General features: G+C 71.9%; 54 protein-coding genes and 2 riboswitches (2 of these 56 only partly in view). Of the genes, 24 read left to right on the forward strand and 30 right to left on the reverse strand.

The genetic code is table 11. The annotated features are described in order from the left end of the window. The 3 genes in view from KBX46_RS04575 to KBX46_RS04585 are tightly spaced (at most 23 nt apart) and all read right to left on the reverse strand, a layout consistent with a single transcriptional unit that may run on beyond the window. A protein-coding gene (locus tag KBX46_RS04575) for a 3-keto-5-aminohexanoate cleavage protein (RefSeq protein WP_179781158.1) crosses the window boundary here: on the reverse strand, positions 1-812 show its 5' portion. Its footprint begins 16 nt before the window's first position; only the first 812 of its 828 coding nucleotides appear in the window; it begins with the start codon at positions 810-812; the stop codon falls past the left edge of the window. 23 nt (positions 813-835) lie between these two features. Continuing rightward, on the reverse strand, positions 836-1,948 hold the full coding sequence (locus KBX46_RS04580) for a folate-binding protein YgfZ (protein WP_210791097.1): 1,113 nt from the start codon (positions 1,946-1,948) through the stop codon (positions 836-838). Then, positions 1,945-2,373 (reverse strand): Fur family transcriptional regulator, encoded by a 429-nt coding sequence (locus KBX46_RS04585; RefSeq protein WP_088950387.1) that lies wholly within the window; start codon positions 2,371-2,373, stop codon positions 1,945-1,947. Before KBX46_RS04585 ends, KBX46_RS04580 begins: the two co-directional genes overlap by 4 nt. A gap of 69 nt (positions 2,374-2,442) precedes the next feature. Here KBX46_RS04585 and KBX46_RS04590 point away from each other — a divergent pair, with 69 nt between their 5' ends. After that, positions 2,443-3,321, forward strand: coding sequence for an aminotransferase class IV (locus KBX46_RS04590; protein ID WP_210791105.1), 879 nt, complete (start codon positions 2,443-2,445; stop codon positions 3,319-3,321). Here KBX46_RS04590 and KBX46_RS04595 read toward each other — a convergent pair whose 3' ends face one another. Beyond that, the gene (locus KBX46_RS04595; RefSeq protein WP_099848910.1) at positions 3,322-3,909 is read right to left on the reverse strand and encodes an FABP family protein; all 588 of its coding nucleotides are present in this window, start codon (positions 3,907-3,909) and stop codon (positions 3,322-3,324) included. It abuts the gene before it with no gap. Positions 3,910-3,964: 55 nt separating this feature from the next. Further along, on the reverse strand, positions 3,965-4,069 hold the full coding sequence (gene mtfM / locus KBX46_RS32990; RefSeq protein ID WP_030327764.1) for a small membrane protein MtfM: 105 nt from the start codon (positions 4,067-4,069) through the stop codon (positions 3,965-3,967). A gap of 12 nt (positions 4,070-4,081) precedes the next feature. Between mtfM and KBX46_RS04600 the strand changes: the two genes are divergently transcribed. The 3 genes from KBX46_RS04600 (at position 4,082) to KBX46_RS04610 (ending at position 6,967) form a co-directional block, all read left to right on the forward strand. Next, on the forward strand, positions 4,082-4,456 hold the full coding sequence (locus KBX46_RS04600) for a DsrE family protein (RefSeq protein WP_088950390.1): 375 nt from the start codon (positions 4,082-4,084) through the stop codon (positions 4,454-4,456). Between the two features lie 79 nt (positions 4,457-4,535). Then, complete coding sequence (locus KBX46_RS04605) at positions 4,536-4,916, forward strand: SCP2 sterol-binding domain-containing protein (RefSeq protein WP_210791107.1); 381 nt, start codon at positions 4,536-4,538, stop codon at positions 4,914-4,916. Then, positions 4,913-6,967 (forward strand): amylo-alpha-1,6-glucosidase, encoded by a 2,055-nt coding sequence (locus KBX46_RS04610; protein ID WP_210791109.1) that lies wholly within the window; start codon positions 4,913-4,915, stop codon positions 6,965-6,967. The genes KBX46_RS04605 and KBX46_RS04610 overlap by 4 nt, the downstream gene beginning before the upstream one ends. A gap of 19 nt (positions 6,968-6,986) precedes the next feature. Here the strand turns inward: KBX46_RS04610 and KBX46_RS04615 are convergent, their stop codons facing one another. The 7 genes from KBX46_RS04615 to KBX46_RS04640 all read right to left on the reverse strand — a co-directional run bounded on the left by KBX46_RS04615 (position 6,987) and on the right by KBX46_RS04640 (position 12,111). Continuing rightward, on the reverse strand, positions 6,987-7,763 hold the full coding sequence (locus KBX46_RS04615; RefSeq protein WP_308159375.1) for a hypothetical protein: 777 nt from the start codon (positions 7,761-7,763) through the stop codon (positions 6,987-6,989). A gap of 125 nt (positions 7,764-7,888) precedes the next feature. Next, on the reverse strand, positions 7,889-8,380 hold the full coding sequence (locus tag KBX46_RS04620) for a winged helix-turn-helix domain-containing protein (protein WP_210791437.1): 492 nt from the start codon (positions 8,378-8,380) through the stop codon (positions 7,889-7,891). A gap of 231 nt (positions 8,381-8,611) precedes the next feature. After that, positions 8,612-8,932: a DUF1416 domain-containing protein gene (locus KBX46_RS04625; protein WP_088950395.1), complete on the reverse strand. Its 321-nt coding sequence runs from the start codon at positions 8,930-8,932 to the stop codon at positions 8,612-8,614. 2 nt (positions 8,933-8,934) lie between these two features. Continuing rightward, complete coding sequence (locus KBX46_RS04630) at positions 8,935-9,783, reverse strand: sulfurtransferase (protein WP_088950396.1); 849 nt, start codon at positions 9,781-9,783, stop codon at positions 8,935-8,937. Between the two features lie 206 nt (positions 9,784-9,989). Beyond that, a complete protein-coding gene (locus KBX46_RS33245) occupies positions 9,990-10,067 on the reverse strand; it encodes an Ms5788A family Cys-rich leader peptide (RefSeq protein WP_310503780.1) in 78 nt (25 codons plus the stop codon). A gap of 92 nt (positions 10,068-10,159) precedes the next feature. Next, positions 10,160-10,948, reverse strand: coding sequence for a DUF2993 domain-containing protein (locus KBX46_RS04635; RefSeq protein ID WP_210791439.1), 789 nt, complete (start codon positions 10,946-10,948; stop codon positions 10,160-10,162). A 104-nt stretch (positions 10,949-11,052) separates the two neighbouring features. Then, entirely contained in the window at positions 11,053-12,111 is a 1,059-nt protein-coding gene (locus KBX46_RS04640; RefSeq protein WP_210791113.1) for a hypothetical protein, read from the reverse strand. Positions 12,112-12,353: 242 nt separating this feature from the next. Between KBX46_RS04640 and KBX46_RS04645 the strand changes: the two genes are divergently transcribed. The 7 genes from KBX46_RS04645 to pstB all read left to right on the forward strand — a co-directional run bounded on the left by KBX46_RS04645 (position 12,354) and on the right by pstB (position 19,471). Next, on the forward strand, positions 12,354-13,073 hold the full coding sequence (locus tag KBX46_RS04645; protein WP_179781168.1) for a response regulator transcription factor: 720 nt from the start codon (positions 12,354-12,356) through the stop codon (positions 13,071-13,073). A 150-nt stretch (positions 13,074-13,223) separates the two neighbouring features. Next, positions 13,224-14,093, forward strand: coding sequence for a polysaccharide deacetylase family protein (locus KBX46_RS04650; RefSeq protein WP_210791115.1), 870 nt, complete (start codon positions 13,224-13,226; stop codon positions 14,091-14,093). Between the two features lie 61 nt (positions 14,094-14,154). Next, on the forward strand, positions 14,155-15,081 hold the full coding sequence (gene mshD / locus KBX46_RS04655) for a mycothiol synthase (protein ID WP_210791116.1): 927 nt from the start codon (positions 14,155-14,157) through the stop codon (positions 15,079-15,081). A 273-nt stretch (positions 15,082-15,354) separates the two neighbouring features. Beyond that, positions 15,355-16,461 (forward strand): phosphate ABC transporter substrate-binding protein PstS, encoded by a 1,107-nt coding sequence (pstS, locus tag KBX46_RS04660; protein ID WP_088950400.1) that lies wholly within the window; start codon positions 15,355-15,357, stop codon positions 16,459-16,461. Positions 16,462-16,500: 39 nt separating this feature from the next. Continuing rightward, entirely contained in the window at positions 16,501-17,592 is a 1,092-nt protein-coding gene (pstC, locus tag KBX46_RS04665) for a phosphate ABC transporter permease subunit PstC (protein ID WP_088950401.1), read from the forward strand. Continuing rightward, positions 17,589-18,677: a phosphate ABC transporter permease PstA gene (gene pstA / locus KBX46_RS04670; protein WP_210791118.1), complete on the forward strand. Its 1,089-nt coding sequence runs from the start codon at positions 17,589-17,591 to the stop codon at positions 18,675-18,677. The genes pstC and pstA overlap by 4 nt, the downstream gene beginning before the upstream one ends. 17 nt (positions 18,678-18,694) lie before the next feature. After that, entirely contained in the window at positions 18,695-19,471 is a 777-nt protein-coding gene (pstB, locus tag KBX46_RS04675) for a phosphate ABC transporter ATP-binding protein PstB (RefSeq protein WP_099848932.1), read from the forward strand. Between the two features lie 143 nt (positions 19,472-19,614). On the opposite strand, the gene KBX46_RS04680 is transcribed toward pstB, so the two are convergent. Then, positions 19,615-20,448 (reverse strand): NUDIX domain-containing protein, encoded by an 834-nt coding sequence (locus KBX46_RS04680; protein ID WP_210791121.1) that lies wholly within the window; start codon positions 20,446-20,448, stop codon positions 19,615-19,617. A 262-nt stretch (positions 20,449-20,710) separates the two neighbouring features. Here KBX46_RS04680 and KBX46_RS04685 point away from each other — a divergent pair, with 262 nt between their 5' ends. Then, entirely contained in the window at positions 20,711-21,679 is a 969-nt protein-coding gene (locus tag KBX46_RS04685) for a Gfo/Idh/MocA family protein (RefSeq protein ID WP_088950405.1), read from the forward strand. A 54-nt stretch (positions 21,680-21,733) separates the two neighbouring features. Here the strand turns inward: KBX46_RS04685 and KBX46_RS04690 are convergent, their stop codons facing one another. The 3 genes from KBX46_RS04690 to KBX46_RS04700 form a co-directional block, all read right to left on the reverse strand. Continuing rightward, positions 21,734-22,741 carry an inorganic phosphate transporter gene (locus KBX46_RS04690; protein WP_088950406.1) on the reverse strand — a complete coding sequence of 336 codons (1,008 nt, stop codon included), beginning with the start codon at positions 22,739-22,741 and terminating at the stop codon, positions 21,734-21,736. Between the two features lie 4 nt (positions 22,742-22,745). Next, positions 22,746-23,372, reverse strand: a complete 627-nt coding sequence (locus KBX46_RS04695) for a DUF47 domain-containing protein (protein WP_053655020.1) — start codon at positions 23,370-23,372, stop codon at positions 22,746-22,748. A 128-nt stretch (positions 23,373-23,500) separates the two neighbouring features. Beyond that, entirely contained in the window at positions 23,501-24,442 is a 942-nt protein-coding gene (locus tag KBX46_RS04700) for a PPK2 family polyphosphate kinase (protein WP_210791123.1), read from the reverse strand. A gap of 134 nt (positions 24,443-24,576) precedes the next feature. On the opposite strand from KBX46_RS04700, the gene sigJ reads away from it, so the two are divergent. Then, complete coding sequence (sigJ, locus tag KBX46_RS04705; RefSeq protein ID WP_210791125.1) at positions 24,577-25,539, forward strand: RNA polymerase sigma factor SigJ; 963 nt, start codon at positions 24,577-24,579, stop codon at positions 25,537-25,539. Positions 25,540-25,562: 23 nt separating this feature from the next. On the opposite strand, the gene KBX46_RS04710 is transcribed toward sigJ, so the two are convergent. Then, a complete protein-coding gene (locus tag KBX46_RS04710) occupies positions 25,563-26,069 on the reverse strand; it encodes a DUF402 domain-containing protein (protein ID WP_088950409.1) in 507 nt (168 codons plus the stop codon). 102 nt (positions 26,070-26,171) lie between these two features. Between KBX46_RS04710 and KBX46_RS04715 the strand changes: the two genes are divergently transcribed. Then, positions 26,172-28,370, forward strand: a complete 2,199-nt coding sequence (locus tag KBX46_RS04715) for an ATP-dependent DNA helicase (protein WP_210791127.1) — start codon at positions 26,172-26,174, stop codon at positions 28,368-28,370. Between the two features lie 107 nt (positions 28,371-28,477). On the opposite strand, the gene KBX46_RS04720 is transcribed toward KBX46_RS04715, so the two are convergent. Further along, entirely contained in the window at positions 28,478-29,788 is a 1,311-nt protein-coding gene (locus KBX46_RS04720; RefSeq protein ID WP_247666970.1) for an AI-2E family transporter, read from the reverse strand. A gap of 160 nt (positions 29,789-29,948) precedes the next feature. Here KBX46_RS04720 and KBX46_RS04725 point away from each other — a divergent pair, with 160 nt between their 5' ends. Next, positions 29,949-30,287 (forward strand): co-chaperone GroES, encoded by a 339-nt coding sequence (locus tag KBX46_RS04725; RefSeq protein ID WP_088950411.1) that lies wholly within the window; start codon positions 29,949-29,951, stop codon positions 30,285-30,287. Between the two features lie 94 nt (positions 30,288-30,381). Further along, entirely contained in the window at positions 30,382-30,549 is a 168-nt protein-coding gene (locus KBX46_RS04730) for a hypothetical protein (RefSeq protein WP_172862117.1), read from the forward strand. 20 nt (positions 30,550-30,569) lie between these two features. Here KBX46_RS04730 and KBX46_RS04735 read toward each other — a convergent pair whose 3' ends face one another. Beyond that, positions 30,570-32,048: a PrsW family intramembrane metalloprotease gene (locus KBX46_RS04735; RefSeq protein WP_210791131.1), complete on the reverse strand. Its 1,479-nt coding sequence runs from the start codon at positions 32,046-32,048 to the stop codon at positions 30,570-30,572. 23 nt (positions 32,049-32,071) lie between these two features. After that, positions 32,072-32,192, forward strand: a riboswitch (SAM riboswitch). Positions 32,193-32,268: 76 nt separating this feature from the next. Here KBX46_RS04735 and KBX46_RS04740 point away from each other — a divergent pair. Then, positions 32,269-33,513, forward strand: a complete 1,245-nt coding sequence (locus tag KBX46_RS04740; RefSeq protein WP_210791441.1) for an aminotransferase class V-fold PLP-dependent enzyme — start codon at positions 32,269-32,271, stop codon at positions 33,511-33,513. Between the two features lie 18 nt (positions 33,514-33,531). Here the strand turns inward: KBX46_RS04740 and KBX46_RS04745 are convergent, their stop codons facing one another. Beyond that, positions 33,532-34,767: an aromatic acid exporter family protein gene (locus KBX46_RS04745; protein WP_141911408.1), complete on the reverse strand. Its 1,236-nt coding sequence runs from the start codon at positions 34,765-34,767 to the stop codon at positions 33,532-33,534. Positions 34,768-34,873: 106 nt separating this feature from the next. Between KBX46_RS04745 and KBX46_RS04750 the strand changes: the two genes are divergently transcribed. Further along, complete coding sequence (locus tag KBX46_RS04750; protein WP_308159376.1) at positions 34,874-35,530, forward strand: metal-dependent phosphohydrolase; 657 nt, start codon at positions 34,874-34,876, stop codon at positions 35,528-35,530. Here the strand turns inward: KBX46_RS04750 and KBX46_RS04755 are convergent. After that, the gene (locus tag KBX46_RS04755; RefSeq protein ID WP_088950414.1) at positions 35,502-35,786 is read right to left on the reverse strand and encodes a DUF4031 domain-containing protein; all 285 of its coding nucleotides are present in this window, start codon (positions 35,784-35,786) and stop codon (positions 35,502-35,504) included. The genes KBX46_RS04750 and KBX46_RS04755 overlap by 29 nt on opposite strands. Positions 35,787-35,854: 68 nt before the next feature. On the opposite strand from KBX46_RS04755, the gene KBX46_RS04760 reads away from it, so the two are divergent. Continuing rightward, positions 35,855-37,255: an FAD-binding oxidoreductase gene (locus tag KBX46_RS04760; RefSeq protein WP_210791135.1), complete on the forward strand. Its 1,401-nt coding sequence runs from the start codon at positions 35,855-35,857 to the stop codon at positions 37,253-37,255. 12 nt (positions 37,256-37,267) lie between these two features. Here KBX46_RS04760 and KBX46_RS04765 read toward each other — a convergent pair whose 3' ends face one another. Both KBX46_RS04765 and KBX46_RS04770 read right to left on the reverse strand, forming a co-directional pair. Then, the gene (locus tag KBX46_RS04765; protein WP_210791137.1) at positions 37,268-37,804 is read right to left on the reverse strand and encodes a hypothetical protein; all 537 of its coding nucleotides are present in this window, start codon (positions 37,802-37,804) and stop codon (positions 37,268-37,270) included. Between the two features lie 88 nt (positions 37,805-37,892). Then, entirely contained in the window at positions 37,893-39,707 is a 1,815-nt protein-coding gene (locus KBX46_RS04770; RefSeq protein ID WP_088952050.1) for a glycerol-3-phosphate dehydrogenase/oxidase, read from the reverse strand. A gap of 161 nt (positions 39,708-39,868) precedes the next feature. Here KBX46_RS04770 and KBX46_RS04775 point away from each other — a divergent pair, with 161 nt between their 5' ends. The 3 genes from KBX46_RS04775 (at position 39,869) to KBX46_RS04785 (ending at position 43,782) form a co-directional block, all read left to right on the forward strand. Next, positions 39,869-42,451, forward strand: a complete 2,583-nt coding sequence (locus KBX46_RS04775) for a S8 family serine peptidase (RefSeq protein ID WP_210791139.1) — start codon at positions 39,869-39,871, stop codon at positions 42,449-42,451. 68 nt (positions 42,452-42,519) lie between these two features. Further along, positions 42,520-43,455 carry a GNAT family N-acetyltransferase gene (locus tag KBX46_RS04780; RefSeq protein WP_210791141.1) on the forward strand — a complete coding sequence of 312 codons (936 nt, stop codon included), beginning with the start codon at positions 42,520-42,522 and terminating at the stop codon, positions 43,453-43,455. Positions 43,456-43,533: 78 nt separating this feature from the next. After that, entirely contained in the window at positions 43,534-43,782 is a 249-nt protein-coding gene (locus KBX46_RS04785; protein WP_088950419.1) for a hypothetical protein, read from the forward strand. A gap of 56 nt (positions 43,783-43,838) precedes the next feature. Here the strand turns inward: KBX46_RS04785 and groL are convergent, their stop codons facing one another. From groL to KBX46_RS04800, 3 genes are all read right to left on the reverse strand, one after another. Beyond that, complete coding sequence (gene groL / locus KBX46_RS04790; RefSeq protein ID WP_030490078.1) at positions 43,839-45,461, reverse strand: chaperonin GroEL; 1,623 nt, start codon at positions 45,459-45,461, stop codon at positions 43,839-43,841. A gap of 272 nt (positions 45,462-45,733) precedes the next feature. Then, positions 45,734-46,870, reverse strand: a complete 1,137-nt coding sequence (locus KBX46_RS04795; protein WP_210791143.1) for a hypothetical protein — start codon at positions 46,868-46,870, stop codon at positions 45,734-45,736. Between the two features lie 97 nt (positions 46,871-46,967). After that, positions 46,968-47,171, reverse strand: coding sequence for a cold-shock protein (locus KBX46_RS04800; protein ID WP_088950422.1), 204 nt, complete (start codon positions 47,169-47,171; stop codon positions 46,968-46,970). 338 nt (positions 47,172-47,509) lie between these two features. On the opposite strand from KBX46_RS04800, the gene KBX46_RS04805 reads away from it, so the two are divergent. After that, a complete protein-coding gene (locus KBX46_RS04805; protein WP_099848955.1) occupies positions 47,510-48,040 on the forward strand; it encodes a GNAT family N-acetyltransferase in 531 nt (176 codons plus the stop codon). A gap of 169 nt (positions 48,041-48,209) precedes the next feature. Here the strand turns inward: KBX46_RS04805 and paaN are convergent, their stop codons facing one another. Further along, a complete protein-coding gene (paaN, locus tag KBX46_RS04810; RefSeq protein WP_210791145.1) occupies positions 48,210-49,883 on the reverse strand; it encodes a phenylacetic acid degradation protein PaaN in 1,674 nt (557 codons plus the stop codon). 179 nt (positions 49,884-50,062) lie between these two features. Between paaN and KBX46_RS04815 the strand changes: the two genes are divergently transcribed. After that, complete coding sequence (locus KBX46_RS04815) at positions 50,063-52,255, forward strand: hypothetical protein (protein WP_210791147.1); 2,193 nt, start codon at positions 50,063-50,065, stop codon at positions 52,253-52,255. A gap of 9 nt (positions 52,256-52,264) precedes the next feature. Here KBX46_RS04815 and KBX46_RS04820 read toward each other — a convergent pair whose 3' ends face one another. The 3 genes from KBX46_RS04820 to KBX46_RS04830 form a co-directional block, all read right to left on the reverse strand. Then, complete coding sequence (locus tag KBX46_RS04820; RefSeq protein WP_210791149.1) at positions 52,265-53,284, reverse strand: GNAT family N-acetyltransferase; 1,020 nt, start codon at positions 53,282-53,284, stop codon at positions 52,265-52,267. Positions 53,285-53,607: 323 nt separating this feature from the next. Then, positions 53,608-54,894 (reverse strand): threonine synthase, encoded by a 1,287-nt coding sequence (gene thrC / locus KBX46_RS04825; protein ID WP_210791151.1) that lies wholly within the window; start codon positions 54,892-54,894, stop codon positions 53,608-53,610. 10 nt (positions 54,895-54,904) lie between these two features. Beyond that, positions 54,905-55,040: riboswitch (SAM riboswitch) on the reverse strand. 67 nt (positions 55,041-55,107) lie between these two features. Beyond that, positions 55,108-56,000 carry the 3' portion of a DMT family transporter gene (locus tag KBX46_RS04830; RefSeq protein WP_210791153.1) on the reverse strand. It continues 76 nt past the right edge of the window, so only the last 893 of its 969 coding nucleotides appear in the window; the start codon falls outside the window, past its right edge; its stop codon occupies positions 55,108-55,110.

A 56,000-nucleotide genomic window follows, 5' to 3' on the forward strand; every position in this document is an offset into this window, starting at 1 on the left:
TCGCGAGCCTCGGCGGTGGTCAGCGGCGGGCGTTGAGCGAGCTGGGCGAAACCCACAGCGCGGGCGACCAGTTGCATGTTGGACTCCACCGGACGGCCCTTGGCGTACGTCACTGTGTCCTCCATACCGACCCGCAGGTGCCCGCCGGTCGACAGGGAGGCCAGCAGCACCGGAATCGTGCTGCGGCCGACCCCGGTGGCCGAGAACGTGGTGCCCTCGGGCAGGTCCCGCAGCATCCGGTGCGCCGCGACCAGCGTCTCGGTGGTGCCCGGCATACCGCCCGGCACGCCCATCACGAAGTCGACGTGCACGTGCCCGCCAGCCGGCAGGCCGTACCTGCCGAGCAACCGCTGCAACGCGGACAGGTGGCCGAGGTCGAAGATCTCGTACTCCGGCACGATCCCGCGTTCCTGCATCCGGGTGTGCAGGTCGACGATGAACTCCCAGCGGTTGAGGAAGACGTCGTCGCCGAAGTTGACGGTGCCCATCGTGCACGAGGCCATGTCCGGCCTGGCGTCGAGGACGGCCAGCCGAGCAGCCTCCGGATCGGTCACCGCGCCGCCGGAGGAGAGCTGCACGATCAGGTCCGTGCTCTCCCGCAGCGCCGCCACCGTGTCGGCCAGGCGCACCGGGTCGAGGCTCGGCCGCGCCTCGTCGTCGCGGATGTGGACGTGGATCACGGCAGCGCCGAGCGCCTCGCACTCCTTGGCGGTGAGCAGCAACTCGTCGAGGGTCACCGGCAGCGCCGGCACCTCTGCCTTGGCCGACTCAGCGCCGGTCGGGGCCACCGTGATCAACGTCCCTGTTGTCATGCCGGCGATCCTAGACGGCCCGCTCAGGACGGGTCGATCGCCGCCGCGGTCTCGCCGATCATCAGCGCGGCGTCGTCGGAGACGTTCCGCTTGATCACGGCGAGAGCGACCTGACCCAGCTCGTGGTGCAGCACCGCGGTGCCGACGAAGCCGACCGCCCGGCCGTCGAGGGTCACCGGCGTACCGGCCGCCGGCGGCTGGTCGGTGGTCACCCCGTCCAGGTGCAGGAGTACGAGGCGGCGCGGCGGCCGACCCATGTTGTGCACCCGGGCCACCGTCTCCTGCCCCCGGTAGCAACCCTTGTCCAGGTGCACCGCCGGGCCGATCAGGTCCACCTCGGCCGGGATGGTCCGGTGGTCGGTGTCCACCCCGACCCGGGGCTGGCGCGCGGCCACCCGGATCGCCTCGTACGCCCAGAGCCCCGCGACCGGCACGCCCGCGCCGCGCAGCTCCGCCACGACCTGGTCCATCGCCGAGCGGGGCACCAGCAGGTCCACCCCGAGCGGGCCGCGGCGTGCCCAGCCGCCGATCGGCAGCGGTCGTACGTCGTACCGCGCGCTCGCCCGGGGTGGCACGGCACCGTGCGGGAACTTCGGACCCGGCACCGCGACCTGGTCCGGCGCGGCGAGCCCGGTCACGCCGAGCGTGCTCAGCGCCTCCGTCGCCGCCGGCCCGACCAGCGACAACAGTGCCCGCTCGGCGGTCGCGTCGCGCGGCTCGACCTTGCTGAAGAACCGCATCTTGTTCAGGTAGGCCAGCAGACCCTCGGTGGCCCCCGGCTCGGTGTCCAGCCAGGTGGTCTCGCCGTCCTCCGCGACCATGGCGTGCTGCTCGATGTGGCCGTGCGGGGACAGCACCAGCAGTTCGGTGCCCTCACCGGCGGCCAGTGCGCTCAGGTGCTGCGAGGTGACAGTGTGCAGCCAGCTGGCCCGCTCTTCCCCGGGCACCGCGATGATCCCCCGGTGCGACCGGTCGACCAGACCGACAGCGGTGTCGAGGGTGCGCTGCTCACGCAGCGGGTCGCCGTAGTGTGCGGCCACCCCCCGCACCCCGGCCGCGACATGCGCCGGATCCGGCTGGTCACGGCTGGCCTCGTCGATGCCCTCGACGGCCACCGCGCCCGCGATGTCGATCATTTGTCGTCCCCGTTCTCGCAGCGTACGCAGACGCCGAAAAGTGACACGTGCCCGATATCCACCCGGAACCCCCGCTGCGTGGCCAACTGGTCGGCGAGCGGGCGCAGCAGCTCCGGATCGATCTCGTCGATCGCGCCGCACTCCCGGCAGACCAGGTGGACGTGTTGGTGCTCACCGGCCGCGTGATAGGTCGGTGAGCCGTGCGACAGGTGCGTGTGGGTGACCAGGCCGAGCCGTTCCAACAGCTCAAGCGTGCGGTAGATGGTGGTGATGTTGACGCCGGCCGCGACCTCCCGGACGGCGGTGTGCACCTGCTCCGGGCTGGCGTGCCCCAGATCGAGCACCGCCTGGAGGACGAGCTGCCGTTGGGCCGTCAGCCGCAGCCCACGGGCCCGCAGCATTTCCGCGAGGGAGGATTCGGACACCGTCCGATCATAGTTCGGCCACCAGGCTGCTCCTCACATCGCGATCGACCGCCACTACGCTCGACGGTCATGGTGAAGTCGTCCGGCGGGGAGGTCACGGCCGGCCCGACCGCGCGGATCGCCGTGCTCGGGCGCGGCCTGATTCCGACCGGCGACCCCGTGCTTCGCGGCGACGACCTCGGAGTCCTGCACGGCGACGGCATCTTCGAAACCATGCACCTGCGGCACGGCCGGCCGTGGCTGCGCGACGAGCACCTGGCCCGCCTGGTCGCGGCGGCCTTGGCCATCGACCTGCCCCTACCCCCCACCGCAGCGCTGACCGACCTGCTCGACGAGGTACGCGCGGACTGGCCGACGCCCGTGGAAGGGGCGCTCCGGCTGGTCTGCACGAGGGGCCCGGAGGCCGGCGGCCCCCCGACGGTCTACGCCACGCTGGCCGAGGTGCCGGCGCCTTCCCGGGCAGCCCGGCGGAACGGGATCAATGTGGCCACCCTGCCGCTGGGGGTGCCCGCCGACACTCGCCCCGGGCTGAGCTGGCTGCCGGCCGGGATCAAATCCACGTCGTACGCGGTCAGCAGCGCCGCCCGCCGCTGGGCCGGCCGGGCCGGCGTGGACGACGTGCTGTGGGTCTCCTCCGACGGCTACGGGCTGGAGGGCCCCACGGCCAACGTGGTGTGGCTCACCGACGACACGCTCTGCACGGTGCCGGCCGCGACAACCGGCATCCTCGCCGGCACGACCGTCGCCTGGTTGCTCGCCCACGCCGCCGAGCTGGGCCTGAACACCGCCGAGCGGCTGGCCACGGTGGCCGAGCTGCACGCCGCGGACGGCCTGTGGTTCACCTCGTCGCTACGCGGAGCCGCCGAGGTGCACACGCTGGACGGGGTGCGTCGAGCTCGCTGCCCGCGCACCCCCGCCCTGCACGCCCTGCTGGGTTTCCCCGTCTAGTCAGCCGCCGACCCGGACGAGCCGGGCGGAGAGGTGCGGGCTGAGACCGTGGCCCATGGCGGCCATCTCCTGGGCGTAGAGCAGCGCACCCTCGACGATGCCGAAGAGCCGCTTGCCACCGGTGACCTCCTTGGCGGTCGGAGTCCGGACCACGGCGTCGGTGGCGAACTCGACCTGGGTGCCGGTGCGCTTGCCCAGGTGCAACTCCATCACCCCGGTCGGGGTGCTCAGCAGCGCCTCCAGCTCGTCGGTCGCCCGCCCGTCCACCAGCACCGGCCGCCACCAGCCGATCTCACGACCGGCCGGCCGGACCGGCTTGCTCTGCTCGTCCAGGATCCAGGCGCGGGACTCGTAGTGCAGGAACGGTCGGCCGTCGTGGCTGATCCGGATCTCCTGCGCGTAGTCGAAGTCCTCGATGGTGGGGAAACCACCCTTGCCCCGGCCGCGCCACAGCCCGATGTAGGGCAGCAAGCCATCCAGCGCGGGGTGCAGCTTCGGCCCGACCCGCAGGTCGTGGCTCTCCTCGAACGGGTACTCCTCGACCGGCGGCGCGTTCAGCCACGGCGGCTGCAGCGGATTCTCGCTCACAGGGCCACCTTCGTTCGCGACTGCGGGGCTCGCAGACCCGGCTCACTCCTCGCGCTCACCAGCGTCCTCTCGAAATGCGTACGGCAAGGTAGACCAGGCCACCGGCGAGCCCGCCCAGGCCAGCGACCAACAGGCTGACAAACCCGATCTCGGTAACCATCCCGGCCATCCTATGCTGGGCCACATGGCCCGCACTCTCGTCGTCAAGGCCACCGCGGGGGCGGACGCCCCGGAGCGGTGCGCGCAGGCATTCACTGTCGCCGCGACGGCTGTCGCGGCCGGGGTGGACGTGTCGCTCTGGCTGACCGGTGAATCGACCTGGTTCGCGCTGCCCGGTCGCGCCCAACAGTTCGAGCTGCCGCACTCCGCACCGCTGGCCGAGTTGCTGCACGTCATCCTGACCAGTGGCCGGGTGACTGCCTGCACCCAGTGCGCCGCCCGCCGGGAGATCGGCCCGGACGACGTGTTGCCCGGGGTGCGGATCGCGGGCGCCGCGGTTTTCGTCGAGGAGGCGTTGGCCGAGGGCGCGCAGGCACTCGTCTACTGACCATCCGACCCGGTGGGGCTGATCCGGGCGGAGTGCCGATACCGACCCGACATCTCGGACGGCTGCCTACGATTCGGATGTGACCGAGGCGGCGGAGAGGTTCTTCGAATCACTGCCGGCGCGCGCCCCGGACGTCCTGGGCGGCCTGGCCGACGGAACCCTGCAGATCGACCTCGGCAGCGACCACCGGACCGAGCACTGGCTGGTCCGGATGCGGCCCGGATCGGTGCAGGTCAGCCGCGAGCGCGGGCCGGCCGACGCCATCTGGTTCAGCAGCGCCGCCCTCTTCGATCGACTGATCACCGGCGAGGCGCAGGGTGTCGCGGCGGTGCTACGCAACGAGAGCACGTTCAGCGGAAACGTGGTGCTCTTCCTCGCCTTCCGTCGGTTCTTCCCCGACCCACCCGGCACCCGCGACCCCCGTGAGGTGGCCCGCCGGGCGGCCAGGCGATCGACGTGAAGGAACTCGTCAGCATTCTGGACGGCAACACCTTCCTGGTCAGCGACCGGCGGGGGGACATCGAGCCGTCCTACGACTTCCCCACCGGGCTGTTCTCCTTCGACACCCGGTTCCTGTCCAAGTGGGTGCTCACCCTGGACGGCCAGCGGCTGCACGCCCTCTCCGTCGACGACACGCAGTCGTACCGCACCAAGTTCTTTCTCGCCCCCGGCGAACCCACGCACTACCTGGACGCCAAGGCGTCGGTGATCCGCAGCCGGGCGATCGTGGGCAGCTTCGCGGAGGAGCTGACCGTCCTCAACCACACCGAGGCGGACGTCGAGTTCACCGTCCGGATCGACATCGCGGCCGACTTCGCCGACCTGTTCGAGATCAAGCACCGCCGGCAGAAACAGGGGCGCACCACTGTCACGGTCGCGGAGAACGAGTTGCGGCTGACCTACCGCCGGGAGGCGTTCCACCGGGAGACGACGGTCAGCACCAGTGCGCCGGGGCAGGTCGACACCACCGGGATGACCTTCCGGATCCGGATAGCCCGCAACGGCAGGTGGACCACCCGGCTACGCGTGTCCAGCGTCGTCTTCGGGGCGCGCGGTGAGGACATCCGCGCGACCCTCCCCTACGGCGGCAGCCGCAGCGCGGACGCCATCCGGGCCGAGCAGCAGGAACTGATCGACCGGGCGCCGAAGCTCGGCTGCGACTGCCAGCCACTGGCCGGGGCGTACCGGCGCAGCCTCAACGACCTGGCCGCCCTGCGCTACGAGTCGATCGCCCTGGGCGTGCGGCTGATCGCCGCCGGACTGCCCTGGTTCATGACCCTGTTCGGCCGGGACAGCATCATCACCTCGTTGCAGGTGCTGCCGTTCCTGCCGGAACTGGTCCCCCCGACCATCCTGATGCTGGCCGGACTACAGGGGCACCGGGTGGACGACTTCCGGGACGAGGAGCCCGGCAAGATCCTGCACGAGCTGCGCTACGGCGAGACCGCCGGCTTCGAGGAGCAGCCACACTCGCCGTACTACGGGTCGGCCGACTCGACACCACTGTTCATCATCCTGCTCGACGAGTACGAACGGTGGACCGGTGACGCCACACTGGTCCGCAAGCTGGAACCGCAGGTCCGCGCGGCGTTGCAGTGGATCGACACGTACGGGGACCTGCTCGGCACCGGCTACCTCTGGTACCAGACCCGCAACCCGGAGACCGGTCTGCAGAACCAGTGCTGGAAGGACTCCTGGGACGCCATCTCGTACGCCGATGGCGAGATGCCCGGCTTCCCCCGGGCGACCTGCGAACTTCAGGGGTACGCGTACGACGCGAAGATCCGGGCCGCCCGGCTGGCCCGGACCTTCTGGAACGACCCGGCGTACGCCGACCGGCTGGAGCGGGAGGCCGCCGACCTCAAGCGGCGGTTCGACCGCGACTTCTGGATCGCCGACCGCGAGTACTACGCGCTCGCGCTGGACGCCGACGGCCGGCAGGTGGACGCGCTCACCTCGAACATCGGGCACCTGCTGTGGAGCGGCATCGTGGACGAGTCCCGCGCCGGCAAGGTGGTCGAGCACCTGCTCGGGCCGCGCCTGTTCTCCGGGTGGGGAGTGCGGACGCTCGCCGAGGACGAGGGGCGGTACAACCCGATCGGGTACCACGTCGGCACGGTGTGGCCGTTCGACAACTCGATCATCGCCTGGGGGCTGTGGCGGTACGGCTTCCGGAATGAGGCCGGGCTGATCTGCGACACGATGCTGGCCGCGTCCCGCTACTTCGAGGGGCGGCTGCCGGAGGCGTTCGCCGGCTACGCCCGCGACCTCACCGACTACCCGGTGGAGTATCCGACCGCGTGCAGCCCGCAGGCCTGGTCGACCGGCACTCCGCTGCTGCTGCTCCGGGTGATGCTGGGCCTGGAGCCGCAGGGCGAGCACCTGATCATCGACCCGGCCGTGCCACCGGGCATGGGCCGGGTGGAGCTGCTGGACATCCCCGGTCGGTGGGGGAAGGTCGACGCGTTGGGTCGCAGCCGTGACCCGGAGGATCAGCCGGGCGGCGGCTGATCCGAGCGAGCCGCCCGGCTCAACCCGGGCAGCCGACGGTGGCGGCCAGCCGGGTCGCGTCCTCGTTGAGCTCGGCCAGCACGGTGACCGGGCCGGTGCGGTACGCGTACACCGGGGGTTGGTCCAGCAGTGGGGCGTTGCCGGCCAGCGCGGCGAACGCGGCTGTCGGCGCGGCCGGGCCGGGGCCCTCAGCGGAACGGACGGTGTGGGCCGACCCGCCGCCCGGGCAGGGTGCGGTGACCAGCTCCGGCGCGGCGTCGGCCGGGCGGTCGAGCGCCCGCAGCGCCGCGGTCAGGGCGGCGGCCTCGGGGCCGGCGGTGGCCCCGGCCGGTGTGTAGCCGGAGCCGACCGGTCGGCAACCGGTGTCGACGACCACTCGCACCCGGCCGTCCGCGGTTGGCCGTCCCTGGACGGCCACGAACTCTCCGGCGTCGGCGTACAGCTCGATGCCGTTCAGCCCGGGGCCCACCCCGGCCCGCCAGCTCGCCGGCAGCCGCTCGGCGATCCCCTCCAGCACGGTCTGCTCGGAGCCGGTGGGCGCGAGCACCCCGACGTCACGCCGCAGCCTCGCCCCGTCGGCGAACGGGGTGACCCGGCAGCCCTCCGCGATCCGCGCCGGGCCCAGCTCCAGCAGACCGGCCGCACCGGCCGCCCGGGCCAGCTCGCCGATCGCCCGGTCGACCACCGGGCCGGCCTGGTCGAGGGACCGCTGCTCGCGCACGGTCGGTGGGTCGTCGCGGACCGACGTCCAGGTGAGCAGGGCCAGCAACACGGCCCAGGCCGCTGTCGCGGCCACCAACGCACGCCGCCACGACCGGGCAGGAGGCGGCGCGGTGGGACCGGCCGAAGGAGCCCAACCCGTCTGGACAGCACCGTTCACCCGGCCATGGTGTCACGGGTGTGCTGCCGGCCCACCGGCGGTCAGGTCGAGCGGGGTGGTGGATCGAGCCGGTAGCCGATCCCCTGGACGGTGTGCACCTGCGGCCCTCCCGGGAGACCACGCAGTTTGTGCCGGAGCTGCTTGACGGCGGAGTGCAGGATGGCGCTGCCCCGGTACGGGCCGCTCCACACGGCGGCGAAGAGCTGCTCGTAGCTCCACACCACCAGCGGTGGGCCGATGAGCAGGGCGAGCAGTTCCCGTTCGGTGGGGGTGAGCGGGAGCGGGTCCCCGCGCCAGGTGACCCGGTGTCCTGCCCGGTCGACGACCAGCTCACCCCACCTGACCAGGCCCTGCGGCACGCCGGCCGGCACGATCGCGGGACGGACCGGAGCGGCGGGCGGCACTGTCGAGGGACGGGCCGGCGGCGGGGCGGCCGGCGACGACAGCAGCTCGCGCAGCTCGGTCAGGTCGGCACAGCTGAGCACCGGGCCGAGGCCGTCGAGTTGACGCAGCACCCGCTCCCGCATCGACATGTCCGCGCTGACGCAGACGACGATCAGAACCTCTTCGCCGGACATGCCACCCTCACCTGTGATTTCCACCAGTAGATAGTGACGTATGCCGATTGATTTCGCGGCCCGTCCCGGCGGGACGGCGGTGACCCATGACCGGCGCTTGCCCACACCACCGGCGCCTCGCCGAACACACGACCGGGGCCGACCACCCCAGGAGGGTGACCGGCCCCGGTCGATCAGAGCAGTGGGTCAGGCGACGGTGACGCCAACCTCGTTGACGCCACGGCCAGCGGTGACGGCGGTGTCGCCGTTGCCGTGCCGGGACAGCGCCCGAAGCGTCCAGGAGCCCGGCGCGGCGAAGAACCGGAACTGGCCGGCTGGCGAGGTCACCACCTCGGCGGTGAACTCACCGGTCGAGTCGAGCAGCCGGACGTACGCGCCCGGCACCGGCTCGTCCTCGGTGGAGCGGACGATCCCGGTGATGACGGTTTCCTTCTCCAGGTCCAGACTGGCCGGCAACGGTGCGGCCTGGTCCGGTGCGGCGCAACCCGCGGCGATGGGGAGCGTCATGATCAGGCCTCCCCGGGTTCGTCACCGAGCGCGACCGGCACGCCGACCAGCGAGCCGTACTCGGTCCAGGAACCGTCGTAGTTCTTGACGTTGCGGTGGCCCAGCAGCTCCTGGAGCACGAACCAGGTGTGCGAGGAGCGCTCGCCGATCCGGCAGTAGGCGATGGTCTCCTTGCCGTCGTCGAGCCCCGCGTCGCCGTAGATCTTGCGCAGCTCGTCGTCGGACCGGAAGGTGCCGTCCTCGTTGGCCGCCTTCGACCACGGGACGCTGATCGCGGTGGGGATGTGCCCGGCCCGCTGCGCCTGCTCCTGCGGCAGGTGGGCGGGGGCGAGCAGCCGGCCGGCGAACTCGTCGGGGCTGCGCACGTCGACCAGGTTCTTGGTGCCGATCGCGGCCACGACCTCGTCCCGGAAGGCCCGGATCGACGTGTCCGGCTCCTGCGCGACGTACTGCGTCGCCGGGCGGGCCACCGAGTCGGTGACCAGCGGGCGGGCATCCAGCTCCCACTTCTTGCGACCGCCGTCGAGCAGCTTCACGTCGCCGTGGCCGTAGAGCTTGAAGTACCAGTAGGCGTACGCGGCGAACCAGTTGTTGTTGCCGCCGTAGAGGATGACGGTGTCGTCGTTGCTGATGCCCCGCTCGGAGAGCAACGCCTCGAACTGCGTCTTGTTGACGAAGTCCCGGCGGACCTGGTCCTGCAGGTCGGTCTTCCAGTCAATCTTGATGGCGCCGGCGATGTGGCCGGTGTCGTAGGCCGAGGTGTCCTCGTCGACCTCGACGAAGACGACGCCCGGGGCGTCGAGGTTCTTCTCGGCCCATTCGGCCGAAACGAGTGCGGTGTCGCGACTCATCGAATCACTCCCTGGTGAGGATGGATGGTGAGCCAACGCGCGAGCATTGATGGGTGTAACTGTCGCACCACGCGCGGGACCCAGCGGAAGGACGGGATCACGGGTTCGTGCGACGGCGCCGCTGCCGGGCATTCGGTGGGATCACCGGAGGGTGCGAGAACCCTGTGCCGGTGGCCGCCGTCAGGCGGCCGGAGACAGCCCCGCCGTCAGATGACGGGGCGACACAGGCAGGTGGCCACGCGGCACAGGTCGACCGCGCGCCGTTTGGTGAGGTGGGTCCCCATGGCCAGGGAGCCTACCAGCCAGTGACGGGGCTGCCACTGAGCCGACCACCATCCGGGAATCGACCGGATCACCGGCCGGATGGGGTTCCCACTCAGCTGACGGAATTGATCGGTACGTTCTTCGCGTCGGCGGTGACCGCCAACCCTTCCGGCAGCGGCCGGACCTCCCGGACGGCGAGTTGGAACGGCAGGTCGGGCAGGGGCACGTCGATGGAGATGTCCTTGGCGAAGTTGTTCAGCAGGCCGCGCGCCAGAGGCAGGTTCGGCAGACCCGTGGCGTCCAGGTCGTTGAAACGCAGGGCGACGGCGCCGTTGTCTGCGACGGTGACGTCGGCGGTGCCGCTGATCGTGATCTTCCGACCGAGGATGTCGGCCGGACCCGTGACGGCGAGCTTGCCGTTCTGCTCGCCAAGCGTGAGCCCCGGACGCTTCAGCAGCGCGGCGAGGCTGTCGTAGCTGATCGTGCCGGTGCCGTTGACCGTGTCCGCCACGATGTCACCCTGGCCGGTGCGCAGAGTGTCCAGTGAGGCCCGGACGTTGCGGGCGTCCACGTCCAGCACCGACAGCCGCACGACGTCGCCCTCGACCGGCGCCTGCACGTCCCGAAGGTTGATGGTGATCCGCTGGTAGCGGCCATCGAGCACCTGGGTGAGGAACGGCGTGCCGCCCACCTCCACATCTGGCTCGGCGGATTGCGCGCCCTGCTTGGTGATCTCCTGGCGGACCCGGTCGGCGATCATCCGCTCGGCGACCCCGACCGCCACCCGGTCGGCGACGACCAGCAACCCCGCCACCACCAGGAGCAGGACGAACAGGCCGATGAGCAGCTTGCGGCCGCGCCGTCGGGGCCGCGCCCCGTCCGCCGGATAGTCCTCCGCCACGCCGCCTCCTGTCTCCACCCGCCGCACCGCGACGGGTCGTCCACACCGGTGCCGCTGCGCGGCGCACCCGTAGGTACCCGACCGGCTCCAGGCTCAACCGTGACTCAGAGGAAGAGCATGCACATCGCGTACGCGGCCGGTGCCGCCAGGGCGAAGCCGCCGAGCGGACCCTGCATGTGCCGGGCCACCCACATGGTGGGCGGTTCTCCGGCCATCAGCCGGCCCGCCTCCGCGTACCCGACGGCGAGGTCGGAGAGCACGGCGGCGACCGCCGCGACCAGGCCGATCACGGCGGCCCGGGTCGGCGTGAAGGGCGCCACCAGGTAGCTGCCGAGAAGTGCGCTGGTCAGCGTGCCGACCATCGCGCCGGCCACCACGCCAGCCGCGCCCCTGGGCACCTGCGGGGCCAGCCGGGGCCAGGGCAGGACGGCGTCGGTGAGCCGGGCGACGGTCAGCGCGACGCCGCTCGCCGTCAGGCAGACGGTGATCGCCTGGGTGCCGGCCGGGATCCGGCTGAGCACGATCAGAGTGCCGAAGGCCACCACTCCGACCACGATGAGCAGCGTGGCGCCGAGGGAGTCGGTGACCCGGACCCGGTCGACGCGGCGGACCAGCTGGCCGAGCACCGCGGCGAGGAAGCCGCCGGCGGCCAGGTAGCCCAGCGGCGCCAGACCGGCGACGTCGGTCTGCACCGCGGCGATGTCGGCGAGTGCGGCAACAACGACGCTGATCCCGGCGACCACCAGCATCGCGGGCGGGCGCATGGCGATCGTCCAGGCGAGCACGAAGAGCAACTGGACGCCGAAGATGATGAAGGCGAACGGCAGCCGGTGACCAGGCCCGGACGTCTGCGCGCCGAGCACCAGGCCGACGCCGAGCAGCGCGGCGAAGCCGGCGATGGTCAACGCGAGCTGACGGTGCACCTCGACCGGGGGTATGACCTCCTCTTCCGGCTCGTCGATCTCGTCTTCGGATCGGCGCGCCGGTTCGCCGGAGCGACGGGCTCGGCGAGGCCCACTTCGTTCGCGGCGATCGCCGTCGGTGGTGGCCGGACCGGTACGCGGCGCGGGCGGGTTGCCGCGCGTCGCTGCGGCGTCCGGGCCCGGGTGGGGCCCGGCGGGCCACGATTCGCGGCCGGCCTCGGGCGAGGTGGAGGGAAACACGACCCGATCGTGCCAGACCGGCGGCCGGACACGACGGTCACGGGTTTCAGCAACGTTAAAATCTGCTCCACGATCAGGGGCAAGGTAGACAAACGGGAAATGGCCAGACGGCGCGGCCGAGGCGATCGGTTACGCTCAACCCCGTTACCCCGCCCGTCAGCGACGCCGGGACCACGCAATTTCTCAGCACACTCCCCGCGAGTGTGTCTGGTCGCGTGCGGCCGAGCGCCGCCGGGACGGAGGTGATCGTGGAGATCCTGCTGCTGGTGACCGCGCGCGCAGGCGAACCGTCGGCTGTGCTGCCGGCACTCGACCTGTTGCCGCACTCGGTCCGCACCGCGCCGCGCGATGTCCGCACCCTGGTCGCGGGCCCCAGCCCCGACGCGGTGCTGGTGGACGCCCGGTCTGAGTTGAGCGAAGCCCGGGCGACCTGCCGGATGTTGCACGCCACCGGGCTCGGCGTGCCGCTGGTCGCGGTGGTGACCGAGGCCGGCCTGATCGCACTGAACGCCGACTGGGGCGTCGACGACGTCATCCTCGCCTCGGCCGGTCCCGCCGAGGTGGAGGCGCGACTGCGGCTCGCGGTCGGCCGCCTGAGCAACGCGACCGCCGGCGCCGGCGGCTCGATCCGGGCCGGTGAGCTGACCATCGACCCCGACACGTACGCGGCCAAGCTCAAGGGCCGCCCTCTCGACCTCACCTACAAGGAGTTCGAGCTGCTGAAGTTCCTGGCCCAGCACCCGGGGCGGGTGTTCACCCGGGACCAGCTCCTGCGGGAGGTCTGGGGCTACGACTACTTCGGCGGCACCCGCACTGTGGACGTGCACGTCCGGCGACTGCGCGCCAAGCTCGGCTCGGAGTACGAGTCGATGATCGGCACCGTCCGCCAGGTCGGCTACAAGTTCGTCGTCCCGCCGTCACGGTCCCTGCCCGAGGCGGAGCACGCGCCCCTGCCCGTCTGATCGACGAGTCACTCAGCTTTCCTATATGCCCTTTTTGCGCGGCTTGGCGGTTCTATTCTGACTGCCGGGTTTGTCGGAGAAAGGGGCGACGGTGCGCGCAGTGACCACGGGGGCGACGGGTCAGCCTGGCCGGCAAACCGGGCGGAAGCCATGACGCGGGTCAGTTCGACCGCGCGGGCGACGGGAATCGTGACGCTGGTGTTGGCGGCGCTGCTCGGCTCGGCGTACGCGCTGGGCCGCAGCCTCGTCGTCGACCCGACCCCCCGGCATCCCACCGATGTCACCGCGCACGCCGGCGGCCCGCACTACGCCGACCAGCCCAGCGACGGCGAGCCGGGCGACGTCCCTAACCCCGGCGCCAGCAACGGCCCCACCGAGGCCGGCCAGGACGGGTCGGAGCGGGACGGCGGCGGCGACAAGCTGTTCGGCGCGCACGCCACCACCGGCTCCCCACGGCTCGCGCTGACCTTCGACGACGGGCCCGACCCGCGGTACACCCCGCAGGTCCTCGCCATGCTGCGCGAATTCGATGTGAAGGCGACGTTCTGCGTGGTCGGCGAGAACGCTCAGAACCACCCCGACCTGGTCCAGGCGATCGTGGGCGAGGGCCACACCCTGTGCAACCACTCCTGGCACCACGACGTCGGCCTGGGCGCCCGATCGGCCGACGCGATCCGGGCCGATCTCCTGCGCACGAACGAGGCGATCAGGGCGGCCGTGCCGAACGCGCCGATCGTCTGGTACCGGCAGCCGGGCGGCGCCTGGACGTACCCGGTGGTGTCGGTGGCGCGGCAGCTCGGCATGACCCCGCTGCACTGGTCGGTCGACCCGTCGGACTGGGATCTACCCGGTGCCGCCAAGATCACCGCGACGGTGCTGAGCCAGGCCGAACCGGGCTCGGTGGTGCTGCTGCACGACGCCGGCGGCGACCGGCAGGGCACCGTGGACGCGTTGCGCCGGATCCTGCCCGACCTGACCGCGCGGTTCGACCTGGAGGCCCTGCCCACCGACCCGACCTGAGTCACAGCTTTCGCTCGGCGACGGACCGGGCGTCACGACACGCAACGGATACGGTGACGGGATGAGCAGCGCGGAGCCGACCAGCGACCAGGTGACCCGGACCGACCGACTGGCACCGGCGGACATCGCCGACGTGCTGGCCCTCGCCAGCTCGGCGGGCGACACCGACGGCGCCGACCCGCTCGACGAGCACGTCCTGCTCCGACTGCGCGACCCGGACGCCCCGGCCGTGCACCTGATCGCCCGCACCGACGACGGCACCCTGACCGGGTACGCGCACCTGGACACGACCGACCCCGTCGGCGGCATCGGCGTCGAGCTGGTGGTGCACCCCGCGTACCGACGGCGGGGCACCGGCCGCGCACTGGCCCGGGGCGTGCTCGCCTCGGCCACCGGGCCACTGCGGGCGTGGGCGCACGGCGACCACCCGTCCGCCGCCGCCCTCGGCGTCGATCTCGGCTTCACCCGGGCGCGGGTGCTCTGGCAATTGCGCCGGCCACTGGCCGCCCCGCTCGGCGAGCCGCGCCTGCCCGACGGGGTGGCGCTGCGCGCGTTCCAGCCCGGTGCGGACGACGCGACCTGGCTCAGTCTCAACGCGCGCGCCTTCGCCGAGCACCCCGACCAGGGCCGGTGGACCTCAGACGACCTGGCGGCCCGCCTCGCCGAGCCATGGTTCGACCCGGCCGGCTTCCTGCTCGCCGAGGAGACCTCGACCGGGCGGCTGCTCGGCTTCCACTGGACCAAGGTGCACGAGCGGCCCGGATCGGCCCGGATCGGCGAGGTGTACGTCCTGGGAGTGGAGCCGACCGCGCACGGCGGTGGGCTCGGCCGGGCGCTGACCACAGCCGGGCTGGCGTACCTGCGGGACAAGCGCGGCCTGGACCGGGTGATGCTCTACGTGGACGAGTCGAACACCGGGGCGGTGGCGCTCTACGAACGGCTGGGCTTCGCCCGCTGGTCCGCGCACATCAACTACCACCTGGGCTGACCGCGGTCACCGGCGGGTAACGGCCGGGCGTCGGCGGCATAACGCCGAACCGGAAATATGCCCATACTTCCGACAGGCGTATCCCGGTTCACTTAACGGACAACTCACCCTCAGCAAGCGGTCACCTCCGGGGCCGTACGTGTTCACCCTGCGTTCACTTGTGACCGGCGAACCGGCTACCTGGCACTTCTAACTTTCGTGTCAGCCGGTCAGTGCCGGTCCTCGGCCCCCGGGATCGGGGCGCCAAGTCAGACGCGAAGGGAAACCCCTCAGGTGAAGCTCCAGCGGTACGGCACTATTGCCTGCCTCGCCCTTGCCGCGACGCTCGGCCTCAGTGCATGCGGCTCGGACAACAACGAGCCCGCCTCCGGCGCCAGCGCTTCGGGCTCGACCGCCGCGGTCGACTGCGCTACCGGAACGCTGAACGCCCAGGGCTCGTCGGCGCAGAAGAACGCCATGGCCGAGTGGATCAAGGCGTACCAGCAGAAGTGCCAGGGCACCACGATCAACTACGAGCCCACCGGCTCGGGCGCCGGCATCCAGGCGTTCATCGCCGGCACCGCCGACTTCGCCGGCTCCGACTCCGCGCTCAAGCCGGAGGAGCAGCCGCAGGCCGACGCCAAGTGCGTCGGTGGCAAGGCCATCCACCTGCCGATGGTGATCGGCCCGGTTGCCGTCGCCTACAACGTCAGCGGCGTGGACAACCTCCAGCTCAAGCCGGCCACCCTGGCGAAGATCTTCGCCGGCAAGGTCACCAAGTGGGACGACGCGGCGATCAAGGGCGACAACCCGGACGCCAAGCTCCCGTCGACCACCATCCAGACCGTCCACCGCTCGGACGAGTCGGGCACCACCGACAACTTCACCAACTACCTGTCGAAGACCGCCGAGACCGACTGGACCCTCGGCAAGGCCAAGGCGTGGAAGGCCCCGGGCGGCACCGGCGCCAAGGGTTCGGACGGCGTGGCCAGCTCGGTCAAGGGCGCCGACGGCTCCATCGGCTACATGGAGTGGTCGTTCGCCGAGAACGCCGGCCTGAAGATGGCCAAGATCGGTAACGGCGCGGGCGAGTTCGCCGCGCTGACCGCCGAGGCGGCCGGCAAGACCATCGCCGGCGCGGCGATCGACGGCCAGGGCGACGACCTCAAGCTGAAGATCGACTACAACACCAAGGAGGCCGGGGCCTACCCGATCGTCCTGGCGACGTACGAGATCGTCTGCAGCAAGGGCCTCGCGGCCGACAAGTTGAAGCTGGTCAAGGGTCTGCTGGGCTACGCCGCCAGCGCCGAGGGCCAGACCTCGCTGACCGACCTGGGCTACGCCCCGCTGCCCGAGACGGTCCGCACCAAGGTCGAGACCGCGGTCAAGAACCTCTCCTGACCCGACCCCACCACCTCCGCAACCGAATCGAGCGAGCAGATGGGTGAAACCCCTCACCGCTCGGCCGACGCCGGCACCGGCGGGACGCGCGTGACCCAGAGTCACGAGTGGCCCGCCGGTGCCTCGGCGCGTGTGGCCGAGGCACCAGTCAGCACCCGTTCCCCGGGCGGCACCGGACTGGGCGGCGGCGGCGCACTGCCGCGCAGCCGCAAGTTCGGCGCCGAGCGGGCCTTCCGCGGTCTCACACTGGCCGCCGGCACCGCCGTTCTGGTCATCATCGCCGCCATCGCGATCTTCCTGATCGCCAAGGCGGTGCCGGCCCTCCGCGCCAACACCGAGAACTTCTGGTCCTACGAGGGCTGGTCTCCCAACGAGACGCAGCCGAAGTTCGGCATCGGCACACTCGCCTTCGGCACCGTGCTCAGCTCGGCGCTGGCGCTGCTCATGGCGGTGCCGGTGGCGTTGGGCATCGCGCTCTACCTCTCGCACTACGCACCCCGCCGGCTGGGCACCGCGCTCGGCTTCCTGGTCGACCTCCTCGCCGCCGTGCCGAGCGTGGTCTTCGGCCTCTGGGGGCGGGACATCTTCATCAACCCGGTCCGGGACTTCTCCGTTTGGCTGAACGAGTACTTCGGCTGGATCCCGATCTTCGGCGGCGACGGCCCGTTCGGTAAGTCGATCATGCTGGGTGCCCTGGTACTCGCGATCATGGTGCTGCCGATCATCACCTCGCTCTCCCGCGAGGTGTTCCTCCAGACGCCGACCGCGAACGAGGAAGCCGCCCTCGCCCTGGGCGCCACCCGCTGGGAGATGCTCCGCACCGCGGTCCTGCCCTACGGCCGCCCCGGCATCATCGCCGCGGTGATGCTCGGCCTCGGCCGGGCGCTCGGCGAGACCATCGCCCTGGCGCTGACCCTCGGCATCACCTTCGGCATCTCGTTCAACCTGATCCAGAACGGCGGCAACACCATCGCCGCCAACATCGCCAACGCGTTCGGCGAAGCGAACGAGACCGGCCGGGGCGCGCTCATCGCCTCCGGTCTGGTGCTGTTCACCATCACGCTGATCGTCAACATCACGGCGCGGGCGATCATCTACCGCCGCCGGGAGTTCACGGAGTCGGCCGCATGACCACAACCGTCACCTCCCACCGCAGCCGGCCGCCGGCCCAGCCCGCCTCGCTGCGGGCCAGGCGGCTGCCCTGGTACGCCGCCCCGGCCATCGCCGTGGCAGCCCTGCTGCTCTCCGCCGTGATCGTCTACGGCACCGACATCGGCGGCCCGGTCCTCGTGGTCGTCCTCGGCGCGATCCTCTACCTGGTTGGGCTCTTCGCCGTCGCCAACGCGGTCGAGGGGCGCCGGTCGGCGCGCAACCGCACCTGGAGCGCGCTGATCCACTCCGCCTTCGTGCTGGCGGTGCTGCCGCTCGTCTCGGTGGTCTGGACGTTGGTCAGCAAGGGCGCCGAGCGGTTCGACGCCAACTTCTTCCAGACCTCGATGAACAACATCGGGGCCCGGGACGCCAACGGCGGCGCGTACCACGCGATCGTCGGCACGCTGGAGCAGGTCGGCATCGCCACAGTGATCACCGTCCCGCTCGGCGTTCTCTGCGCGATCTACATCGTCGAGTACGGCCGGGGCAAGTTCGCCTTCGCGATCCGGTTCTTCGTGGACGTGATGACGGGCATCCCGTCGATCGTCTCCGGCCTCTTCGTGCTGGCGTTCTGGGTGCTGGTCGTGTCGCCGTGGTTCAACGACGGCCGGCCGAGCTTCTCCGGCTTCGCCGCCGCGCTCGCGCTGAGCGTGCTCATGCTGCCCACCATCGTCCGGTCCACCGAGGAGATGCTCCGCCTCGTCCCGGCGCCACTGCGCGAAGGCGCGTACGCGCTCGGCGTACCCAAATGGAAGACCATCCTGCGCGTGGTGGTGCCGACGGCACTGCCCGGCATCGTCACCGGCGTCATGCTCGCCATCGCCCGCGCGGCCGGCGAGACCGCGCCGGTGCTGCTGGTCGCCGGCGGCGGCGCCGCGATCAACACGAACCCCTTCGAGAACAACCAGTCGTCGCTGTCCCTCTTCGTCTACCAGCAGGCCGGTGACGCGTCGAAGTACGCCCCGGCACGGGCGTGGACCGCTGCACTCACCCTGGTCGCCCTCGTGCTCATCCTGACGATCGCGGCGAAGCTGCTGGCCCGTCGCAACCGGCTCAGCCGATGAACCCCGGAGGTACCACCATGGCCAAGCGCGTCTCAGCCTCGAACGTCACCGCGTACTACGGCGGGTTCAAGGCGATCGAGAACATCAACCTGACCGTCGAGCCGAAGACGGTCACCGCCCTCATCGGGCCGTCCGGTTGTGGCAAGTCCACGTTCCTGCGGTCGATCAACCGGATGCACGAGGTGCTGCCGGGTGCCCGGGTCGAGGGCAGCCTGACCATCGACGACCAGGACATCTACGACCGGGACGTGGACGTCACCGCGGTCCGGCGCACGATCGGCATGGTCTTCCAGCGGCCGAACCCGTTCCCCACCATGAGCATCTTCGAGAACGTGGTGGCCGGGCTGAAGCTCAACGGGGTCCGCAAGAAGTCGATCCTGGAGGACGCGGCCGAGAAGGCGCTGCGCTCGGCGAACCTGTGGGACGAGGTCAAGGACCGGCTGGGTAAGCCCGGCGCGGGCCTCTCCGGCGGTCAGCAGCAGCGGCTCTGCATCGCCCGGACCATCGCGGTCGAGCCGCAGGTCGTGCTGATGGACGAGCCGTGCTCGGCCCTGGACCCGATCTCCACCCTGGCGATCGAGGACCTGATGTTCCAGCTCAAGGACAAGTTCACGATCATCATCGTGACGCACAACATGCAGCAGGCCGCGCGGGTGTCGGACCGGACCGCCTTCTTCTCGATCGAGAAGACCGGCGACCCGGGTCGGCTGATCGAGTACGACAACACCCAGAAGATCTTCAGCAACCCGAGCGTGAAGAAGACCGAGGACTACATCACCGGCCGCTTCGGCTGAGCCGCATACCCCCTACCCAGACCGCGCCCAAGATCTGCGCAACTACCCGGATACTGCTGTCTCCCGCGCCTCCGAGGCAGCAGTATCCCTGAAGTTGTGCGGATCTTGACGGTGCGCGTCGGACACGCGCGCGAGGGCAGCCGTCAGCCCAGGACGAAGCGGGGTTCGCCGTTCGGGGGCAGGTCGAGGCGCGGGGTGACGGGGGTGGCCGCGTCCCGTTCGGCCGCCGCTCGCGCCACCCCGGCCAGGTCGCCGGCCGCCGCAACCTGCGCCAGCGTGACCAGGGTCGGCGGCAGCATGGTCAGTTCCCCGGCCTGGGCCCGGGCCAGCGCGTCCGCCGGCCGGATCCACAGGGTGTGGTCGGCCTCGCCGGAGACGTCGCGGGTCCGCTGCCCCGCCGGCAGCAGGGCGACGAAGAAGTACGTGTCGAAGCGGCGCGGCTCGAACTCGGGAGTGATCCACCGGCTCCACGGCAACAGCAGGTCCGACCGCAGGGTGAGTTGACGCTCGGCGAGCAGCGCGGCGAAGCCCAGCCGGCGCCCCTCCAGGTCCTGCCGGGCGGCCTCCCAGTCGTCGCCGCTGACGTCGCCCACCACCGTCTCGCGGTCCGGGCCGGCGAGCAGCACGCCCGCCTCCTCGAAGACCTCCCGAGCGGCGGCGCAGACCACCGCCTGGGCGGCGTCCGGGGTCACCCCGAGTCGCCCGGCCCACTCAGTGGGTGCCGGCCCGGCCCAGTCCAGGTGTGCCTCGGAGTCGGAGCGGTCCACCCCGCCGCCGGGGAAGGCGTACATCCCGCCGAAGGTCATGGCGGCGACCCGGCGGATGACGTACACCTCGAAGTCGGCGTCGGTCGGACGCAGCAGCAACACGGTGGCCGCGACCCGCGGCGTCGCCGGGGTGCCACCCTCGGCCTGGAACCGGCGGGCGTGCTCGACCAGTGCGGCCGGGGCGGCGAAACCGTCGCTGTCGATCGTCATGCGGCGAGCCTAGTTCCCCGACCGGCGGGGCTGGTTGGTGTGCCAGGCACCTCGGTGCGGCCGCCCGACCACTCCCACCGCCCCTTTGCTCTGCTTACGCGGATGCACCGGTGACGTTCGGTAACTGTCGCATCCGCGTAAGCAGAGCAAAGGACGTGCACAGCAGTGGGCGGACCACCGATCGGCAGAGGTTTGGCGGACGAGCCATCGGCCATCGGGCCGGGCGGCGGGTGGTTCACCTGGCTGGGCTAGCGTGCCCGACATGACTCGTTGGGGCATCCTGGCCACCGGCCACATCGCCAGCCGTTTCGCCGAAGACCTCCGGCTGGTGCCGGACGCCGAACTGGTCGCGGTCGGCTCCCGCGCCGCGGAGAGCGCGCAGCGCTTCGCCGACACCTATGGCGCGAAGCGCGCGTACGGCTCCTGGGTGGAGCTGGCCGCCGACCCGGAGATCGACGCGATCTACGTGGCGACGCCGCACTCCGCGCACTACGAGGCGGCGATGACCTGCCTGACCGCCGGGCGCGCGGTGCTGTTGGAGAAGCCGTTCACCCTCGACCTGGCCACCAGCACCGAGCTGGTGGACACTGCCCGCGCCTCCGGGGTCTTCCTGATGGAGGCCATGTGGATGCGGCTGAATCCGATGATCCTGCGGGTGGTCGAGCTGATCGCGGACGGGGCGATCGGCACGGTGACCGGCGTCCGGGCCGACTTCGGGGTGGCCGGTCCGTTCCCGCCGGAGCACCGGATGCGCAACGCGGCGCTGGGCGGGGGCGCCCTGCTCGACCTGGGGATCTACCCGATCAGCCTGGCCCATCTGCTGCTGGGCGTGCCGCAGCACATCCGCTCCTGGGCGCAGCTCGGCCCGGAGGGGACGGACGAGAACACCGGCATGCTGTTCGGCTACGACACCGGAGCACTGGCGACCCTGAGCTGCGGCATGGTCGGGTTGAGCGGGCAGACCGCCTCGATCACCGGCACCATTGGGCGGATCGACCTGCCGGAGCCGTTCTTCCGGCCCGGTTCCGTGACAGTGCACCGGGCCGGCGCGGAGCCGGAGACGATCGTCGCCGACGGGGCTGGCAACGGCTACCAGTACGAGGCGATCGAGGTGCAGCGCTGCCTGGCCGCCGGCCTGACCGAGAGCCCGGTGGTGCCGCATTCCACGACCCTTGAGGTGATGGCGCTGCTGGACACGGTCCGCGAGCAGATCGGCGTGCGCTACGTCTGACGGAGCGGGCCCCTTGTTGACGCGCGAGGCGTCGACAAGGGGCCCGGGGCCGGGTCAGCCGAAGAGCGGCCGGACCAGCAGGTAGGTGACGCAGGCGATCAGCGCGGCGGCCGGGAACGTGACGATCCAGGCGAGCACGATGTTGCCGGCGACGTTCCAGCGGACCGCGGAGAGCCGCTTGGTCGCGCCCACGCCCATGATCGCCGAGGTGATGGTGTGGGTGGTCGAGATCGGGGCCTTCAGCACCAGGGCGTTGAAGTAGAGCACCGCGCTGGCGACCGTCTCGGCGGCGAAGCCCTCCGGCGGGCCCAGGTCGATGATCTTACGACCGAGGGTGCGGATGATCCGCCAACCGCCGGCGTAGGTACCCAGGGCGAGCATCGTGGCCGAGGTCCAGAACACCCAGCCGGGGATGTGCGTCTTGTCGTCCTGGAAACCGCCTGTGTACAGGGCGAGAACCACGATGCCCATCGTCTTCGCGGCGTCCTGCATGCCGTGACCGACCGACATGGCGGCTGCCGAGACGGTCTGGGCCCACCGGAAGCCACGGTTGAGCTTGCCCGGCTGCCCCTTGCGGAACAGCCAGAGGATGGCCAGCATCAGCACGTAGCCGAGGGTGAGACCGACGATCGGCGACAGGATCATCGGCAGGATGACCTTCTCGCCGATGGTGACCCACTGCACGATGCCGCCGGTGGACAGCAGGGTCGCGCCGACCAGACCGCCGAAGAGCGCGTGTGAGGACGACGAGGGCAGACCGAAGTACCAGGTGATCAGGTTCCAGGCGATGGCGCCGAGCACACCGGCGAAGACCACACCGAGGCTGGCAACCCCGGTGGGGAGCGTGACCAGGCCGTCGCCGACGGTCTTGGCCACCCCGGCGCCGAAGTGCGCGCCGACGAAGTTGCCGACCGCGGCGAGCCCGAGGGCGATCCGGGGTGTCAGCGCCCGGGTGGAGACGCTTGTTGCGATCGCGTTGGCGGCGTCGTGGAAGCCGTTGGTGTAGTCGAACGCCAGGGCCACCGCGATCACCGCCAGCACGGCGATGAGTTCAGGGGACACCGGCTCAGGACTCCTTGACGGCGATGGTCTCGACGGTGTTCGCCACGTGCTCGAAGGCGTCGCAGGCGGCCTCCAGCTCGTCGGCGACCTCCTTCATCTTCAGCACCGTCAACGCGTCGTACTCGCCGGAGAAGAGGCGGACGAGCAACTGCCGGTTGATCCGGTCGCCCTCGTTCTCCAGCCGGTTGCACTCGATCCAGTAGTCCTCAAGATCCTTCATCGACTTCAGCCGGGGCATCGCGTCGGCGGTCAGCTTGGCCTGCTGGTCGAGCACGTTCACCATCTCGTGCAGCTCACGGGGCAGCGCCGGCAGCTCGGTCAGCCCGTACAGGTAGAGCAGGTCACCGACGGCCTCCAGGTGGTCCATCACGTCGTCCAGCAGCGAGCCGAGCCGGTAGATGTCCTCCCGGTCGAACGGCGTGATGAAGGTCGAGTTGATCTTCTTGTACAGGTCGTGGGTGATCTGGTCGCTGTCGTGCTCGACCTCGGTCAGCCGCTCGCTCACGGACTGCACGTCGACACCGGGCAGGGCCAGCTCGTTGAGCAACGCGGTGCCCCGGACCAGGTTCTGCGCGGCCCTGGTGAAGAGCTCGTAGAAGGCGCCCTCGGTGGGGCGGAAGGAAAACTTCACAGCACAGACCTCGTCGCGTCGGTGGAAGGGTGGCGGCGCCCGAAGAGCGTCCGCTCGGTGAATGCTAGGAGCCGACAGAACCGCGAATTCGCCGGCCCACCCCTGGCCAAGCGTCATTCACCGCTCGTTCACCTGCTGTTCATCTCGGCCGTCCCACCCGCACCCGGTCCCCCAGCAAGCAACCGCTCCCGCTCTTGAGCCACGTCGAAATCGGCAGCCGGATACCCCAGATCAAGCGTGTCGAACGTCTCACGCAGCAGATGGGCCACCGCCCAGTCCCGGTACCACTTGCGGTCCGCCGGCACCACGAACCAGGGCGCGGCGTCCGTCGCGCACCGGCTGAGGGCCTCGGCGTACGCGGCCTGGTAGTCGTCCCAGTGCCCCCGGGAGTCGATGTCGGAGGGGTTGTACTTCCAGTGCTTCTGCGGGTCGGTGAGCCGTTCCAGCAGGCGGTTGCCCTGCTCCTCGTACGAGATGTGCAGCATCACCTTGACCACGGTGATGCCGCCCTCGGTCAGCTCCCGCTCGAACGAGTTGATCGCGTCGTAGCGGGCCCGCCAGGTCGCCTCCGGCACCAGCGCACCGACCCGGGCGATCAACACGTCCTCGTAGTGCGAGCGGTTGAACATCCCCACGTACCCCGGCGGCGGCAGCTCCCGCCGGATCCGCCAGAGGAAGTCGTGCCGCAACTCCTGCCGGGTCGGCGGCCCGAACGAGCGGATGTGCAGACCCAGCGGGTTCATCGCACCGGCCACCCGCTTGATCGTGCCGTCCTTGCCACCGCAGTCCATCGCCTGGAGCACCAGCAGCACCCGGTGCGCGGGCTGCTCCGACCCGGTCTTGGCCATCGCGAAGAGCATCTCCTGCTGCCGGCCCAGCTCTGCGCCGACCAGCTCCACCTGCTCTCGCGCCCAGGCCTTACGGCGTTCACCGCGACCGACCGTCTCCGGCAGGCCGGGCGTGGAACGGGGGTCGATCGCGCCGAGATCCACCGGTGCGGTGACCCGCAGCAGCTCCCGCACGGAGCCGCCGGCCGGTGCCACGATCTGCCCTTGCTGGGGTGCGCTCATCCACGGATCATCGCCCACCCGCAGGCCTTCCGCCCGCCGAGGGCCACCCCTCGGGTGACGGGCGGGGCTGCCAGCGCGTGCGGTCGACGGGAGGATGTAGGCCAGGACGGTGCCGACCGGGAGGGTGGTGGGTCGTGCGGGACCTGGCGACGGAGTTCGAGGCCGAGCGGGGCCGGCTGCTCGTGGTGGCCCACCGGATGCTGGGCAGCCGCAGCGAGGCGGAGGACGCGGTGCAGGAGACCTGGCTGCGCTACGCCGGGGCGCTCGCCGACCCGACGGCCCGCGCCGAGATCCGTGAACTGTCCGCGTGGCTGACCACCACCTGCGCCCGGATCTGCCTGGACGTGCTCCGCTCGGCCCGGGTGCGGCGGGAGGCGTACCCCGGGCAGTGGCTGCCGGAACCGGTGGTGAGCGCGTTGGGCGGCCCGTCGTCGGACGCGTACGCCACGGACCCGGCGGAACGGGCGGTCCGCACCGACCAGGTCGGCGCGGCGTTGCTGGTGGTGCTGGAACGGCTCGCGCCGGAGCAGCGGGTCGCCCTCGTGCTGCACGACGTGTTCGCGGTGCCGTTCGCCCGGGTCGCCGACGCGCTCGGCACCACCGAGGTGGCCGCCCGTCAGCTCGCCTCCCGTGCACGACGGGCGATCACCTCGTCGGACGTCCCCCGGCACACCGCCGACCTGGCCGAGCAGCGCCGGGTGCTCGAAGCGTTCGTCGCCGCCACCGAGTCCGGCGAGCTGGACCAGCTGCTCCGGGTGCTCGCGCCGGACGTGGTCTTCGTCGGCGACTCCGGTGGGCACTTCCCCGCGGCCCGGCAGCCGGTGCTCGGCGCGGCGGCGGTGGGTCGCTTCACGCTCGGCCTGTTCGGCCGTGCCGGCCGGTACGCCGACCGCGTGCGGTCGCGACCGGTTCTGGTCGACGGCGCGCTCGGCCTGCAGATGGAGACGGTGCACAGCGACGGGCGGCCGATCCGCCTGGTCACCGCGTTCGCCGTGGACCAGGGGCGGATCACCGCGATCTACAACCAGCTCAACCCGGAGAAACTGACCGGCCTGGTGCCGTTGGGCGACGACGACGCCTGGCCGCCGCGCTGGTGAGCCGGCCGAGCGGGGGTGCGGCCTCAGACCACGAGGGCCAACCACTTGCGGTACGCGGTGGCGAACGGCTCGGTGCCGTCGCCGAGGGACCCGAGCAGCCGCTGGGCCGCGGCTTCGGCCTCGGCCACCACGTCGTCCGGGTAACCGAACCGGGCCCGGTGCTCGGCGAACTCGTCCTCGTCGAGCAGCTCCACCAGGCCGGTGGCCCGACGCCGGACCACGTCGAGGTCCAGGTCGATGATGTGCACGACGTCGTCGGATTCCCAGTGGGCCGGGGTGGTGATGTCGCAGTAGACCTCGCTGGTGCGGGGCGGCGGGTTGAACATGGCCGTCCACCAGGCGCGATGTGGCACCAGCAGCACGAACGGGATCTTCTCCACCGATGGCCGGCCGTGGTAGACCGAGGCGGTGCCCTCGGGCACGCCGAGCCAGATGCCGAGATCGTCCTCGGTGAGCCGACGGGCCGGGTAGTCGCGGTGGGCGCTGCCGTCGTACTTGCGGTAGATCACTCGGACCATGTCGCTCGGCATGATTCGCACCCTAACCGATACTGCCCACGCGTCGTAGCGCGGCGGTAACCGGACGGCACGGACCGGACCGGCCGGTCGTGCCGGCATCTCGCCACGCGGCGGATGGGCGCGGCCGGTGTCGGCGGCGACGGGTACCGTCGCACGGTGACTCCGCCCCGCACCGCCACCGGTTCCGCCACCCCGTCGGCCCGCGGCAAGGGCCGCCGGCGGGGTGCCCGGCCCAGCGGCACGGAGCTGCTGGCGGCTGCGGTCGGCGCGGTGCCCGGCGGCGCGGAACGCCCCGGCCAGCAGCAGATGACCGAAGCGATCGAGGAGTGCGTGGCCGGCGGCGAGCATCTGCTCGTGCAGGCCGGCACCGGCACCGGCAAGTCGCTGGCCTACCTCGCGCCGGCGCTCACCGTGGACGGCCCGGTGGTGGTTTCCACCGCCACCCTGGCGTTGCAGTCCCAGCTGGTCGACCACGACCTGCCCCGGCTGGCCGACGCGGTCGAGCCGGTGCTGGGGCGTCGGCCCACCTTCGCGGTGCTCAAGGGTCGCCACCACTACCTCTGCCTCGCCCGACTGGACAACTCCACCGAGGAGGAACCGGAGGACACCCTCTTCGACGCCCCGGCGGCCCGCCCCGGCGGTGGGACGAAGTGGCTCGGTGAGGCGGGCCGACTGGGCAAGCAGATCGAGCGGCTGCGTGACTGGGCCGAGAAGACCGCCACCGGTGACCGCGACGAGCTGGACCCAGGCGTCGACGACCAGGCCTGGCGGCTGGTGTCCATGCCGGCCCGCGAGTGCGTCGGCGCGACCCGGTGCCCGTTCGGGCAGGAGTGCTTCGCGGAGGCGTCCCGGGCCCGTGCCCGCGAGGCCGACATCGTGGTGACCAACCACAGCCTGCTCGCTGTCGACATGCTCGCCGACCGGCACATCGTGCCACCGCACAAGCTGCTCATCGTCGACGAGGCGCACGAGCTGGCCGACCGGGTCTCCTCCGCGGCCCAGGCGGAGCTGGTGCCCGAGCTGATCGACCGCACGACCCGGCGGGCCCGTACGCTGCTGCGGCCGGAGACCGCCGAGGCGCTCACCGCTGCCGGTGACGCCCTCGCGGTCGGGCTGGCCGAGGCGCCGGCCGGGCGACTCACCGCCGGGCTGCCGACGCCCCTTCGGGAGGCGTGCACGCTGCTCGACGCGGCGACCCGCTCCGCCCTGGACGCGATCGGCGACGTCAAGTCCGACGACCCCGACCCGGTGCGCAAGCAGCAGGCCAAGGCCGCACTGGACGAGCTCTCCACCACCGCGCAGCGGCTGCTGGAAGAGGCCGACCACGACGTGGCCTGGGTGGAGAAGAACGACAGCGGCAGCCGTCGTGCGCTGGTGGTCGCGCCGCTCTCGGTGGCCGGCACCCTCGCCACCCACCTGTACGACGAACGCACAGTCGTCGCCACCTCGGCGACCCTGGCGCTGGGCGGCCGGTTCGACACGGTGGCCCGCGCCCTCGGGCTGGACGCGCCGCCGCCCGCCCCGCCGACTCCCGCCGCGGCCGCGCTGGCCGCCCGCACCGGCCCGGGCCGTCCGGCCGCCGAGGCGCCGGGCCGTCGCCTCGCTGGAGACGTCACCCCCGTCGTACCGGCCACCGAGGGCCCCGGTTGGCGGTCACTCGACGTCGGGTCGCCGTTCGACTACGCCCGGCAGGGCATCCTGTACGTCGCCGCGCACCTGCCCCGCCCCAGCGTCTCCGGGCTGCCCGAGGCTGCCGGGGAGGAGCTGCTCGGGCTGGTCGAAGCACTCGGTGGTCGTACTCTCGGGCTCTTCTCCTCCCGGCGGGCCGCGCAGCAGGCGGCGGAGCTGCTGCGCGCGCGGACCGACCTGCCGGTGCTGCTCCAGGGCGAGGAGGCCCTGCCCCTGCTGGTCCGCCGGTTCCGGGAGGAGCGGGCGAGCTGCCTGTTCGGGGTGATGTCGCTCTGGCAGGGGGTGGACGTGCCGGGTGACGCCTGTCAGCTCGTCGTCATCGACCGGCTGCCCTTCCCCCGTCCGGACGAGCCGCTGGCCGCCGCCCGCGCGGCGGCTGTGGACGCCGGCGGCGGGTCCGGCTTTTCCGCCGTCAGCGTGCCCATCGCGGCGGTCCGGCTGGCTCAGGGTGTGGGCCGGCTGATCCGGGCGACCGGCGACCGGGGCGTGGTCGCGGTGCTCGACTCCCGACTGGAGACGGCCCGGGGCTACGGGCCGTTCCTGCGCCGCTCGCTGCCGCCTTTCTGGTACACGACCCGCCCCGAGGTGGCCCGCGGCGCCCTGGAACGCCTCGCCAAGTCCTGAGCCCGCGTCGACAAGATCGCGCTACAACACGAAACAGTGGCCTCCCCGAGCGGGGAGACCACTGTTTCCACGATCGTGCGCGATCTTGTCGCCGGCGGCCTGGGAGGTCAGGGTGCCTGGGAGGCGACGACCACGGCGTCGGGTGGGGTGTCCGGGACCCTTCGGGCGGCGAGCCGGCGGACCGCGGTGTTCAGCACCGCGATGAGCGGCACGGAGACCAGGGCGCCAGTGATGCCGGCGAGTACGACACCGGCGGCGATACCGATGATCACGGCGAGCGGGTGGAGAGCGACCGCCCGGCCCATGATCAGCGGCTGGAGTACGTGCCCCTCGATCTGCTGCACACCGATCACCGCACCCAGGATGATCAACGCGGTGACCGGGCCGCTGTCGACCAGCGCCACCAACACCGCCACGCCACCGGAGAGCGCCGCACCGACGATCGGGATGAACGCGCCGAGGAAGACCAGCGCGGCCAGTGGGAAGGCGAATGGAACGTCGAAGATGACCAGGAAGATGCCGATGCCGACCGCGTCGATGAAGGCGACCAGCACTGTCGCGCGCACGTAGGCGCCGAGCGTGTGCCAGGAGGCGCGGCCCGCGTCGTCGACCTTCCACCGAGCGGCGACGGGCAGTAGCCGGACCAGGAAACGCCAGATCCGGTTGCCGTCGCGCAGGAAGAAGAACGTCGCGAAGAGCACCAGCAGCGTGCCGGTCAGCACCTCCGCCAGCGTCGCGGCCGTGCTCAGCGCGCCGCTGGTGAACTTCGAGGTGTTGTCGTTGATCCAGGCCTGCGCCTCGTCGATGTAGCGGTCGAGCTGGCCGTCGGAGAGGTGCAGCGGGCCCGTCTTCAGCCAGTCCTGGATCTGCCGCACGCCCTCCGAGGACTTCTCGCTGAGCTCCGGCACGCCGCGGATGAACTCGTTGACCACCAACGTCAGCGTGCCGATCACCGCGGCCAGGCCGCCGACCAGCACCACCGCCGTCGCCAGCGACCGGGGCAGTCGGGCCCGCAGCAGCCAGCCCACCGCCGGCGCGAGGAGCGCGGAGAGCAGCAGAGCGATGGCCAACGGGATGATCACGATCTTGATCGTGCCGACGATCCGGAGCAGGGCCCAGGCCACCACACCGATCACGATCAGGCGCCAGCACCACGCGGCGGCGATCCGCAGCCCGTGCGGAACGTCAGCGTCATCCCGGCTGGAGGTCGAGCTGTGCAGGTCCACCGGAGGTTCCGCGCCGAAGACCGAGGCGCTCGGCGGTGCGGTCGGCCCCGGAACGGCCGGCGACGCCACCCGGGCGGCGTCCGACACGCCGCTCAACTCCTCGGTCGTGCTGCCCTCGTCGGAGCGCGCCGACTCCTGTCGTGACTGGTAGGCGCGGCGCAGCCGCCCGCGTACCCGCTCGAAGCGGCTCAAGCGCACCTCCTGGCAGAAGAAATCGGTCCGCCCACGGCGACAGGTCGGACAGCATACGTCCGTTGCCGACACCGTAGGGCAGTTCCGCCACACATTGCCCCCGCCACCACCGGCGTAACCACCGGCGGCCGGCCGTCGGCCACACGGTAGCGTCTGCGGCGTGACCGTCGACAACGATCTCGACGCTGGCCTGCCGATCCGCCTGCTGCACGACCGGGTGCTGGTGCGGATGGAGGGCAGCGAGGGCGAACGTCGCTCCACCGCCGGCATCGTCATCCCGGCGACCGCCCAGGTCGGCAAGCGCCTCGCCTGGGCCACCGCCGTGGGGGTGGGCCCGAACGTCCGCGCCATCGTCTCCGGCGACCGGGTGCTCTTCGACCCGGACGACCGCTCCGAGGTCGAGCTGCACGGCCGCGGGTACGTGCTGCTGCGCGAGCGGGACGTGCACGCCGTGGCCGCCGAGCGGATCGAGAACGACCCCACCGGCCTCTACCTCTGACGCACCTCCCCCGGGCCACCACGCCCCGCCGCGCGCCGTTTGCCCGGCCGCACGACGGGAAGCCATCCGGCGACCGTGGCCCTGGGGAGGGACGATGCCGGTATTCGTTAAGAAGTTGTTGACCTGGGGCAGCGTCGCGTTCCTGATCTACTTCGTGGCCTTCCGGCCGGACGGCGCCGCACAGATGTTCAAGGCGATCGGGGCAGCGCTGATCGCGATGTTCCAGGGTTTCGGTGACTTCCTCACCACCCTGATGACCTGAGCTGGGCCGCCGACCGGCCGTCAGGGGTGATTCGGCGGCCAGGGCGCGGGCGGTCGCAGGGCAGGCCAGCCGGACGGGGCGTAGCCCACCGGAGGCGCGGCAGGGGCCAGCACCACCGGAATCGGCACCACCGGCTCGTCCGGCGCGTCCACCGGGCGCTGCGTACCGTCCGGGAAGCGCAGGTGGTAGCGGCTGCCGTCCCAGACCCCGGTCGGGGCCTGCGGGTCCCGGCCGACGAAGAACGACCGGTACGCGGTGATCGCGTCCAGCAGCTCCCGCTCCTCTCGCGCGCTCCGGTCCTGGTCGGCGGGCTTGCGGTCCAGGCCACGCAGCGTGCCGTCACGCAGCAGGGCCAGCCGGGTGGCGGCGGACTGGTAGCCGCGCATGGCGCGCACCCCGGCGTCGCCGGCGACCCGCCGGGCCCACCTGCGGGCCGCGTGCCGCCGGCCGAGGCTGCTCAGCGCGGCCACCTCGGGCGGGCTCAGCCAGCCGGCGCGTACGTAGTCCGGCAGGGTCCGCTCGGTGAGCCGCCCCTCCCAGGCGCGCAGCCACACCGCCAGCCCCACCATCCCGAAGAACACCGGCACCATCAGGCCCAGGAAGCCGTACAGCATGATCAACGCCTGGCCGGTGGCCTGGGTGAGCGTGGGCAGCAGGTTCCACGTGCCGTGCAACATCATCGCCAGCAGCAGGCCGCCGATCGGGGCGAGCACCCGGACCCGCCGGTCGGCCGTCCGCGCCGCGATGCCCAGCCCCACACCGGTCATCGAGGTGAAAAGCGGGTGAGCGAACCCGAACAGCAGGATCCGCAGGATGAAGATCGCGATGACCTGCTGGATGCCGGTGGCAGGGCCGTACCGGTCGACACCGGACGCGTAGCCCAACCCGCCCAGGTAGAGGATGTTCTCCACCATGGCGAAGCCGACCGCGGACAGCCCGCAGTAGACCAGGCCGTCGGTGATCCCGGACCACTCGCGGCGGCGGAACACCAGCAGCAGGATCGGGCCGAGCGCCTTGGTCAACTCCTCGATGAAGGGCGCCACCAGCACCCCGGTGAGCGCGGACGGCAGACCCCAGTCCTCGAAGCGGTTGGCCGCGAAGTCGTTCACGGTGAGCGAGGCGGCGGTGGAGACGAACGCTCCCCAGGCGAAGCAGAAGATCAGATATTTCAACGGCTCCGGTTCGTACCGGTCCAGCCAGAGGAAGCAGGCGACCAGCACCGGCACCGGCAGGATGGCGGCGGCCACCCCGATCAGCAGGGCCTGCACGCCGAGCGACTGGCCGAGCGTGAAGACCATGAACACCGCGCAGGCGGCGATGAGCAGCACCACCCCGGCCAGCGCCAGGAACCGTCGCCAGCCCAGTCGGCGCAGCGGCATCCGGGGTGCCTCGCCGACGGACGGGGCCGCTGGCGCGGGCGACGACGGCAGGGGTGAACCGGGCGGGGTGTCGGCCATGCGGTCAGCGTAGCGATCTGCCGCCGGCTGGTCCGGTCGCATCGGCAGCCGCTATGCTGCCGGCAGGTCACGAGCGCCAGCGTCAAGCCCCGGCTTGCTGGCCGGCAACCCTCGTCGAGTTCGCGGTGGGGTGCCCCGGGTGATGACCGGGCCCAGCCCGATCGGTGTGCTGGGCAAGCGCGGACCCCGTCCCGATGCCGCACCCGGGGTCCCTGACCCCGGAGGTTCCGGCGTGTCCGTCACCCTTGTCTCCCCGCTGCCCATCCGCGTCGACGCCGCGCCCCGGCCGGCCTCGTCGCGACCGCTGGACGTCCTCGGCGTGCCGGGCGAGATCAACCTGGACTACGCGGCCAGCGCACCGTGCGCGCGGGCCGCCGCCGACGCGGTGACCGAGCTGCTGCCCTGGTACGCAAGCGTGCATCGTGGGGCGGGAGCGCTGTCCCGGCGCTGCACCCTCGCCTACGAGCAGGCCCGCCAGACGGTCGGTGACTTCTTCGGCAGCCGCGCCGACGACCACGTGATCTTCACCCGCAATACGACCGACGCGCTCAACCTGCTGGCGCGGGCCCTGCCGGCCGGCACGACAGTGGTCACCAACGCCTCCGAGCACCACGCCAACCTGCTGCCCTGGCCGCGCGGCTCGGTGCGGTTGCCGGTGCCCACCGACCCCGACGCGGCGGTACGCGACCTCGCCGCCGCCCTCACCGAGCTGCGCCGGGGCAGCAACCCGGCGCTGCCGGTACTGGTCGCGGTGACCGGTGCCAGCAACGTGACAGGTGAGCTGTGGCCGGTCGCCGAGCTGGCCCGGGTGGCACACCGGCACGGCGCCCGGATCGTGCTGGACGCCGCGCAGCTCGCCCCGCACGTCCCGGTCGACCTGCTCGCCCTCGACGTCGACTATCTGGCCGTGTCCGGCCACAAGCTGTACGCGCCGTTCGGTGCGGGTGCGCTCATCGGCCGGGCGGACTGGCTGGACGACGCCCCGCCGTACCTGGCCGGTGGTGGTGCCACCAGCCACGTCGGGCCGGCGACCCACGACGTGACCTGGGCGACCGGCCCGGCCCGGCACGAGGGCGGCACCCCGAACCTGCTCGGCGCGGTGGCGCTGGCAGCCGTGTGTGCGGCGCTCGACGACGCCGACCGGGCCGCACTGGCCGCCCACGAGCAGGCGCTGCTGGCTCGACTGCGCTCCGGCATCGCCGCCCTGCCGCACGTCGTGGAGCTGCGCACCTTCGGCCCGGACGCGCCCCGGGTCGGGATCGTTTCGTTCTTGGTCGCCGGCTGGGAATCCAGCGACGTGGCCGCGCGACTGGCGGCCGAGCACCACATCGGCGTACGCGACGGCTTGTTCTGCGCTCACCCGCTGGCCCGGCGGCTACTCACCGAGGCGACGGGGCGTACCGGTCGGCGGGACCTGCCGCCCACCGCGCTGCGTGCCAGTATCGGCCTGGGCAGCACGGCGGCCCAGGTGGACCGGCTGCTCGCCGCGCTCGCCGAGCTGGGCTGAGGCCTCCGCGCGACTCGCTCAGCCGACCGGCGGGGCGGTGGGTGGTTTCGGCGCCTCGCCCGGCTCGGCGGGCTCTCCGACGGGGCGCTCCTGCTCACCGAAGGCGGTGCGGATCCACCGGTTCGCCTCCTCCTGTTCGATTCCGGAGGCCACCAGCAGGTCGCTCGCGGTGGTCCGGATCTGGGCGACCACCACACTGCCGGAGAAGCCGACCCCGTCGCCGTACGCCCGGCCGGCCTCGCTGACGGCCCGCAGCGACCGCTCGCGGGCCTTCTCCGGTTCCTCGCCGGCGGCGAACTCGTGTTTGAGCAGCCGGACCGACTCGGCGAGGTGGTTGATCGCGTCCGGCATCGGATCGGGCACCGGTTCCTCGTCCTCGACCAGGGTCACGGACCTGCGGATCAGCGTGCCGCTGTTGCGCATCGCCCGGTCGATCGGGTCGGCCGCCTCCGCGTAGTGGGTCAACTCGTCGCGGCGGTGCCACCGGGCCGGGGAGAGGGTGGCTGTCTCCTTCGCGCCTTCGATCGCCTCCCCCAGCGTGGCCAGCTCCTCCTTGTTGTTGCGCAGCCGGTCCAGTGCCCGCTGGATGCCGGCGCGGTCCCGGCTGCGCAGCCCGTCGGCGGTGGCGTCAAGTTGGGCGGCGAGCAGGTCCAGCGCCGGCCGGGCGGCCCGGTTGATCACCCGGAGCGGGTTCAGTGGCAGCAGCACAGCCGTGACCAGCAGCGCGATCCCACCGCCGAGGAACGCGTCGACGAAGCGGGGGATCTCCAGGTTCTGGGTCGACGGGCTCAGCGTGACGATCAGCACCGCCGTGGCCGCCGCCTGAATGACGATGGCGACGCTCGCCCCGGCGAAGATGGTAAGCAGGATCGCCACCGTGACCACCAGGCCGAGCTGCCACGCCCCGGTGCCGAGAAAATAGATCAACAGGTCGCCGACGCCCACCCCGACGCCCACCCCGACGATCAACTCCACGGTCCGGCGGAACCGCTGGCCGACCGACGCGGCCAGGGTGCCGACCGCGGAGATCGGCGCGAACACCGGTTGCGGGTTGCCGAGCAGCCGGTGCGAGACGAAGTACGCCAGCCCGGCAGCCAGCCCGGCCTGCACGGCGAGCCCGCCGGCCATCCGCACCCGGTGCAGCCGGTCGTGCAGGGTGGCCCGGCCGCGATGGCGCAGCTCCTCGGTGGCCTCGGCGATCCGGGCACCGTCGATGTCCACCAGCCCCTTGCGCAGCGCGGTACGTCGCACCATCGGAGGTCGCTTGTCCCGGGCCACGGCCATGGGCGCGACTACCCGTGGTGGGCCCGCTGAATCCTCCCTTCTCGCGCGTCGTGGGCGGATGCGGCAGACTCGGGCGGTGGTTGATCTGCTGGATCGCTGGCGAATCGCGGCCCGGGGCGCCGGTGCGGGTTCGGGCCCGACGTCGACCGGTGCCGGGGAGCAGTTGCTCGCCCGGTGGCGGGAGCCGCACCGGCGCTATCACACGGTGGCCCACCTGACGGCGGTGCTCGACGTGGTGGACGAGCACGCCGACCTGGCCGGCCGGCCTGACGTGGTCCGATTGGCGGCCTGGTTCCACGATGCCGTCTACGACCCGCGGGCCGTCGGCGACGCCAACGAACGCGACAGTGCCGCGCTGGCCGAGAGCGTGCTCGCCGGGCTCGGAGTGCCGGCGCCCACGGCGGCGGAGGTGCACCGTCTGGTACTGCTCACCGCCGGGCACACCGTGGCACCGGGCGACCCGGACGGCGCCCTGCTGTGCGACGCGGACCTCGTCGTGCTGGCCGCCCCGCCGGCCGACTACGACAGGTACGCGGCAGCCATCCGGCGGGAGTACGCGCACGTGCCGGAGCCAGCCTTCCGGGCCGGGCGGACCGCGGTGTTGACCGGCCTGCTGGCGCTGCCCGCGCTGTTCCGGCTGCCGCCGCTGGCCGCCCGATGGGAGGAGCCTGCCCAGGGCAACGTGCGCCGCGAGCTGGCCGCGCTCAGCGAGGGGTCGACGGGCGCGGGCTGACCAGGTGTTTCGGGCGACGCAGTCCCGCGGAGCGGAGCAACCGGACCAGCTCCCGGCTCGGCACCACCTGGGCACCGAGCCACACCGCCGCCGCGAACCGGTCGGCCGGAATGTCGTAGTGGTCCCGGTCGAAGCCGCGTCGGGGCGCGCCGAGTGTCTCGGCGAAGGCGTGCAGCTCGGCGTACGAGACGTCGCTGATCAGGTGCGACCAGAGCCGACCGCGCCACGGCCAGGCAGGCCGGTCCAGGTAGAGCATGGTGCCCAAGCTATCCCGCTCAGTTGATCATGTTGATGATCGCCGGCCGGCGACCTAGCCTCGGCTGCATGGCCCCCACCAATCTCCTCGACGACCTGCGCGACGCGCTCGGTGGCGACGCCGTGCTCACCGACCCGGACCTGCTGCGGATGCACCAGCGGGACGAGGCCGACCTGTGCGCCGCCGGCACCCCGCTCGTGGTGACCCGTCCGCGCAGCACCGAACAGGTGGTCGCCGTGGTCCGGGCAGCGGCGCGGCACGGCGTACCCGTGGTGCCGCAGGGTGCGCGGACCGGGTTGGCCGGCGCGGCGAACGCGGTGGACGGCGCGGTGGTGCTGAGCACCGTGGCGATGGACGAGATCCGGGAGATCGACCCGGTGAGCCGGATCGCTGTGGTCCAACCCGGGGTGGTCAACGCGGCGCTGGCCGGGGCGGTCGCGAAGCAGGGCCTCTGGTATCCGCCGGATCCCGGCTCCTGGGAGTCGTCGACGATCGGCGGCAACGTGGCCACCAACGCCGGTGGCATGTGTTGTGTGAAGTACGGCGTGACCACCGAGTACGTCCTCGGCCTGGAGGTGGTGCTCGCCTCCGGTGAGGTGCTGCGCACCGGCCGGCGTACGGCCAAGGGGGTCGCCGGGTACGACCTGACCCGGCTCTTCGTCGGCTCGGAGGGCACCCTCGGGGTGATCACCGAGGTGACCGTGGCGTTGCGGCCCGCGCCGGCCGAGTCGCTGACCCTGGTGGCGGTCTTTCCGTCCACGGCGGCGGCCGGCGCCGCGGTGGCCGAGATGGCGGCCCGCGGGCTCACGCCCAGCCTGTTGGAACTGCTCGACCAGACGCACCTGCGGGCGATCGAGGCGTACCAGCCGATGGGGCTGCGGACCGACGCGCAGGCCCTGCTGCTGGCCTCCGTGGACACCGGCAGCCGAGCCGCCGACGACCTTGCCGCCCTGGCCGCTGTGTGCGAGGCGGCCGGCGCCGACGAGGTCTACGCGGCCACCGACGCGGTGGAGGCGGCGGCGCTGCTCCAGGCCCGCCGGCTGGCCCACCCCGCCATGGAGAAGTTCGCCGCCGACGCCTACCCGGGTGGCAACGGCGGTCTGGTGATCGACGACGTGGCGGTGCCGCGCGGTTCGCTTGCCGCGCTGCTGGACGGGGTGGCCCGGATCGCAGCGGAGTGCGAGGTGCCGATCGGTGTGGTGGGGCACGCCGGGGACGGCAACATGCACCCGAACATCGTGGTCGACCGGGCCGATCCGGCGAGTGTGGAGCGGGGCCGGCGGGCGTTCGACGAGATCATGCGGCTCGGCCTGGACCTCGGCGGCACGTGCACCGGCGAGCACGGGGTGGGGCTGCTCAAGCGGGACTGGCTGGCCCGGGAGATCGGGCCGGTCGGCGTCCGGGTGCACCAGGCGATCAAGTCGGCGCTCGACCCGGCTGGTCTGCTCAACCCGGGCAAGGTGCTCTGACCTGGCTGAAGGTCAGCCCTTGACCTCGGCCGGGGTCGCCTGGGTGAGCAGCAGCAGGATCTCCCCGGCGACCGGCGTGCGCTCCTCACCAGGGCAGTCCTGCGAGGTGATCAGCCCGGTCGAGGTGATCAGGCTGGACGTCAACGCGTCGATGCAGGTGGTCCGGTACCTCCGGGCCTGATCGGTCTCGGCGGCCAACTTCGGGTTGGAGAGCAGCACCTGGAGCCGTTCGGTCAGCTCCGGCGCGAGGGTGCCCCGGGAGGTGACCCCGTCGCCGGCGCAGTCGAGGCACTGCCACGCGCCGTTGCGCTCGACGCTCAGGGTGCGCATCGGCCCGTCTTCGCCGAGCCGCTGGAGCAGGCTGACCTGACCGGCGGCGACGGTGGTCGGGATCTCCAGCTGCGATCCGCCCCCCGCAACCGGGGCGGATGGCTGCGCCAGAGTCGTACCCGGCTTGTCCCGGTCGAACAGCGAGCACCCGGTCAGGGCACCGACGAGCGCGACGGCGAGGAGGGGTAGGAGCAGACGAGGGTGCGCGCGGGGTAGCACGCGCGGAAACCTACCCCACCGTAGGTAGCGACCGAAACCACCATCCGGGTCGGTATCGATGGTTACCCATTGGTAACGTCGCAATTCGTCATCGAGCGGACGGACGCAGCTCCGCCTGATCGTCGCCGCCACGGTCGGCGGCGTAACCCCGCACGTCCGGAGCGCCGAGCCGAGCGGCGTCCGCCGCGGCGTCGTCCGGCATCAACTGGGACTGCCGCTCCGCCTCCACCCGGGCGCGGTAGTGCTCCACCTCGCGGGCCCGGGTCGCCTCGTCCCAGCCGAGCACCGCGCCCATCAGCTCGGCGGTGTGCTCCGCGGACTCCAGCCCCCGGTGGCTGGTCTCGAACGAAATCCGGGTCCGCCGGGTCAGCACGTCCTCCAGGTGCAGCGCACCCTCGGCCCGCGCCGCGTACGCGACCTCCGCCGCCAGATACTCCGGAGCACCCGCCAGCGGAGACGCGAGCAACGGGTCGGCGTCGACCAGGGCCAGCAGGTCCAGGGTGAGGGTGCCGTACCGCTCCAGCAGGTGCTCCACCACACCCACCGGCACGCCGTGCCGGCGGGCCAGGTCGGCCCGGTCCCTCCACATCGCCGGGTAACCGTCGGCACCCAGCAGAGGCAGATCGGCGGTACGCGACGAGCGCGCGCCGCCGAGCCGGCGGGCCGCCCGGTCGACCACATCGGAGGCCATCACCCGGTACGTCGTGTACTTGCCACCGGCGACCAGCAGCAGTCCGAGCATGGGCTCGAAGACCGCGTGCTCGCGGGAGAGCTTCGACGTCGAGTCGGCCTCGCCGGCCAGCAACGGCCGCAGCCCCGCGTACACCCCCTCGATGTCGGCGGTGGTCAACGGCCGGTCCAGCACGGTGTTGACCTGCTGCAAGAGGTAGTCGATGTCGCGGGCCGAGGCGGCCGGGTGGGACCGGTCCAGCCGCCAGTCGGTGTCCGTCGTGCCGATGATCCAGTGCCCGCCCCACGGGATGACGAAGAGCACCGAACTCGCCGTGCGCAGGATGAGCCCCGCCTCGCCGGTGATCGCCGAGCGGGGCACCACCAGGTGCACCCCCTTCGAGGCGCGCACCCGGACGCCGGGCCGCAGGCCCACGTCGTTGAGCATCCGCGACATGTCGTCGCTCCAGACACCGGTGGCGGCGATGACGGTACGGGCGTGCACCTCGAACTCCGCGTCCGGCGAACCGGCCGGCGCCTCCAGGTCACGGACGCGGACACCGGTCACCTCACGCGCCTGCCGGATCAGCCCGACGGCGCGGGCGCTGCTCACGACCGTGGCACCGAGGCTGGCGGCGGTGCGGGCGAGGGTCACCACCAGGCGGGCGTCGTCGACCTGCCCGTCGTAGTAGCGGATCGCCCCGGCCAGCGTGTCGGGCCGCAGACTCGGGAAGACCCGCCGGGCCCCCTCGCGGGTCAGGTGCCGGTGCAGTGGCATGCCCCGGCCACCGCCGAAGATCCCGGCGAAGGCGTCGTAGGCGGCCACACCCGCGCCGTAGTAGGAGCGGCGGAAGATGCGGGCCGGCAGGTCCCGCAGCCCTCGCCCGGCGGGCAGGGGCACCAGGATCGGCACCGGACGCACCAGGTGCGGCGCGAGCCGGGTGGCGAGCAGGCCGCGCTCGGTGAGCGCCTCGTGCACCAGGTGGAACTCCAACTGCTCCAGGTAGCGCAGGCCACCGTGGATGAGTTTGCTCGACCGACTGGAGGTGCCCGCCGCGAGGTCACGCGCCTCGACGAGGGCCACCTTGAGGCCCCGGGACGCCGCGTCCAGAGCGGCACCGGCACCGGTCACCCCGCCCCCGATGACCAGGACGTCGAAGCGCTCGGCGCGCAGTCGACGCAGGTCGGACACACGGCGGACCGGCGAGAGCTGGCCGGCGACGGATCGGGAGATGTTGGGGTCACGCACAGGTCCACGGTAACCGCCATGCCACCGTGCCGGCATTCGCCGCCCGCCCGGCTGACGGAAACTGTCCAGCACCGGCACGGTTCTCCGGTCGACCCGCAACACGACGGTCGGATGGAAACCGCTCGCCGTGGTCGTAAGGTTCTCGGATGCAAGGTCACCCCGCGCAACCCGGATTCAGCGACCGCAGCTCCCCGTGGTCGGTGGTCGCAGCCGTGCTGGTCGGCTGCTGGACGGTCGCGGTCACCGCGGCCACCCAGACCGGCGGCTGGGTCACCGATCAGGTGCTGCTGGGCTTCGGGCTGGACCGCGTCGGCTGGCTCTGGCCGGTGCTCGGCCTGACCACAGTCGTGCTGGTGGGCACACCCGCCCTGCTGCTGGCCGTGCTGCCCCGGTCGGCTGCCGTCCGGGCCACCGGGAAAGCCTGGCTGATCGGGGCACTCGCCCTCGGCGTGCTCACGCTGCTGCGGGTCGTGCCGCCGGTGCACCACGAGGCGTACCTCGCCGGGCTGGCCGGCGTCGCGCTGCTCAGCGCGCTCGCCGCGCGCTGGTCGGCGCGACGATCATCCGGCCCGGATGTCGACACCGCGCCCGCCGCCGCACAGTGGGCCGGCGAGGGCACAGAGCAACGCGACGCCACCGGTGGTGCGGCGCTGAACGACGATGCCGCCGCCCGAGCCGAGACCGTCGCAGGCCCGGGGTCGAGCGCCGACGCCGCCGGGAGTCCGAACCCGGTCGGACGTCAGCGTGGATCGCATCGGACCGGACCGGTGCCTCTGCTCGCGGTCGCCGCCGGGTTGGCGCTGCTGCTGCCGTGGGCCTGGCTGGGCGCGCTCGGCGGGCTCCTGGAAACCGCGCTCGCGCTGTTGGCGGCAGCCGCGCTGGGGGTGCTGGCCGCGACACTGTTGGACGCCACCTTCTGGTCCCGGTTCGCTGTTGGCCGACCGCCGCGGCCGGCCCGGCTCGTCCTGCTGGGAGGTCTGGTCGCCGGGGTGGCGCTGCTGCTGCTCGCGGCCGGCACCGGCCAGTCCGGCGCACAGTTGCCCGCGCTGCTGACCCTTCCCCCGGTGGGTTTCGCACTGGCCGCGCTGTGGGCCGCAGCCTGGCGACCCAGCACCGACCCGACCATCGCCGCACGCGCCGGCCGGACGGCGACCGGCTGGCTCGTGGGCCTGGCCGCACTCGGCCCGCTGGCCTTCACCGACCCGGAAGAGATCACCCTGCTGCTGGTCGGCACCCGGGACATCCCGTTCTGGGTTGCGGTCGCCGCCGGCGCCGGGCTCGCCGTCGCGGTCCTGGTCGCCATCGGGTACGCGGTGCTGCTCGCCCGGCCGACGGCACGCACCCCGAGTCGCCGGTCGGCAGCGGTGGCAGCCGTGGTGCTGCTGGTGGCGTTCGGTGTGGTCGACCTGGGTCCAGGCCAACCGGGCCTGCACGGCGAGCGGCTGTTCGTGGTGCTGCGGGCGCAGGCCGACCTGGGTGGACTGCCGGCCGGCGCTGCGGGTCGGGCCGGGAGGGACGCCCGTGCGACGGAGGTCTACCGACGGCTGGTGACGACCGCCGAGCAGAGCCAGGCCGACCTGCTCCGGGGGTTGCGTCGACTGCGACTCGACCCGGTGTCGTACTACCTGGTCAACGCGGTGGAGGTCGACGGCGGTCCGGCGGTGCGGGCGTGGCTCGCCCGCCGGCCCGAGGTGGCCCGGGTGCTGGTCAGCCAACGTCTGCGGCCACTGCCGGCCCCGGCGGGACAGAGCCGCGGCACCGCGCCCAGGCCCACCGGCCCGGAGTGGAACATCCGCCAGATCGGCGCGGACCGGGTGTGGTCCCAGCTCGGGGTGACGGGCACGGGCATCGTGGTGGGCAGCTCGGATTCGGGGGTGGACGGCGCCCATCCGGCGCTGCGCGCCGGGTTCCGGGGCGGAGACGATTCCTGGTACGACCCGTGGGACGACACCCGCAGCCCGACCGACCAGGGTGGGCACGGCACCCACACGGTGGGCAGTGCGGTGGGGCGCGACGGCATCGGGGTGGCGCCTGACGCGCAGTGGGTGGGCTGCGTCAACCTGGACCGCAACCTCGGCAGCCCTGCGTACTACCTGGACTGCCTCCAGTTCATGCTGGCGCCCTTCCCGACCGGCGGCGACCCGTTGACCGACGGCCGTCCGGAGCGCGCCCCACAGGTGCTGACCAACTCCTGGGGTTGCCCGCCCATCGAGGGTTGCGATCAGCACGTGCTGCGGCCGGCCACCGCCGCGCTGGACGCCGCCGGGATCTTCGTGGTCGCCGCCGCCGGCAACACCGGGCCGTGGTGCGCGTCGATCGACGACCCACCGGCGCCGTACGCGGACGTGCTGACCGTGGGTGCGGTGGACGCGCAGCGCCGGGTCGCCGAGTTCTCCTCGCGCGGGCCGGTGCCGGGTGCGAGCAAGCCGGACGTGCTGGCACCGGGTGTGGGTGTGGTGTCGGCCATGCCTGGCGGCACGTACGCCGCGCTGGACGGCACGTCGATGGCGACCCCGCAGGTGGCCGGGGTGGTCGCGCTGATGTGGTCGGCGAACCCGGCGCTGGTCGGCGACGTGGCCCGGACCCGGCAGATCCTGCGGGACACCGCCACGGCGGCGACGCCCACCTACCGCTCCGACAACCCGTCCGACACCTGTGGTGCTCCGTCGAACGTCACGGGTGCCGGTGAGGTGGACGCGTACGCCGCCGTGCGCGCCGCCAAGCAATAGGCAGGTTTCCTTCCGGATCCGACGGGCGGGAGCGCGGGCCGCCACACGGTGTTCTAGGGTCGGCGACCATGGACGCCGAGATCACCGTCACCGAGCTGACCCCCGACCTGGCCGACACCGTGGTGCGGCTCTGCGAGCAGGCTCTCGACCTGCCCGAGGACGCCACCGAGGCCGCCGCCATCGTGGACGTGCTCTGGCCCCGGGCCGCCGCCGACCGGCCGGTGGTCGGGCTGGGCGCGTACCGGGGTGCGGACCTGGTCGGGGTGCTGTTCTGCTCGGTGTCGTCGGCCGAGCCGGGCATCGGGCACGTCGACCTGGTCGCGGTCCGTGCGGATCAGCGCCGCCGGGGCGTCGGCCGGGCGCTGCTGCGGCGGGCCGAGCAGGTGCTGGCCGAGCGCGGAGCGACCGAGGTGCTGCTGGCCGGGAACCCGCCGTACTACGCGTGGCCGGGCATCGACGTCCGCTACACGCCGGCGGTCTGCGCCGCCCTCGCGCTCGGCTACCAGCAGGACCGGACCGCCTGGAACATGACCGCCGACCTGTCGTACGACGGGTCGGCGGCACTGCGGTCCACCGAGGCGGCGGAGCGGCGGCTGGCCGATCAGGGCGTCACGGTGCGCCGGGCGGAGCCGGCGGACCTGCCGGCGTTGACCGCGTTCGCCCGGTCCACCTTCGGCGGCACGTGGGACGGCGAGTTGGCCGGGTCGGTGGGTCGTGACGGCGCCGGCTGCCACCTGGCGGAGCGGGGCGGCGAGGTGCTCGGCTTCGCCGCGTACGGGTCGTCCCGGCCGAGCTGGTTCGGGCCGATGGGCACCGCGCCGGCGGCCGAGGGGTCGGGCATCGGCGGTGTGCTGTTGCGGCGCTGCCTGCGCGACCAGCAGGCGGCGGGGCTGACCAGGGCGGAGATCGGCTGGGTGGGGCCCGTGCCGTTCTACTCGGGCAGCGCGGGTGCCCGGATCGAGCGGGTCTTCTTCCTGTACCGGAGGACCCTGCCGGTGGCATAACCGGGGCAAAGGGGACATTGATCCATTCGCCCGCGTCGGTCATCGACGCCCCCTACCGTTTCGGTAGAGGAGGCAGCCATGACCACGGATGACGACCAGACCGAGGACGGCCCGCCGATCACCTGGAAACCGGTCGGCGAACTCCCGGGCCAACTGCCGTTCGACCGCCTCGACTACGGCGACGCCGAGCAACTGGCCGAGATGACCACCGACGACGGGTCGGCGGTCGTCGAGGAGTCACGGGAGATGGTGGACGAGCCGATCAAACTGCTTCCGCCGTACGACCGGGCACAGAAGCGGCGCAACCAGCGCCCACTGCCGACCTGACGACGAACGGGGCGGACCGCATCAGCGGCCCGCCCCGTTCCGTGTCGGAACTGGACTCAGAAGTCCATGTCCCCGCCACCCGGGCCAGCCGGGGCAGCCGGGGTCTTCTCCGGCTTGTCCGCGACAACGGCCTCGGTGGTGAGGAACAGCGCCGCGATGGAAGCGGCGTTCTGCAGCGCCGAGCGCGTCACCTTGGCCGGGTCGATGATGCCCGCGGCCAGCAGGTCGACGTACTCGCCGTTGGCGGCGTTGAGGCCGTGACCCGCTTCGAGGTTACGGACCTTCTCCACCACGACGCCGCCCTCAAGGCCGGCGTTGACGGCGATCTGCCGCAGCGGGGCGTCCAGCGCGACCTTGACGATGTTCGCACCGGTCGCCTCGTCGCCGACCAGGTCGAGCTTGTCGAAGGCGGTCTTGCCGGCCTGGACCAGCGCGACGCCACCACCCGGGACGATGCCCTCCTCGACGGCGGCCTTCGCGTTGCGAACGGCGTCCTCGATGCGGTGCTTGCGCTCCTTGAGCTCGACCTCGGTGGCCGCACCGACCTTGATGACCGCAACGCCGCCGGCCAGCTTGGCCAGCCGCTCCTGCAGCTTCTCGCGGTCGTAGTCGGAGTCGCTCTTGTCGATCTCGGCCCGGATCTGGTTGACCCGGCCCTGGATCTGCTCGGCGTCACCGGCACCGTCGACGATGGTGGTCTCGTCCTTGGTCACCACGACCTTGCGGGCGCGGCCCAGCATGTCGAGGCTGGCGGCGTCGAGCTTGAGGCCGACCTCCTCGCTGATGACCTGGCCACCGGCGAGGATGGCGATGTCGGTCAGCATGGCCTTGCGGCGGTCACCGAAGCCCGGCGCCTTGACGGCGACCGACTTGAAGGTGCCACGGACCTTGTTGACCACCAGGGTGGCGAGGGCCTCGCCCTCCAGGTCCTCGGCGATGATCAGCAGCGGCTTGCCCGACTGCATGACCTTCTCCAGGATCGGGAGCAGGTCCTTCACCGACGAGATCTTGCTGTTGGCGATCAGGATGTACGGGTCGTCGAAGACGGCCTCCATACGCTCCGGGTCGGTCATGAAGTAGGCCGAGATGTAGCCCTTGTCGAAGCGCATACCCTCGGTGAGCTCCAGCTCCAGCCCGAAGGTGTTGCTCTCCTCGACGGTGATGACGCCTTCCTTGCCGACCTTGTCCATCGCCTCGGCGATGATCTCGCCGACGGTGCTGTCGCCAGCGGAGATGGAGGCGGTGGAGGCGATCTGCTCCTTGGTCTCGACGTCCTTGGCGAGCTTGGACAGCTCCTCCGAGACGCTCGCGACCGCAGCCTCGATGCCCCGCTTCAGGGCCATCGGGTTGGCGCCAGCGGCCACGTTGCGCAGGCCCTCACGAACCAGGGCCTGGGCCAGGACGGTCGCCGTCGTCGTGCCGTCACCGGCAACGTCGTCGGTCTTCTTGGCGACCTCCTTGACCAGCTCAGCGCCGATCTTCTCGTACGGGTCCTCGAGCTCGATCTCCTTGGCGATGCTCACACCATCGTTGGTGATGGTGGGGGCACCCCACTTCTTCTCGAGCACGACGTTGCGGCCCTTCGGGCCGAGGGTCACCTTTACGGCGTCGGCGAGCTGGTTCATGCCCCGCTCAAGGCCGCGGCGAGCCTCTTCGTCGAAAGCGATCATCTTGGCCATACGGCGTTGTCCTCCTGGACACTCACGGGCCACCCGAGATGTGTGCCCCGGATGGGCCGCCTGGTGTGCGCACCTAGGGACGTCGCCACCTGGCGACGACGACGTCCTTCGGCCGGGCCGGATAGCCCGCGACGACCGGCCATGTGCTGCCCCGGTGTCTCCACACCGGCACAACCTGGCCCCACCGTCCCGACCGTTGGCACTCACGGTATGCGAGTGCCAATGACTTGTTTAGCACTCTCCCCTGCCGAGTGCAAGCACGATGGGGCCGCTCAGCCGAGTTCCGCGGCCAGTCCGGGAGTGTTCACCGGCGCCTCATGAGCGCGCTGCTCGGCGTACGTGACCAGCAGACCGATCATCTGGGAGAGGTGGGCCGGCAGGGCCAGCACCGCGGTGATCCCGATCACCACCACCGCCCCGACCGCGCTGTCCGGGGACGCGAAGGGATCCGTACCGAACGCCGCGGTGCCAACGCCCTCCAGCGCGCCGGGGATCACGGTGCCGACGATCACCGCCAGGGCGACCAGGGCCACCCGACCGAGCAGCAGGCCGAGCCGGTCGTGGAACATCCGGAACGACCGGCCGATCGGGTTGTGGCGTTCGAAGAGGTAGACCGGGCCGGCCATGCTCAGCGCGAACGCCAGGTAGATGCCCGGCAGGACGCAGAAGCAGGCACCGAGGCCGACGAGCAGGCTGATCAGCAGGGTCCACCCCCACAGCCCGAGTGCCCGACGGATGCCGTAGCGCAGCGCGGAATCCAGGCTGCCCGGCTGACCGGCCGCCTGCTGGGTGATCACCCAACTGCCGGCGGCCCACCCGACGGCCTGCAACAGCCCGACCAGCACGCTGCCGCCGATCAGCAGGACCAGGAGGCTCACCAGCTCCACGGCGAAGTTGTCCGGCAGGGCGGCGGTCGTGCTCGTCTGGGCCTCGGCGGCCCACTTCGCCGACGGGTCCGCCCCGAGAGAGATCACCGAGAGCACCGCCGCGGGCAGCACCTGGGTCAGCAGCATGATGGGCACCAGCTGCCGCCAGCCCCGGCCCAGCGCTCCCCAGCACCGGCTGAACCAGCCAGCCAGGCCGGCACCGGGTGGAGTGACCAGGGGGTCGTTCGGGTCGTACCCGTAACCCGGCGGGTACCAGTTGACCGGCGGCCCCGGATGCCACGGCTGCGCACCGTAGGGCCCCGCTCCAGGCGGGTAGCCCCCGGTGGGCGGGAACACCCACCCCTGCTGCGGCTGACCGGCCGGGCCCCAGGCGCCCTGCGCAGGATCCCAACCAGCCGGCGGGACACCCGGCACGGAGCCAGGCGGCTGACCGGCCGGGCCCCAGGCGCCCTGCGTGGGGTCGGACGGGCCTGGCTCACCCGGCCCGTAGGGCGGGGTGGACGAGGGTGGCTGGTCGGTCATGAACGCTCCTCAGCATCGGCTGGAACGGTTCACGATCTTCCCGGCTGCGCGCCCGTGCCGCCAGCCCCCAAGGCGGTGGCCGACCAGTGCGGAACGGTCAGGCGATGACGCGTACGTGCTCCGCCTGGGGGCCCTTCTGGCCCTGGGCGATCTCGAACTCGACCCGCTGGCCGTCGTCCAACGCCTTGTAGCCGTCCATCTCGATCGCGGAGAAGTGAACGAACACGTCCTGACCGCCGTCGACGGCGATGAAGCCGTAGCCCTTTTCGGCGTTGAACCACTTGACGCTGCCCTGTGCCACGGTGCCACTTCCCTCACTCTGCGCGGTGCTGCCTGACCCCGGCGCACGGAGCGGCCGGGCGCCCTCGGACCACCGCCCGGCAATCGATGAACGCCATTGAAGCAGGTGACCGAAATCGCACGCTACACGAGGACTGACAGCCGCGCACGACCACAAATCGGGCATGGTCCTGATCGCTTCCACACCAGCTCCGGCCGCACCGGTCGACCCGACGCGGCGATCCGACGGATTCATCGACGTGAGTGCCAGCGGGGAAGGAGACGAGGCTGCGCCGCGAGCCGGTGAAGATCGGGCCCGACCCGAAAAATGCCGTTAACGCCCTGTGATAGGCATGCGGCATGACCACCGATACGGGCTCGACCTCCGTTCGTCGGGCGGAGATCCGCCGAGGCCGGCCGGAGGACGCCGCCCGGATGCGGGCGCTGCGCCTGGAGATGCTCGCCGACGCACCGTTGGCCTTCCTGGAGACCCTGGCGGACGCGGCGGCCCGACCGCACAACGAGTACGCCGCACGGGTCGCGTACACCTCCGCCGGCCCGAACAACGCGCAGTTCGTCGCGGATCCGGGTGGCCGGCTGGTCGGGCATGCCGGTGGCACGGTCACCCCGGACGAGCCCGGGCTGACCGTGATCTACGCCGTGTACGTCACGCCGACCTGGCGGGGCAGCGGCCTTCTCGGTGACCTGATCGACGGGGTGGCCGACTGGTCCCGGGCCTGCGGCCGACCGGAGCTGCTGCTGGAGGTCGTGGTCGGCAACGACCGCGCCTACCGGGCGTACCAGCGGCTGGGCTTCAAGGACACCGGCGTGCGAGTCCCCCACCCCAAAATCCCAGCCCTGAACGAGCTACAGATGCGCCGACCCGCCTAACAGAGAACTCATCCCAAGGCAGAACCACTCTGACGCCCCCAATAAGGAAACCGGAAGCGCCCGCGCCACAGTGCCCACAAGGGGTTTCCGGGGCAGCCCGACCCGCGCAGGGATCAAGCCTGACCGCCCGGAGCGGGTCGGGCTGCCCCGGAAACCCCCACCGCAACCACTACACGTGACGCCGAGACTGAACGATCCGGAACCGGTTGGCCACATAAGCCCCATCGGTCAACGCCGAGTTGGCCGCCGCGTTGGCCCCGCTGCCGTGGAAGTCGGAGAACGCCGCCGACTGGTTCACGAAGACGCCGCCGGTGAGGTTGCAGGACAGGTGCACCCCGACCTCGACCGCGACCGCCTCAGTGGCGTCCAGCACCGCCTCGTCGGTGGAGTAGACCCCGGCGGTGAGCGCGCCCTTCTCGCCGACCGTCCGGCGCAGCAGCTCCAGGCTCTGCGCGGTGGAGTCGGTGGCGATGGCGAACGAGATCGGCCCGAACCACTCCCGGCCGTACGTCTCCGCGTCGTCCGCCGCCAGCTTCACGATCGTCGGGGTACGCACCACCGCGTCGGCGTACGCCGGGTGCGCCACGACCCGCGACTCCAGCACCGGCTCGCCGACCTTGGTCACCTCGGCCAGCCGTTCCAGCACCCCGTCGTTGACGATGGCGCCGGTCAGCTCCACGCCTCGCGCCGGATCGGCGGTGAGCTTGCCGACCGCTGCGGCGATCCCGCCGGCCACCTCGTCGAAGCTCTTGTGCCCCTGGTCGGTCTCGATGCCACCGGCCGGGATCAGGATGTTCTGCGAGGTGGTGCACATCTGGCCGCTGTAGAGGGTCAGCGTGAAACCGAGGTTGCGGCACATGCCGGCGAAGTCGTCGGTGGAGTCGATGACGACAGTGTTCAGACCGGCCTTCTCGGTGTAGACCGAGGCCTGCCGGGCGTGCGTCTCCAGCCAGTCGCCGTACTCCGTGGAGCCGGTGAAGTCGACGATCTTCACGGAGCGGTGCAGGGCCAGGTCGCTGGCGACCTTCTCACCGGGCGCCTCAGCCGCCAGCATGATCAGGTTCGGGTCGAACCCGGCCTCGGCGAGCACCTCCCGGGCGTACTTCACGGTGATGGCCAGCGGTAGCACCGCGCGCGGGTGCGGCTTGACGATCACCGGGTTGCCGGTGACCAGCGAGGCGAACAGCCCGGGGTACGAGTTCCAGGTCGGGAAGGTGTTGCAGCCGATCACCAGCGCCACCCCACGCGGCACCACGTGGAACGTCTTGGTCATCCGCAGCGGGTCACCCTTGCCGGCGGCCTTCTCCCAGCCTGCCGTGCCCGGGTGCCGGGTCATCTCGGCGTACGCGTACGCCAGCGCCTCCAGGGCCCGGTCCAGTGCGTGCGCGCCGCCGGCCTGGAAGGCCATCACGAACGCCTGCCCGCTGGTGAACTGCACCGCGTTGGCCAGCTCGAAGATGTTCTTGTGCAGCCGGTCGAGGATCTCCAGGCAGACTCCCACCCGGGCCTGCGGGCCGGCGTCGCGCCAGGCCGGCAGCGCGGCGGAGGCGGCGCTCACCAGCTCGCCGGGGCCGGCGTGCGGGTAGCGCACCGCGAGCTCCACTCCGAACGGGCTCGTCTCGGTGGCGACCCGGTCGCCAGCGCCCGGCTGGTCGAGGGGGAAGTCCCCACCGAGGTACGCCTCGAAGGCGGCCTTGCCGTCGGCGGCGGCGGTCTCGCCGTACACCCGAGGGCTGGGGGATTCGGGATAGGCGGACCAGTAGCCCCGCTCCGTGATCGCGGTCAGCGCACGGTTGAGGGTGTCGGCGTGCCTGTCGTACAGGGGCTGCGGGGTCTCCGTCATGCCCGCCATCATGCCTGAGCCCGGTCCGCGAGCAGTAGCGCGAATGCCCGACAGCGGCTCATGCCGCAGTCGGGTTCGGGAGCAGAAGCGCCAATGACCGACGGCACCGCGGTTGCCCGCGGCGGCAGCGGGTAACCGCGGGCCTCCGGCCAGGAGAGCCGGCCACGGGAGGGCCGCGGGTGAGGATCACCGAGATCCGGGTGCACGGGGTCGCCGACAAGGGGCCCGAGACGATCCTCGACCGACCGATCGTCGCGCGGGTCGCGGGAGACGACAACGCCGGCTTCTACCGGCCGCGGCCCGGCTACGGTGCCCCTGCGGACCGCGACGGGGTGACGCTTGAGGCGTACCGCTGGAGCCGGCTGACCGGCGGCACCGCGACCCGGACGTTCTCCCTGGTCCTGCTCCTGCCGTTCATGCTCAGCAACATCGCGGTCTGGATGCTGCCGGTGACCGGTGGCGGCGGCCGTGCCGCGCGGGCGCTGTGCCGACTGCTGGCCGCGACGATGACAGCGATGTACGTGCTCTCCACCGTCGGGGTGTCCCTCGACCTGATCGCCTGGCAGTGCGCGGCCTATCCGAGGTGTCTGGAGGGGCGGCGGGAGTTCTCCTGGCTGGGTGGCGTGCCGCCCGGGCAGCGGCTCGCGCTGCTGGCCGTACCGCCGATCATCGCGATCGTCCTGATCTGGCGGCTCGGTGCCCGGACCTGGCAGCTTCCCGAGGACAGCGACCACGCGCCCGGGGTGGGTGCGGACCGGCTCGACGCGCCCGCCTTCTGGGACACCCGCTCGCTGCTGCGCCGACTGCGCTCGGTGCACGTCGCGGTGGCGCTGGGCACGCTCGACGTCACTCTGCTGCTGGCTCTGGCGCCGCACGACGCCACACTGCCCGGCTGGCTGCTGCTGGCCGCGAATGTGGTGCTGCTCGCCGGCGCGGTGGTGCTGCTCTGCCGGCCGGCGATCGAGCGACGCGGGGAGCAGGACCAGCGGAGTTCGCGGACGATCCGCTGGGCGGCCGTCGCGCTCACCGCGCTGACCCTGGGGTACGCCCTGGCGCCTCGGCCGCCGTGGGCGGCCGAGGGGACGTTGCCGGGGTACGGGATGCTGGTCGCCGGGTTGTTCGCCGGGCAGGTGGCGCTGCTCGCGATGCTCGGCCTGGTGGTGGCGGTGCAGCGCCGTTCCCTTCCCCGCCCCTTCTTCCTGCTTGCCGGGCTGGGCGCACCGGTGCTGATCACCGTCGCGATCGGGCTGGGCGTCGCCTACTCCTCGGGTCTGACCTACGGGCTCGCCGAGTATCTGGACCGTGGGTCCAGCCCGACGCCCGCGCGGCCGCTGCCGCCCGGGGCACCACCGCTGTCGCCGCCGATCGCCTACCGCTGGGTCACCCTCGGCTTCAGCCTTGCCGTGCTCCTGGTGCTCGTGACGGCGGTGCTCGTACCCCGGATCCGGCGTGGTCGTCGCCGCCGGGAGGCCGAGGAACTGGTCCGGCGGGACTACCCGGAAGCCTCCCGCGCGGCCCCCGAACGGGTCCGGGCCGTCCGCGACGCGATCGTGCGTGCCAGGCTGACGGATCGGCTCGGGCCGCTGCTGGCCACCGCGTATGTGGTGTTGGCACTGCTCACCCTGGCGGCGGCCGGGCTCTCGGTGATCGGTCCCGGCCCGGGTGCGCTCGCTCTGCGACTGGGCGGCGAGCCGCTGGCCCGTCCGGTGATCTTCGTGACCGACCTGGGCGCCCTGCTGATCGGGCTGTTCGCCACGGTCCTCGCGGTGATGGGACTGGTCGCCTACCGATCCGGCCCGATCCGGCTGGTCGGTGTGCTCTGGGAGCTGGCCACCTTCTGGCCGCGTGCCGCGCACCCGCTCGCCCCGCCGTGCTACGTCGAGCGGGCCGTCCCCGAGCTGACCCGCCGGATCGGGCAGCTCACCGCCGACGGGAACGCTGTGGTGCTGTCCGGGCAGAGTCACGGCAGCGTGCTCGCGGCGGTGACGATCCTTCAACTCCCCGACCACTGTCAGCGGCGGGTGGCCCTGCTGACCTACGGCACCCCGCTTGGAAACCGGTACCGGCGGATCTTCCCGGCGTACGTCAACGACGAGATGTTGCGCGAGGTCGGCGGCCGGTTGGCCTGGCGGTGGATCAACCTGTGGCGGTACACCGACGCGGTCGGCGGACCGGTGTTCGTCCCGCTCCTGGACGGACCCGACGATCCGGCAGCCCGGGTCGACCGTCGGGTGCGGGACCCGAAAGGACTGCTCATCCCACCGACCGACACCGTGCCCCCACCGGTGCAGGGCCACCGGTTCACCCCGGACGACGACTTCCACGACGCGATCCGCGAGCTGGTCGCGCGATTGGAGCGAACCGACGGGTGACCGCCCGGGTCAGAGGGCGAGCTGCCAGTTGTTCCAGGCGTCCACCGGGCGGAAGCCGAGCTGCTCGTTGATCGCCACCATGTAGCTGTTGCTGGCGGCGTTGAAGGTGTCGATGACGCGGACCGTCGGCTCGTGGGTCAGCAGGTGGTGCAGGTTCTCCGCCTTGGCGATGAGACCGAGCCGGTGCCCACGGTGGGCCGGGTCGACGATGGTGATCTGCTGGTAGGAGTGCCAGTCGGTGGAGGCGCTCACGTCCAGCAGGGTCCAGGCGACCAGCCGCCCGGACGCCTCGTGGCGCATCCCGAGGTGGTAGCGCCGCCGACCCCGGGCGTCCAGGGCGCGCTCGGTGCCACGGATGCGCTCGGCGTCCACCTGCTCCGGGTCCCACTGCACGTCGCCCATGGGCGCGTCCATGAGCAACCGGCCATCCAGGTAGGCGATGTCCGCCACGTACTCCTGCGGGGTGGAGCCCTGCCAGCAGACCGACTGATAGCCCTCCGCCCGCGGCCGGGCGTCGGCCAGCGCCGCGCGCAGGGCGATCCGGTCGATCGCGTCGACGTCGAGGCGGCGACGCACCTCGGGCAGCGCCGACTGGGCGCCGGTGGTGGCGGCGAACGCGTCTCCCGCCGCTGATCGCGCCGGCCCGTCGGGCAGCGCGGAGACGGTCATCGCGACGACCCGCTTGCGGCCGCGCTCGCGGAGCAGGCGTACGCCGTACTCGTGCAGCGCGCGACCGACACCCCGGCGCCGCAGCTCGGGATGCACCGTCAGCTCGGCGGTGGCGTTGTCGGTGTTGTCGAGCTGCGGCAGGTCCAGCTGGAGGTAGCCGGCCGGCGCGCCGTCCATCCGGGCCAGCGCCCAGAGCGATTCGGTGCCGGGCATCGGCGTGTGGAACAGCGCGTCGAAGCGGCGTCGGCAGAAGGGTGGGAAGTCCGGCAGGTCGACCTCGGTGGCCGCCGCGCCGATCCGGTACGCCTCGTCGACCGAGGTGCGGTCGGCGCCGTCGAACGACGCGATGGTGATGCTCATGCGGTGAGCGTGCACCGTACAAAAGCGATCGGGCCAGCGAATTACTCGCTGGCCCGATCGAACGTTGGTCGGGAGGGACACTCGCACAACGCCTCCGGCGTTGGGTCGCAAGAACTTCAAAAGTCTTCGGCGAAATGCCCTCCCGCACGGAGCATCTTGCGCCGTCCGGTTCCTGCCGTCAAGTCCGTAGCGGCGGGTTTTCCACACTCACAGCTAAAACCCAGTTACGGAGTGATCGACTCGGTTTCACTGAAGTCGGGGTGTCCAGTCAGCCCGGACACCCCGATTTCCGTAAACCCGAGTGGATCAAGACCGGCAGCGGGTCAGCCCAGGAGGCCGGCGTCGCGGGCGGCGCGCAGCGACGGCTTGATGTGGTGGGTAGGCCCAACCTGACCGGCCACCGCGTCGATGGTCTTCAGACCCTCGCCGGTGTTGAACACCACGGTCTCCGCCGTCGGGTCGAGCCGGCCGGACTCGACCAACTTGCGCAGCACCGCCACTGTCACCCCACCGGCGGTCTCCGCGAAGACGCCGGTGGTGCGGGCCAGGTCGCGGATGCCCGCCCGGATCTCGTCGTCGTCGGCGTACTCCATCCAACCGCCGGTGCGACGGACCGCCTCCAACGCGTAGAGGCCGGCGGCGGGGTCGCCGATGTTGAGCGACTTGGCGATGCCGGTGGGCTTGACCGGGGTGATCGTGTCGGTGTCGGCGTGCAGGGCCGTGGCGATCGGGTTGCACCCGGCGGACTGCGCGCCGAAGACCTTCCAGCCGCCGGCCGGCGCCTCGACCAGACCGATCTCCACCAGCTCGGAGAACGCCTTGTCAATCTTGGTGAGCAGCTCGCCGCTGGCCATCGGGATCACCACCTGCGCCGGGATCCGCCAACCGAGCTGCTCGGCCACCTCGTAGCCGAGCGTCTTGGAGCCCTCCGCGTAGTACGGGCGGACGTTCACGTTGACGAACGCGGTGTCCTCGAACTCGTCGGTCTCCACCAGCTCGCCACAGAGCCGGTTGACGTCGTCGTACGAGCCGTCGATGGCGACCAGCTCGCCCCCGTAGACGGCAGTGGTGATGACCTTGCCCTGCTCCAGGTCGCTGGGGATGAAGACCACCGAGGGCACCCCGGCGCGGGCGGCGTGCGCGGCCACCGAGTTGGCCAGGTTGCCGGTCGACGCGCAGGCGAACCGGGTGAAGCCGAGCGCCTTCGCGGCGGTGAGCGCCACCGAGACGACCCGGTCCTTGAACGAGTGGGTGGGGTTGGCACTGTCGTCCTTGACCCAGAGCTGCGCGGTGATGCCCAGCTCGGCGGCAAGGTGCGGGGCCGCCACCAGCGGGGTCAACCCCGGGTCGAGGGTGACCCGGCTGGCCGGGTCCTGACCGGCGGGGAGCAGTGCGGCGTACCGCCAGATGTTCTTCGGCCCGGCCTCGATCTGCTCGCGGGTGACCGCCGCCAGGGCGGCCGTGTCGTAGTCGACCTCCAACGGGCCGAAACACTCGTAGCAGGCGTGCTGGGCGGCGAGCGGGTAGCGCGCCGAACAGGCGCGACAGACCAGGGCGCGGGCGGGGCTGGCGGAGGTGTCGATGCCGGAGGCGGCGAGCGTCGACGTCATGTCGAGAGTCCTCTCATCTTTCCCCGCATCGCACGGTGCGGCGGGGACGGAATTGGCACCTGCCCCGCGGGTCGCTCAGCGGTGAGCGCGCGGGGTGGTTGCCGGGGCGTCGTCGGGCCGTATCCCTCAGCCCCTCTGGATGAGGTATGCAGTTGTGTCGTCGAGTCTAGGCAAAGCCGGGCGCGGCCTCCAGGGCAGATCCCAGGTAGTGGGTCAGCGGACGCTCACCGCTGCGGGGTCGGTCACCGCGATCGGGTCCGTGACCGCTGTGGTCCGGGGCAGTGCCGCGGCTCGGGTCCGGGGCCGGGTGGCGAGGTTCGCGGCGACCAGGGCGGCGATCGTGATGGCGGCCCCGACCAGCTCGACGGGCTCCGGGCGGTAGCCGCGGGCGATCTGCACCGCGAACGTGGTCACCGGGACCAGGTTCATGAACAACGCGGCGTTGGCGGCACCGAGTCGCTGCACGCCGGTGTTCCAGGCCAGGACCGCGACCACGGCGCCGAGGATCACCGCGTACGCCAGTTGCGGGGTGACCGCCACGAGGTCGGCGGCGGCCGGCGCGTGCTGCCAGCCGACGGCGTCGGCGCCGATGCTCGCGGCCAGCATCGCGGCCGTGCCGGCGAGTGCGGTCAGCGTGGTGAAGCGCAGCGGCGACCACTCGCCGAAGCGGCTGGCACCGTGCGTGTAGATGCCCCAGCCGAGCACCGCGCCGATCATCATCAGCCCACCGAGACCGAACTGACCGAGCCCGCTCAGGCTCCCGCGGGTGATCACCAGGCCGACACCGAGGAGCGCCACCAGGGAGAGGCCCAGCAGGAGCGGCTTCGGGCGTACGCCGTCACGGGCCCAACGGACCAGTTGGGTGATCAAGGGGGTGGTGGCCACGAAGAGCGCGACCTGCTGCGGGGCGGCGTGTTCGAGGGCCAGGCTGGTGAGCAGGTTGAAGCCGGCGAAGCCGACCACTCCGAGCACCACCACCTCGGCCGTCCGGCCGCCCGACCGCAGCGCGCCGGCACCCTCCCGGAGCAGGAGGACGGCGACCAGGATGACGGCGGCGAGAAGGTAGCGGGCAGTGGTCAGGTTGAGCGGGTCGACCCGGGTCAGGG

The organism is Micromonospora sp. C81, assembly GCF_018070425.1.
Classification (GTDB): domain Bacteria; phylum Actinomycetota; class Actinomycetes; order Mycobacteriales; family Micromonosporaceae; genus Micromonospora; species Micromonospora zamorensis.

What these genes read in the sequence shown, in the direction of transcription:
- KBX46_RS04580 (WP_210791097.1), bottom strand. Translation starts at nt 1,948, where the DNA reads ATGATCGACATCGCGGGCGCGGTGGCCGTCGAGGGCATCGACGAGGCC.
- KBX46_RS04590 (WP_210791105.1), top strand. Translation starts at nt 2,443, where the DNA reads ATGGTGAAGTCGTCCGGCGGGGAGGTCACGGCCGGCCCGACCGCGCGG.
- mtfM (WP_030327764.1), bottom strand. Translation starts at nt 4,069, where the DNA reads ATGGTTACCGAGATCGGGTTTGTCAGCCTGTTGGTCGCTGGCCTGGGC.
- KBX46_RS04600 (WP_088950390.1), top strand. Translation starts at nt 4,082, where the DNA reads ATGCTGGGCCACATGGCCCGCACTCTCGTCGTCAAGGCCACCGCGGGG.
- KBX46_RS04620 (WP_210791437.1), bottom strand. Translation starts at nt 8,380, where the DNA reads ATGTCGATGCGGGAGCGGGTGCTGCGTCAACTCGACGGCCTCGGCCCG.
- KBX46_RS04625 (WP_088950395.1), bottom strand. Translation starts at nt 8,932, where the DNA reads ATGACGCTCCCCATCGCCGCGGGTTGCGCCGCACCGGACCAGGCCGCA.
- KBX46_RS04630 (WP_088950396.1), bottom strand. Translation starts at nt 9,783, where the DNA reads ATGAGTCGCGACACCGCACTCGTTTCGGCCGAATGGGCCGAGAAGAAC.
- KBX46_RS33245 (WP_310503780.1), bottom strand. Translation starts at nt 10,067, where the DNA reads ATGGGGACCCACCTCACCAAACGGCGCGCGGTCGACCTGTGCCGCGTG.
- KBX46_RS04650 (WP_210791115.1), top strand. Translation starts at nt 13,224, where the DNA reads ATGACGCGGGTCAGTTCGACCGCGCGGGCGACGGGAATCGTGACGCTG.
- mshD (WP_210791116.1), top strand. Translation starts at nt 14,155, where the DNA reads ATGAGCAGCGCGGAGCCGACCAGCGACCAGGTGACCCGGACCGACCGA.
- pstC (WP_088950401.1), top strand. Translation starts at nt 16,501, where the DNA reads ATGGGTGAAACCCCTCACCGCTCGGCCGACGCCGGCACCGGCGGGACG.
- pstA (WP_210791118.1), top strand. Translation starts at nt 17,589, where the DNA reads ATGACCACAACCGTCACCTCCCACCGCAGCCGGCCGCCGGCCCAGCCC.
- pstB (WP_099848932.1), top strand. Translation starts at nt 18,695, where the DNA reads ATGGCCAAGCGCGTCTCAGCCTCGAACGTCACCGCGTACTACGGCGGG.
- KBX46_RS04680 (WP_210791121.1), bottom strand. Translation starts at nt 20,448, where the DNA reads ATGACGATCGACAGCGACGGTTTCGCCGCCCCGGCCGCACTGGTCGAG.
- KBX46_RS04685 (WP_088950405.1), top strand. Translation starts at nt 20,711, where the DNA reads ATGACTCGTTGGGGCATCCTGGCCACCGGCCACATCGCCAGCCGTTTC.
- KBX46_RS04700 (WP_210791123.1), bottom strand. Translation starts at nt 24,442, where the DNA reads ATGAGCGCACCCCAGCAAGGGCAGATCGTGGCACCGGCCGGCGGCTCC.
- KBX46_RS04710 (WP_088950409.1), bottom strand. Translation starts at nt 26,069, where the DNA reads ATGCCGAGCGACATGGTCCGAGTGATCTACCGCAAGTACGACGGCAGC.
- KBX46_RS04715 (WP_210791127.1), top strand. Translation starts at nt 26,172, where the DNA reads ATGGGCGCGGCCGGTGTCGGCGGCGACGGGTACCGTCGCACGGTGACT.
- KBX46_RS04730 (WP_172862117.1), top strand. Translation starts at nt 30,382, where the DNA reads ATGCCGGTATTCGTTAAGAAGTTGTTGACCTGGGGCAGCGTCGCGTTC.
- KBX46_RS04735 (WP_210791131.1), bottom strand. Translation starts at nt 32,048, where the DNA reads ATGCGACCGGACCAGCCGGCGGCAGATCGCTACGCTGACCGCATGGCC.
- KBX46_RS04745 (WP_141911408.1), bottom strand. Translation starts at nt 34,767, where the DNA reads ATGGTGCGACGTACCGCGCTGCGCAAGGGGCTGGTGGACATCGACGGT.
- KBX46_RS04755 (WP_088950414.1), bottom strand. Translation starts at nt 35,786, where the DNA reads ATGCTCTACCTGGACCGGCCTGCCTGGCCGTGGCGCGGTCGGCTCTGG.
- KBX46_RS04760 (WP_210791135.1), top strand. Translation starts at nt 35,855, where the DNA reads ATGGCCCCCACCAATCTCCTCGACGACCTGCGCGACGCGCTCGGTGGC.
- KBX46_RS04775 (WP_210791139.1), top strand. Translation starts at nt 39,869, where the DNA reads ATGCAAGGTCACCCCGCGCAACCCGGATTCAGCGACCGCAGCTCCCCG.
- KBX46_RS04780 (WP_210791141.1), top strand. Translation starts at nt 42,520, where the DNA reads ATGGACGCCGAGATCACCGTCACCGAGCTGACCCCCGACCTGGCCGAC.
- KBX46_RS04785 (WP_088950419.1), top strand. Translation starts at nt 43,534, where the DNA reads ATGACCACGGATGACGACCAGACCGAGGACGGCCCGCCGATCACCTGG.
- groL (WP_030490078.1), bottom strand. Translation starts at nt 45,461, where the DNA reads ATGGCCAAGATGATCGCTTTCGACGAAGAGGCTCGCCGCGGCCTTGAG.
- KBX46_RS04795 (WP_210791143.1), bottom strand. Translation starts at nt 46,870, where the DNA reads ATGACCGACCAGCCACCCTCGTCCACCCCGCCCTACGGGCCGGGTGAG.
- KBX46_RS04805 (WP_099848955.1), top strand. Translation starts at nt 47,510, where the DNA reads ATGACCACCGATACGGGCTCGACCTCCGTTCGTCGGGCGGAGATCCGC.
- paaN (WP_210791145.1), bottom strand. Translation starts at nt 49,883, where the DNA reads ATGACGGAGACCCCGCAGCCCCTGTACGACAGGCACGCCGACACCCTC.
- KBX46_RS04820 (WP_210791149.1), bottom strand. Translation starts at nt 53,284, where the DNA reads ATGAGCATCACCATCGCGTCGTTCGACGGCGCCGACCGCACCTCGGTC.
- thrC (WP_210791151.1), bottom strand. Translation starts at nt 54,894, where the DNA reads ATGACGTCGACGCTCGCCGCCTCCGGCATCGACACCTCCGCCAGCCCC.